Origin of the sequence: Pseudomonas sp. EMN2, from assembly GCF_009650555.1 — a bacterium.
Classification (GTDB): Bacteria; Pseudomonadota; Gammaproteobacteria; order Pseudomonadales; family Pseudomonadaceae; genus Aquipseudomonas; species Aquipseudomonas sichuanensis.
Genome location: NZ_VZZR01000012.1, coordinates 165,037 through 221,737, shown reverse-complemented (window position 1 = coordinate 221,737; position 56,701 = coordinate 165,037). Strand labels below are relative to the sequence as shown.

Here is a 56,701-nt window from a genome sequence, read left to right as displayed (position 1 = left end):
GGCGTCGAAACCGAGCAGCTGGTTCCAGGTGAAATCGACCGGTTTTTCCACACCCAGCGGCGCGTTCGGGTCTTCCAGATCCAGCGGCTTGAGGCCGGTGGAACGGCCGCCGCCGAAGCGCTCGGCGCGGCGGTGCCAGGCCAGGTGCAGGGCGCCGGCGAAGGCGTGCTTCATCGGCCCGCCCCAGGTCATGCCGAAGAACAGCTCGGACACGCCCCACAGCACGCCGACGCCAAGCACCGCCACCAGCACCCAGCCACCGGTGCCTTCCGGCAGGATGCCGGCCACCGGCAAGGTCGCGATGAAGAAGCTCGCCGCGAACATCAGCAGGCTCTTGGGCAGCCGCATCCACGGGCCCTTGGACAGGCGCGAAGGAGGGTCGAGGCGGCGTTTGAAGACGAAGATCGCACCGCTGAACATGATCACCGTGGCGACCAGCAGGGCATACCCAAGGATCTTGCTGTGCAGGCCGAAGCCGTGCACCAGGATTGCCAGCACGGCCGAGAGCACGAAGCCGCCGGCGGTGGCCACGTGGGTCTTGGACATGTACTTGTCGCGCTCGACCACGTGGTGCAGGTCCACCAGGTAGCGCCGTGGCATGGCCAGCAGGCCTTTGATCAGGTCGACCTTGCTCGGCCGCCCGCGCCGCCACATGCGCACCCGGCGCAGGGCGCCGAGCACCGCCAGGGCCAGCGCGGTGAACAGCAGGATGGGTAGAAGGGTGTTCAACATGGGAGGCTCCCACAGTGTTCCTCTACAGATGCCGCGTTGGTTCTGCGATCAGAAATCCTTGCACAGGCGCAAGGCGTCGTAGATCGCCGCATGCACGTTGCGCTGAGCCACGCAGTCGCCAATGCGGTACAACAGGTAGCCCTCGCCCGGCTGGCTGAGGATCGGCTGCGGCTTGATGGCGAACAGCGCCTCGACGTCGATCTGGCCCTTGTTGCGCGAACCGTCCTTGAGCGCGTAGTACAGCTGCTCGTCGGGACGCACGCCGTTCTCCACCACCACCTGGTCCACCACCCGCTCTTCCTTGGCGCCCGTGTACTCGTTCTCGAGCACCGCCACCAGCTTGTCGCCTTCGCGGTAGACCTTCTCCAGCATCATGTCGCCGGTCATGATCACTTCTTTGGGGTACATGCTGCGGTAGTAGGTGGGGAAGCTGGTGCCGCCCATGGCCACGCCCGGCTTGATGTCGTCGGTGACGATTTCGACCTGGCTGCCCTTGTCGGCGATGAAGTCCGCCGTCGACATGCCGGTGAACTCGCAGATGGTGTCGTACACCAGCACGTTCTTGCCCGGTGCGACCTTGCCGTCGAGCACGTCCCAACTGCTCACCACCAGCCCTTCGGCGGCGCCCCAATGCTCGTTCTGCTCGACGAACGGATGGCCGCCCACCGCCAGCACGATGATGTCCGGCCGCAGGTCCTGGATGGTCGCCACGTCAGCGGCGGTGCCCAGGCGCAGGTCGATCTTCAGGCGGGCGAACTCCAGCTGGTACCAGCGGGTGATGCCGGCGATCTGGTCGCGCTGCGGGGCCTTGGCGGCGATGGTGATCTGCCCGCCGATCTGCTCTTTCTTCTCGAACACGGTCACATCGTGGCCACGCTCGGCGGCCACACGGGCGGCCTCCATGCCGGCAGGGCCGGCGCCGACGATCACCACCTTGCGCTTGGCGCCGGTGGTCTTCTCGATGATGTGCGGCACACCCATGTATTCACGGGAAGTGGCGGCGTTCTGGATGCACAGCACGTCCAGGCCCTGGTACTGGCGGTCGATGCAGTAGTTGGCGCCGACGCACTGCTTGATCTGGTCCACCTGGCCCATCTTGATCTTGGCGATCAGGTGCGGGTCGGCGATGTGCGCGCGGGTCATGCCCACCATGTCCACGTAGCCGCCTTCCAGAATGCGCGTGGCCTGGTTCGGGTCCTTGATGTTCTGCGCATGCAGTACCGGGACCTTGACCACTTCCTTGATACCGGCCGCCAGGTGCAGGAATGGCTCCGGCGGGTAGCTCATGTTGGGGATGACGTTGGCCAGGGTGTTGTGGGTATCGCAGCCCGAGCCGACCACGCCGATGAAATCGAGCATGCCGGTGGCGTCGTAGTAGGCGGCGATCTGCTTCATGTCCTCGTGGCTGAGGCCATCGGGGTGGAATTCGTCGCCGCAGATGCGCATGCCCACGCAGAAGTCGTCACCGACTTCCTTGCGCACGGCCTTGAGCACCTCCATGCCGAACTTCATGCGGCCTTCGAAGGTGCCGCCCCACTCGTCGGTACGCTTGTTGACCCGTGGGCTCCAGAACTGGTCGATCATGTGCTGGTGCACCGCCGACAGCTCGACGCCGTCCAGGCCGCCCTCCTTGGCGCGGCGCGCAGCCTGCGCGTAGTTGCCGATGACGCGCCAGATCTCTTCTACTTCGATGGTTTTGCAGGTGGCGCGGTGCACCGGTTCACGGATGCCCGACGGCGACATCAGGGTCGGCCAGTTGAAGCCGTCCCAGCGCGAGCGACGGCCCATGTGGGTAATCTGGATCATGATCTTGGCGCCATGCTTGTGCATGGCGTCAGCCAGGTTCTGGAAGTGCGGGATGATGCGGTCGGTCGACAGGTTGACCGACGACCACCACTCCTGCGGGCTGTCGATGGCCACCACGGACGAACCGCCGCAGATCGCCAGGCCGATGCCGCCCTTGGCCTTCTCTTCGTAGTACTTCACATAGCGGTCGGTGGTCATCCCGCCGTCGGTGGCATACACCTCGGCGTGCGCGGTGCTGAGCACACGGTTGCGGATGGTCAGTTTGCCGATCTGGATCGGCTGGAACATTGCTTCGAAGGCCATGACGCTATCTCCGGCTTACAACGGCTTTGTTACGAACAGGCCATCTTCGTGGCCTTCTTCCGACCCGCCGTAGACCTGCTCGGCCACGGTGCGGATCGAGCTGCCGCGGGCAGCGAGAATCTGGTCCATGGCGCCGGCGAACCAGCCCGTGAACATGTAGTCGACCTTGCGGCCGCACTTGCCGTACACATAGACGAACGCCGAGTGCTCGAGCTTGACGCTGCAGGTGCCTTTATCCAGGTCGATGTCCTGGATCTTGAACAGGCCCCAGCCACGCTGGCTCAGGCGCTTCATGTAGTGCTCGAACACCGCCACGCCTTCCAGGCCATGGCACTCGGCTTCTTTTTCGCACCAGTGCCAGGCGGACTTGTAGCCGGCCTTGTAGAGGATCTCGGCATAGGCGTCGGCGCCCAGCACTTCCTCGATGCCCATGTGGTTGTTGACGAAGAAATGCCGTGGCACGTAGAGCATCGGCAGGGCGTCGCTGGTCCAGACACCGGTCTCGCTGTCGACTTCGATTGGCAATTGCGGGGCGATCTTGGCCATGGAAACTCAACTCCATAAAATTTTTTGTTGGGAGGCCCCGGCGTTGCTGGCCGGGGTTTTCAGGCTTGGAGTGCGGCTTACTCGCCCCACACATCCTTGAGGACGTTGACCCAGTTCTCGCCCATGATCTTGCGTACCACGCGCTCGGAATGGCCGCGCTTGAGCAGGGTCTCGGTGAGGTTGGGGAACTCGCCGACAGTACGAATGCCCAGCGGGTTGATGATCTTGCCGAAGTTGGTCAGGCGACGGGCGTAGCCCTTGTCGTGGGTCAGGTACTCGAAGAAGTCCTGGCCATGGCCCTGGGTGAAGTCGGTGCCGATGCCGATGGCGTCTTCACCGACGATGTTCATGGTGTACTCGATGGCCTCGGCGTAGTCGTCGATGGTCGAGTCGATGCCCTTGGCCAGGAACGGCGCGAACATGGTCACGCCGACGAAGCCGCCGTGGTCGGCGATGAACTTGAGCTCTGCATCGGACTTGTTGCGCGGGTGCTCCTTGAGCCCCGACGGCAGGCAGTGGGAGTAGCAGACGGGCTTTTTCGATTCGAGGATGACTTCCTCGGAGGTCTTGGAGCCGACGTGGGACAGGTCGCACATGATGCCGACGCGGTTCATTTCGGCGACGATCTCGCGACCGAAGCCCGACAGGCCGCCGTCACGCTCGTAGCAGCCGGTGCCGACCAGGTTCTGGGTGTTGTAGCACATCTGCACGATGCCCACGCCCAGCTGCTTGAACACGTCTACATAGGCGATCTGGTCTTCGAACGCATGGGCGTTCTGGAAGCCGAAGAGGATGCCGGTCTTGCCCAGTTCCTTGGCCTTGCGGATGTCGGCGGTGGTGCGCACCGGCATCACCAGGTCGCTGTTGTCGCGGATCAGCTTCTGGCTGGCGGCGATGTTGTCGACGGTGGCCTTGAAGCCCTCCCACACCGACACGGTGCAGTTGGCCGCGGTCAGCCCGCCCTTGCGCATGTCTTCGAACAGCTCGCGGTTCCACTTGGCAATGATCAAACCGTCGATGACGATGCTGTCGGCGTGAAGTTCGGCTGGGCTCATCAGGCTGTCCCCTTTTATTGAGTTTGCTGGCGCCAAACCTTGTGTCGGCGCTTTGGGGCCAGCATATGCCTGCGGCTGACGACGCCCCGATGCAAAAACGACAGGGGGTTTGCCGAAAGCGTCAATCGAGGAACAAAGGGCGCAGGCCCTGAGCGAGAGGGCCTGCTATGCAGCTATCGGGGGGGTGAGTAGCGCTAGCTATAGAGGGCGCCAAACCATCTCGATTCGGTCGTTCACTTGTCCCGATTGATAAAACTCTACACCTGAAGGAAGCGGCCCTGGCGTGATGAAGCTTGGAATATCCAAATCGCCTTGAAAATTCGTACTTCTGTAATCCCAAAAAAAGGAAATACGATTTTCCGTTTCAAACCTGAAAATAGAACCCGGTTTAAAGCCAAGAATTTTGGCCGAGGATGTTTTGTATTTCCACCCTGCCCCGCAGTCCTTTTCGACATCAACGGCTTCATACTGCCTAACGCGTATCGAGCATTTTTGCCCGCCAAAATTCTCGTGCTCGTACAGCTCTATGGTGTTCCACTCAACATTATAGGCAGCAGCCTTCAAATTATCATTCATGCTTCCGCCGCTGGAACTCATGACCAATCCGTTAGGCAGCGACGGCGTACCATTGAAGGTGTCCAGATTAAAGGACCCGGAATAATTCCCTCTTATGCATCGAGTCTCTCCCATCCGCCCCATGAAGCAAAGTTCTGACCCCGCAGCAAACCCGTCAACTCGGGCCGAAGAATTACTATATCCAAAATTAAACAAACAAGGAAAAGCTTGACCCGCCTTGGTCTCGCGATCGCTCAAAATAAACTTACAACTCGCCCCTTGACGATTTTCATGCTCATAAAGCGTAATTACTACATATTCTTTCCGCTCCTGTCTTCGTATGTCCACCACGGACGGCGCTCGCGGCCCTTGGTCGAGCAACACCGGCTCTACAGACAACTGCATACTAGTCCAATTAAATTTTAAGCGCAGATAGCTCTTCGCCAACAATCCGCCACTCAGAAAAACAGGAACATCGCCTCGGCTCGAATAACGGCCAATGCTGTTGTGGAAATGTCCCGCGAAGATGGCAGTGACGTTATAGTGGCTAACGAGCTCAGCGAACCAGGCGGCATTCAGATCATCCGTGACCCAGCCAGTGGGCTTGTGCATATTGATGATGATCGCTTCACCCCGCTCCGAGGCAATCCGAAGATCATCCTGCAACCACTGCATGGAACTCGTGATGTCGAAATAACGTCTCGGTTTTCCAGTGGAGTTGCCACCGGTGGAGAAAGAACGCGTATAGAAGGGTTCCTGATTCAGCTGGATGATATGGACACGCCCAACCGTCACCGAATAGGCGAGAGAGCCTATGTGGCGATTACCGGAGACGTACTGGTAGTCAAAGGCATCTTTGGGGTTTATCGCCTGCACCCAAGTGATGAGATCACAGACAGAGTCGCGCGCGCAGCCATTGTTTTCGCAATCGTTGACATTATTGTCATAGTCATGATTCCCCAGCCCTGGCAGAAATAATGGCCCCCCGACACCGCCCGGCAAGTAGTTCTTCAAGTAAAACCGAGTGGTCCTCCGCTCCCCGCCATGACCGAATTCGGTCAAATCGCCATTTATGATGAAAGGCACATAATAATTTACCGCACTGCGTTCGGCAGCGATGGCTTGGAAGACCGGTACAACAGCGTTCGGCCATCTGTCATCAATATTTTCATTATAGGGACTACGCGAGGACATATAGCGATACGCCTGCGGGTCGGAACCGATGATCATCAGCTGCGTATTATTTGGATAAAAAGGTAGCAGATTCCACCCTGGCTTCATGAATTCCGCGAAGGTTTCCGAATCACTGTCACATCCCACCGCGGCTTGCGGCGAGGCAACCTTGATCGCTTCCTTTTCAAGTGCGGCGGCAGTGCAATTCATCAGCAATGTCGCGCTGATTATCATCATCCCTCGCCAGAACATTGCTTTGCGTTCGCTTAACATGGCGGTCACTCCGATAGGCAGGCTCCTGATCACGCTATGGGAAGAACGAGCATCGAGAAACTGGCATTTTTATCAGGTACATCCACCAAAACCGATCGAATGCATTCATTTTTTCACTGTTCGAGCCCGTCACTCTGGGCGAGAATCGCCGTCGGCTTCGTTAACGCCCGTTCCAGGAGATGACCGATGAAAGCAATCAGATGGCTGGTACTGCTGGCCGTCGCGTGCGGTGCCCACGCCGCCGAGGAAGAAAGCACGCCCTGCGACAACGTCGAGAGCGACCAGCAGACCTATGCGTGCGCGGCCTATAACAAGCAAACCGCCGAGCGCGAACTGAAGGCTGCTTATGACGACTTGATCCAGCGCATCCGCGATCAATATGCGGACGAAAGCGACAAGGCCAGCGCGCTGACCGGACGCATGGAGGCAGCCGAGAAGCTGTGGGCGCAGCTGCGCGATGCCGACTGCAAGGTCGAGACCTATGCCGAGAAACCTGGCAGCAAGGCCTTCGAGGCGGCTTGGAATACCTGCGTGGCGCAGCGTAGCGATGAGCGCTCCGAATACCTGCAGGGGATTGGCCAGCAGTAATCCTGCTCCGGCCCTTTCGCGGGTTTACCCGCGAAGAGGCCGGTGCAGGCGAACATCAAACTACCTTGGCCAGCCTGTCCTCCCTCGGGCACCGCTCGAACCGCGCCCGATAGCACCGCGTGAAATACGACGCCGACTCGAACCCGCACGCCACCGCCACTTCCAGCACACTCATGTCGGTCTGGCGCAACAGCTGCCGGGCCTTGTCCAGGCGCAAGCGCAGGTAGAAACCACTGGGCGTGTCGTCCAGGTGCAGGCGGAACAGCCGCTCCAGCTGGCGCCGGGTGACCTGTATCGCCTCGGCCAGCACCTGGGTGTTGAGCGGCAGCTCGGTATTGCGCTCCATTTCGCCGATCACCTTCACCAGCTTCTTGTTACGCAACCCATAGCGGCTGGCGATCTGCATGCGCTGGTGGTCCTGGCGCGGGCGGATGCGGCCGAGCACGAACTGCTCGGACACCTGCACCGCCAACTCGCTGCCATGGGCCTGGGCGATCAGGTCGAGCATCAGGTCGATGGACGCGGTGCCGCCGGCACAAGTGATGCGTCGGCGGTCCAGTTCGAACAGTTCCTGGGTCGCCTGCAGGCGCGGATAGCGCTCCTTGAAGGCCTCGAGTGCCTCCCAGTGCAGGGTGGCGCGATAACCATCGAGCAGGCCGGCCTCGGCCAGCACCATGGCGCCCGTGTCGATGCCGCCCAGCACCACGCCTTCATGGTCAAGGCGGCGCAGCGCCTGCTGCAGTGCCGGCCCATAACAGGCCAGCGGTTCGAAGCCGGCCACCACCAGCAGCAGGCGCACCTGTTCATCCTCGCCCAATGCACCATCGGCATTCACCGACATGCCGTTGCTGGCCTGCACCGCCCCGCCATCGAGGCTGAGCACGCGCCACTGGTACAGCGCGCCACGAAAGCGATTGGCCACCCGCAGCGGCTCGATGGCGCTGATGAAGCCCATGGCCGAGAAGCCTGGCAACAAGAGGAAATGCAGCGTTTCCGACATTCCATGCTCCCCACCAAAAGTGGTCGCCTGCGTGCAAGTGTTGGTCGCCAGAGTGCGATTTCCCGGCCCGTCACCAGCGTAGCGTGTTCTCACGGCCCGCAGAGGCCGGAACCCATAACAATATGCACTGCCGATGGAGAGCCACCATGCAACGCTTTATCCGCCGCAGCCTGTTGTCCCTCGCCCTCAGTTCCACCGTGGTATCCCCGCTCTTCGCCGCTGAACCCGCCGCCTGCAAGGACGTGCGCCTGGGCGTGGTCAACTGGACCGACGTGATCGCCACCAGCGCCATGGCTCAGGTGCTGCTCGACGGCCTGGGCTACCAGACCAAGCAGACCAGCGCCTCGCAGCAGATCATCTTCGCCGGCATCCGCGACAAGCGCCTGGACATGTTCCTGGGTTACTGGAACCCGATCATGACCCAGACCATCACCCCGTTCGTGGCGGCCAGCCAGGTCAAGGTGCTCGACAAGCCGAGCCTTGAGGATGCCCGCGCTACCCTGGCGGTGCCGAAGTACCTCGCCGACAAGGGTTTGAAGACGTTCGCCGACATCCACAAGTTCCAGAAAGAGCTGGGCGGCAAGATCTACGGCATCGAGCCGGGTTCCGGCGCCAACACCCAGATCAAGGCGATGATCGCCAAGAACCAGTTCGACCTGGGCAAGTTCCAGCTGGTCGAGTCCAGCGAGGCCGGCATGCTCGCCGCGGTCGACCGCGCCGTGCGGCGCAACGAAGCGGTGGTGTTCTTCGGCTGGGCGCCGCACCCGATGAACGTGAACATCGACATGGTCTACCTGGGTGACAGCCAGGACGCCCTCGGCCCGGACGAAGGCCGCGCCACGGTGTGGACGGTGACCGCGCCAGACTACGCCGAGCGTTGCCCCAACGCCCACCGCCTGCTGACCAACCTCAGTTTCAGCGCCGAGGACGAGAGCCGCATGATGCAGCCGCTGCTCGACCACAAGGATGCGCTGGAATCGGCCCGCCAGTGGCTCAAGGACCACCCCGAGGACAAGGCCCGCTGGCTGGAAGGTGTGACCACCTTCGACGGCAAGCCGGCCGCCGACAACCTCAAGCTCACTGCCAACTGATCCGGCCCCATCGCGGGGCAAGCCCGCTCCCACATATGTACACGCCACCTGCGTGGGAGCGGGCTTGCCCCGCGATAGGGCCCTGACAGACACACAAGGAACATAAACATGAACCACGACGTCATCATCACCTGCGCCCTCACCGGCGCTGGCGACACAGTCGCCAAGAGCCACCTGGTCCCGGTCACCCCGAAACAAATCGCCGAAGCCGCCGTGGAAGCCGCCAAGGCCGGCGCCACCGTGGTCCACTGCCACGTCCGCGACCCACAAACCGGCCGCTTCAGCCGCGATGTGGCGCTGTACCGCGAAGTGATGGAGCGCATCCGCGAAGCCGACGTGGACATCATCGTCAACCTCACCGCCGGCATGGGTGGCGACCTGGAGATCGGCCCGGGCGAAACCCCCATGGAGTTCGGCGCCGGCACCGACCTGATCGGCCCGCTGGAACGCCTGGCCCACGTCGAGGCGCTGCTGCCGGAAATCTGCACCCTGGACTGCGGCACCCTCAACTTCGGCGACGGCAACGCCATCTACGTCTCCACCCCGGCGCAACTGCGTGCCGGCGCCAAGCGCATCACCGAGCTGGGCGTCAAAGCCGAACTCGAGATCTTCGACACCGGCCACCTGTGGTTCGCCAAGCAGATGATCAAGGAAGGCCTGCTGGACGACCCGCTGTTCCAGCTGTGCCTGGGCATCCCGTGGGGCGCGCCGGCCGACACCACGACGATGAAGGCCATGGTCGACAACCTGCCCGCCGATGTGACCTGGGCCGGCTTCGGCATCGGCCGCATGCAGATGCCGATGGCCGCCCAGGCGGTGCTGCTGGGCGGCAACGTGCGGGTGGGGTTGGAGGACAACCTGTACCTGGACCGTGGTGTGCTGGCCAGCAACGGTCAGTTGGTGGAGCGCGCCGCCGAGATTATCACCCGCATGGGTGGGCGCGTGCTCAGCCCGGCCGAAGGCCGGGAAAAGATGAACCTCAAGCGTCGCTGAGCCGTGGGAGCGGGCTTGCCCCGCGATCACCGGCGTTGCCGGTGCCATCCATCGCGGCGTCTGCTTCGCGGGTAAACCCGCTCCCACAGGGCCCGCGCCAATATCAAGAACATAGAGAGCCCGATATGCCTTTTATCACCGACATCAAGACCTTCGCCGCCCTGGGTAGCGGCGTCATCGGCAGCGGCTGGGTCGCCCGCGCCCTGGCCCACGGCCTGGATGTGGTCGCCTGGGACCCGGCGCCCGGCGCCGAGGCGGCGCTGCGCAAACGCATCGCCAATGCCTGGCCGGCGTTGGAGAAGCAAGGCCTGGCCCCCGGCGCCGCGCAGGATCGCCTCAGGTTCGTCGCCACCATCGAGGAATGCGTGCGCGACGCCGACTTCATCCAGGAAAGCGCCCCCGAGCGCCTGGACCTCAAGCTCGACCTGCACGCCAGGATCAGCGCCGCCGCCAAGCCGAACGCGATCATCGGCTCCAGCACCTCGGGCTTGTTGCCCAGCGAATTCTACGAGTCGGCCACCCACCCCGAGCGCTGCGTGGTCGGCCACCCGTTCAACCCGGTGTACCTGCTGCCGCTGGTGGAGATCGTTGGCGGCCGCAACACCAGCCCCGAAGCCATCGAGGCGGCCAAGACTGTCTACACCGCGCTGGGCATGCGCCCGCTGCATGTACGCAAGGAAGTCCCGGGGTTCATCGCCGACCGCCTGCTCGAAGCGCTGTGGCGCGAAGCCCTGCACCTGGTCAACGACGGCGTCGCCAGTACCGGCGAAATCGACGACGCGATCCGTTTCGGCGCAGGCCTGCGCTGGTCGTTCATGGGTACTTTCCTCACCTACACCCTGGCCGGGGGCGATGCCGGCATGCGCCACTTCATGGCCCAGTTCGGCCCCGCGCTGCAGTTGCCCTGGACCTACCTGCCGGCACCGGAGCTGACCGACAAGCTGATCGACGATGTGGTCGACGGCACCTCTGAGCAGTTGGGCGAGCGCAGCATCGCCGCGCTGGAACGCTACCGTGACGACACCCTGCTGGCGGTGCTGGAAGCGGTGAAGAACAGCAAGGCCAAGCACGGCATGGCCTTCGGCGACTGAGGAGACGACGATGCCCGCACTGACCACCTATCGCACAGCCGTGCTGCCCGACTGGGTCGACTACAACGGCCACCTGCGCGACGCCTATTACCTGCTGATCTTCAGCTATGCCACCGACGCGCTGATGGAGCGCATCGGCCTGGACGCCGACGCCCGTGGCCAGAGCGGGCATTCGCTGTTCACCCTGGAGGCGCATATCAACTACCTGCACGAGGTGAAGCTCGATACCGAGGTATGGGTGCAGACGCAGATCATCGGCTTCGACAAGAAGCGCCTGCACCTGTACCACAGCCTGCACCGGGCGGGGTTCGACGAGGCGCTGGCAGCCAGCGAGCAGATGCTGCTGCATGTGGACCTGGCGGGGCCGAAGTCGGCGCCGTTCGGGCAAGGCACCATCACCTGCTTGCAGAACATCGTCGATCAACAGAAAGAGGAAGTACTACCGAGGCATGTTGGCAGGACCATAAGCCTTCCGGCGTGAGGGATACCCGTTGTTCAGCTCATCTGAACAACGGGAGACACTAACGTGCTCAGTGGCCCATGAAACTGCTACCCACGAACCGCAAGCGATCATTTGCAGGCCCCGCCCAGATTCGTTCCATGCCAGGGGGTAGTATCGGGGCCTTATCCATCGAAGGGATATTCAATTCACCGGTATACCCGGCATTCCCTTTGCTCCAGATAAGCGTCTCACCCCCGCTCTCGAGTGTTGCACGCGCACCTGGCACGAAACCTCGGATTTTCACCGAAGAAACCATGTCATTCCAGCCAGGGCCACAGTTTGCCAATACCGAAGACGATTTCGATCCAACATTCACGATCGTGCAAGAACGCCCTTCATAGTTCTCATGCTCGTACAGCGTGAACTCCATCGCAGGCGGGTAGAAGTTCTCGACAGTTTCCCTGCGTTCGTTGAAACGCCGGGCGGCGTCGTGATGATTGGTGGTTCCCATCGGAACCCCTTGGTATTGCAAGCGAGGATTGGAAAAAAACGGGATTGCGCCTGCGGTGCCGGTCATGATGGTCCGAAACGTAGGTGCCGTATTGTGACGGTAACCATGCATATAGGGTGGTTTGCGCTGTGCGTCACCTTCCGTCCATCCGTGACTCACGCCCAAATTATGGCCAAGCTCGTGTGCGAGGGAAGCTGGGCACGAAATGACCGAGTGTGCTTGAGCCTTGGAGGCAGTGAGCCAAGCCATCCCACAATTTTGACGTGCCGTTGAATACATTGACACGAGGTGCGCACCCAGAGCTTCCCGCCGCTTGAGCACTTCTCCCGCAAATGGCTGAGCCAGACGGATGTCATTCAGTTGCTGGGTATAGCTTCTGCCTGTCTCGTCATACTCCCCCTCATAGAACCCGGCCAACTCGTAAGTGACGCCGACATTACTGTTGATCATGTACTGGTTGGCATCATTGAGCGCATTCGCCAATACGAGCTTGTAAGTTGGAGTGGCCGCTTTTCGTTGGTTCGTCACCAAGAACAGCACGCGCAGAACACTGTGGGCTGACCCGTGAACTTTGCCGGGTGTGTCATCGACAGATCCAGCCATATTCGCCTGCAATGGCTCGGCGTCTTGCGGCAACTGCGACTCGTCGACCTTGATCAGAACCTGCTTGCCAGCGCCGAGGTCATCTATCCGGTAGCGCTGGCCGTCGACGATGACGCTGCCGACAACCGTATCCCCTTCCCGCGCAAGCGACAGGTAGTACAACGGGTCGATATCGATTTCCGCTGCCGACGACGATGCATGGGCCGATTTCCAATTTGATGGCTTGTAACCGACCCAGCCCTCGATGCCGGCCGTGATGGTGCTGAAATCCCGCAAGTGAAACTGAGCAGTCTTGCCATTGGGCATCGTCACCGCCAAGTCATGGGTCTGGCCGTTGACAAGCGCAGAGCTCAACTTGATGAATGTCACTTCCTGACTGGCCGGATCGGCCAGCACGCGGGCCAGATGACCATCCGCCGATCGTTTCAGTGTGTCGCGATCGGGTGTGGGCTCAAGCATGAATAGCTGTGGCGTCGCACTGGCAATGGAGACTGCCGGTGGTGGTGTTGCCGAACAGGCTGTCGACAGGAGCAGGGCGGTGCCTGCCGGTATTATCAAACTGAATAGCTTACGCATATGCCCTGATCCTACGAGGTTTGGTTTCCCGTAGCAGAGCAAAACTCACACAGCCCCGTCGCCTCACAGAGTTCCCAGTTGCATAACCGAAAAGGCGTTGTGCAGCCCCAAAAAAACAACCCCGCAAAGCCGTGAGCTTGCGGGGCCAAGAGCGAGCAACATCCACTGTGCGAGAGCGAGGGTGACCAAACCCTCAATGCCGTGAATGACTTCAGTGTGCTGGCTTCCCGGTGTCGCGATTTAGCCGTAAACGACCTGTTCTTAGCCAAAGCAGCCATCGCGACAATCTGCCCTTGCCGGGTTGTCGCAGGCGACACAGAATCGGTCGCAAACAACAGCAGCAGAGGACAACAGCCATGATGCATGCGGATCTGATTGATCAGGACGACCTGCTGGGCCAATTGCGCTCGCGGGGCTTCGACATTCCGGCCGGTGCCAGCGCCGAGCAGGCCTGCGAGGTAGTGGTGCGCGGGCTGACCGAACCCAATGCGCGCGCGCTCAAGGGCATGGTCGAGCAGATGTACACCGGCAGCGCGACTATTCTCCCGGCGGTGCGCCAGGCCATCGACAAGCAGTTGCTGCCAGCACTGGCGCAGTACAGCAAGCGCGCCTGACTTCCAATTTTCATTGGCCTTTTCGCGGGTAAACCCGCTCCCACAAGTACTGCACCCTCTTCAAGAACGATGCAGCACCTGTGGGAGCGGGTTTACCCGCGAAAAAGGCGACGCGGTGTCAGAGCCCCGACTTATCGCGAGGCTCACACCGCCTCCGGCACCTTCGCCAGCTCGAGCGTGCGATCGAACAACCCCGCCACCCCTTCCTGATGGGTCACCCCCACCACCGTACAGGCCGGCAGTTCACCCTTGAGCATCTGCAACAGCGCCTTGGCACTGGCCATGTCCAGCTGGCTGGTGGATTCATCCAGGTACAGCGTCTCGGGCCGGTACAACAAGGCCCTCGCCAAGCTCAGCCGCTGCTGCTCGCCACCGGATAACACCCGTTCCCACTCCTGCTCGTCGTCCAGGCACCCAGCCAGCGCGGCCAGACCTACCTTGCCCAACGCATCGATCAAGCGGCAGTCGGCGAAGCTGTCCAGCTGTGGATAAGCCAGCAGGTCGCGCAAGCGCATGCGCGGCATATAAGGCTTTTGCGGCAACAACAGGCTGCGCCCCGGCGGCAGTTGCCAGTCGCCCTGGCAATACGGCCACAACCCCTGCAAGGTACGCAGCAAGGTCGACTTGCCCAGCCCGCTACGCCCGGCCAGACGTAGCCAGTGACCGGGCTGCGCCTGAAGGTGCAGCCCGGCGAGCATCACGCTGCCGTCCGGCCGGCACAGGGTCAGGTTGCGCGTGCACAGGCATTCGCCGCGCGGCGCCGTGCCGAGTTGCCGGCGTGTGGCGACGATGGCCTGTTCGAACTGGTCGAGCCGCTCCAGCGCCGCGCTCCAGCGCACCAGCTTGTTGTAGAGCTTGATGAACCAGCTCAGTGAATCGTGCACCGCGTTGAAGGCACTGCGGATCTGCATCAGCCCGCCCAGGGTGATGGTCTTGGCCATGAACGCCGGCAAGGCGGCGAACACCGGAATGATCAGGCTCAGGCGCTGGTAGGCGACGGTGAACAGGCTCAGGTCGCGTTCGCGCCCCATCAGCTGCCGCCAGTTCTGCGCTATGGCCGCAAAGCGCTGCACCAGCTGCTGGCGCTCGACGGCTTCGCCGCGGTACAGGGCGATCTGCTCGGCATGGTCGCGCTTGCGCAAGAGGCTTGCGCGAAAGTCGGCCTCGCGGTGTTCGCGCTCGTAGTTCAGGCGGTGCAGCGGCCTGCCGATCACATGGGTCAACACGCTGCCGCACAAGGTGTAGGCCAGCACTATCCACACCAGATAACCGTGCACGGTCCAGGTTTCACCGAACAGGTTGAAGGTCTGCACCCCCGAGAGGTTCCACAGGATCACCACGAAGGCGCCGACCTGGGCCAGGTTGATCACCAGCGAGGCCACCAGTTCGATGGACAGGTCGACCATCACCTCGACGTCCTGGGCGATGCGCTGGTCGGGGTTGTCCGGCTCACCGCTCAAGCCCAGGCGATAGAACGCCTGGTCGGCCAGCCAGGCATCGACCAGGCGCCCGGTCATCGCCTGGCGCCAGCGCAGCACCAGGCCTTTGCGGATGTAGTCGAGCAACACGAAGATCAGCACGTAGGCGCCGAGGTACAGCGCGTACTGGCCCACCAGCCCGTACAGCGCGCTGGTGTCGAACGCGGTAAGGGTGTCGTAGAAGGTCTTGCTCCAGCTGTTGATCAGCACATTGATCTGCACCACCAGCAAGCCCAGGCCGATCACCGCAGCGAGCATCAGCCAGGCCATCCACTGGCCACGGTCGCGCCAGAACGGCCGGCACAGGCGATAGAAGATGCGCAGGGTGTTCAACGGGCCTGCTCCTGTGCAGCGACCGATGGCAGCAGGCGCAGTTGTACCTGGTTGGCGCGCGGGAACAGCTGCCGTGCCTGCTGCTGCAGCTCGGGCAGGGTCAGTGCCTCGGGCAGCTGTGCCTGGGTCTGCAGGTAGCGCGGATCCTGCCAGCGGCGGTCGCTGAGCACCAGGCGCTTGAACTGGGTCTGGGCATCGTCGCGGCGTTTGCTTTCCTGGCGCAACAGCTCGCGGCGCTCGCTCACCACCCAGGCTTCATCGACCTCAAGGCTGGCCAGGGTGCGCTGGGCCATGGTCCACAGTTCATCGACCCGCGCCGGGTCGCAGGTGAACGTCAGGCTGCTTTCGACGCGCTGGGTGTCGGGGTTCAACTCACTGTCGAAACTCAGCCGGTACACGCCCGAGGCCTCACCGCGCAGCTGCGCCTTGAGGCGCTGGTTGGCCAGGTCGCGGAGCACCGCCACACGCACGGCGGCGTCCGGGCTCCAGGGCTGCTCGTGGTAGCTGCTGGCCTGCACTACCGCCCGCGGCTCCAGGGCAATGGCCAGGTCGGCGCGGCGCTGGCCGGGCTGCTGCAGGGCGGGCTGGCTGTCTACAGGCAGCGCGTTGCGGGGGATGGTCGCCAGCAGTTGGCGCACCAGCAGTTGCAGCCGCTCGGCAGGCACGTCGGCCATCAGGTAGTAGGTCACCGGCGCACTGGCCAGGCGTAGCCAGTCGGCATCCAGTTGCTTGACGGTCAGGGCTTCGACCTCGCCAATCGCCGGCGCCTGCCAGTGGTCGGCGCCGTACTTGAGCTGGCGCTGTGCGGCCTCCTGGCGGCTGCGCACGTCATCGGGGCGGCTGCGCATACGTTGCAGCAGTTCGTCGCGGGAGTCTGCAAACAGCGCCGGGTCGATGCTCGCCAGCTGGCTGACGCGGTAGCTCTGCAACATCGCCTGCAGTTGCTCGGGCGGTACGCCCAGGCTCAGCTGCAGGCGCTGGGGTTGCTGGTCGAAGCTCAGCGTTGCACGTTGTGTCTGGCGCCAGTCGGCCAGGGCCTGCGGGGCCATGCCGACGGTGCCGCTGCGCACGGCCAGCTGGGCGGCCATCTGCAAGCGCCAGGCCGGCGCATCGGCAACGCGGTAGCCGGCGGAAGATTCAGCCTGCAGCACGGCCTTGCCGTCGGGGCCGGCACGTTTGAGCCAGACCAGGCGGTCGCCGTTACTCAGGCGCCAGTGCTCGACCTGCTGGGCGGGAAACGCCTTGCGCTCGATAATGCTGGCGGCTGCCGGCGCGGTCGCCAGCGTGAGTGCAGGCTTGGCGGGTACGACCGGTGCCTTGCGCACCGGGGCCTGCAGCGAGCGTTCGGCCAGCGCCAGTTGCTGCGCCTGCACTTGGGCGGCGCTGGGCAACGCCACCGCCGAGGTGCCCGGGGCACTGATCTGCAATACCCGGTCGGGGCTGGCCAACCACAGCCTCAGGCGGGCGTTGAGGTCGCGCAGGCTGATACTGCCCAGCACCTCCTGGTAGCGCCGGGTGGCCGCCACGCGATCGGTCAGCGGGCGATCCTGCACGGCGGCATTGTTCAGTTGCTCCACCCACTGTTCGAAGGTGCGTGGGGCCTGGTTGGCCAGGGTCTTTTTCGCCAGGTTGCGGATATGCGCACGCTCACGCGCAAGGTCAGCCTTGCCCAGGCCGTGCTGGCGCAGGCGCTCGATTTCGGTCAGCAAGGCTTGCAGCGCCTGGGTGTGGGCCTGGCCCTCGACGCCGGCCGCGATGCCCAGCACCGTGGAGTGCTCGCCGATCAGGGTCTTCTGCGCGGTCAGGCTGCGCACGGCGGCATCGCGGGGCTGGCGGCGCAGGCTGTCGACCAGGGCGGCCAGGGCCATGCGGTCGATCAAGCGTTCGCGCAGGGCGGCATGGGTGGTGCCGCGACTGTCCGGTTCATGCAGACGCAGCAGCAGCGCTACCTGGTTGCTGCCCGATTGCGGGTCCTGCAGGCGGAATACCTTGAGCTTGTCATCCAGCGGCAGTTCGCGCTGCGACCGACTGGGCACATCACCCGCCTTGGCGTCACCGAACGCCTGCTCGATCTGTGCCTTGAGCTGCTGCGGGTCGAAGTCGCCCACTGCCGACAGCACCATGTTGTTGGGCAGGTACCAACGCGCCTGGTAGGCCTTGAGGCTTTCCAGGCTGGCCGAACGGATGGCCGCCTCGTTGCCGATGGTGCGGTGCCCGGGGTAGGCCGAGCCGACCCGCTGCGAAGCGGTGCGTTGCTCGTTCATGCGCTGGGCCACGCCCAGTCCGCCGCGCCACTCCTCGATGACGATCGGCCGCTCACGCTCCAGGTCCGCCGCCGTGTAGTCGCGGGCGAACACCAGGTCGGCCAGGGCCTGTAAGGCTTGCGGGGCCTGGCGCACGCCGGCCGGCGGGCCGATCAGGTACTGGGTGCGTTCGTAGTTGGTCACGGCATTGAAGTTGCGCCCCTGCACCCAGCCCAGTTCGGTCATGCGCTGGCGCAGGTTGTGCTGGCCGCCGGCGCGGCTGTGGAAGGCCAGGTGCTCGACCATGTGCGCCACGCCGACCTGGTCGTCGGCTTCGTCCACGGAGCCGGCTTTGACCGTCAGGCGCAGGTCCAGCCGATTGGCCTGCGAGGTGTCGCGCACCAGGCGGTAGGCCAGGCCGTTGGCCAGTTGGCCGTGGACCACCCCGCTGTCCCAGGGCAGCGGCGCGTCAGGTTCGGGCAGCGACGCGCAGGCGCCGAGCAGCAGCGGGCCAAGCAGGCCGGCGAGGAGCTTTTTCATCAGGGCATCTCTTGTCGTGTGGGCGGTCAGAAGCGGTAGCCGACTTCCAGCCAGTACTGGCGGCCAACCTCGTAGGTGACCACGTTGACCGACTCGCGGCTGGCGATCTTGTTGACCTGGTCGGTGACGTTGGTGATGTCGACGTTGACGAAGAACGCCTGCTCCTTGCCGGTGGGAATGTCCCAGGCCAGGCGCATGTCCCAGGTCGGCGCGCCGGCGGTGGCGACGGTTTCGTAGCGGCTGTAGGTCTTGCCGTCGACTTCGGCGTCGGGGCTGACCTTGACCACCTGGTCGTAGGGGCCGCGATAGCGCAGGAAATTGCTGACCGCGAGGTTCCACTGCGGGATGTCGGTGATGGTCACCAGGCGCGCGGTCCAGGGCCGGTTGAAGTCACTGGCCGGCAGCTCTTCGTAGGCGACCAGATTGCCGTCGAACACCACCGGCTCGTTGTCGAGCTCTTCGCGGTCCACACCGGCCTCGTAGGTAGCGCCGTGCGCGCCTTTGCTGCGCGACCAGTCCAGGGCCAACTGCACACTGGTGCTGGTGCCCTTGAAGCGCAGCGGCTGCATGGGCGTCACGGTCAGGCTGAGGTTCTCGGTCTCGCTGGTGCCGGCGTTCAGGTAGGTGAAATAGTCCTTGCTGTAGCCGACCGGTACATCCTTCTCGTCCAGGTTGTAGTACGGCCGGGTGCGGTAGATCTGGTCATGGCCCTTGCGGTTGATGTACTTGAGCTGGAACTCGGTGTCGAACCAGCGCTGGTTGAGGCCGAGCATCAGCTCGTCGTCATAGGGGATGTCCATGGTCCTGAAGTTGCTCAGGTTCTGGTTGCGGCTGGCGAACTTCCAGTCTGCCGCCTGGTTGGTGCGGGTATAGCGCGTGGTGAAGGCCTGGCGGCCATCGGCCAGGCGGTACTTGAACAGGTTGCGCCCGTAATAGCGGTTGGCGCCGAACACCAGCACGGTGCTGCGGTCGCCGAAGAAGTCGTAGTCACCGGCAAAACGCGGCGCCAGGGTCTTCTTCTCCATGTAGTCGTCACCTTCGAAGCGCAGGCCAGGGCGCAAGGTGAGGTTGCCGTAGGCAATCTCGTCCTGGACGAACAGGGCGTACTTCTTCTGCTGCAGGTCCAGCTTGCCGGCACCGTAGACCATCATCGCCGAACCGTATTGGCGGGTCTGGTTGTTGAGCTGCCGGCCGATGGAGCAGTAAGGATCGCTGCCGCAGGTGGTGCCGTTGTCGCGCCTGAAGGTGGGGATCGACAAGGCGTCGTCCTCACGCTCCCAGGTGGCGCGCTGATAGCCCAGCTCCACGCCGGTGCTTACCGTGTGCAGCGAGGAGCCGAGGTTGAAGGTCTGCCAGTCGGCCTTGAGCTTGTAGTCGACACCGCGCTGGGTCTGGTACAGGTCGCCATAGCCGCCCTCGCCGCTACGGGCGGTGGCGCGGTCGGGGTTGCCCCAGTCCTTGCTGGTGGACCAGTACCAGTTGATCAGTTGGTCACTGTCGGACTCGCGCGAGGCATACAGGTTGGTCAGCGCCAGTTGCTGGGTCCAGCGCGCGCTGTCGCCTTCGTAGACCGACTTCAGCGAGCCCTGCCAGCCACCGTTGATGTTGGTGAACCCGGAGTTGCGCTCGTCCTCGCGAAAGTAGGTGTTCTCCTGCGGGGCGTAGACGATGGAGGCGTCCAGGCTCAGGCGGTCGTTGACCGTCCAGTAGGTCTTGAGCAGAAAGTTGTCGAGGGCGCGGGTCTGCTCCTGCTCGTTGTCGTTGTTGGGGCTGTTGTAACCGTTGGCGTAGGTGCGCAGCGGCAGGTACGAGCGCTTCTGCGAGAAGTTGAGCAGCGCTCCGAAGTCCTGGGTGAAATGGCCTTCGAGGGTGCCGCGCAGGGTGGTCTTCTTGAACTCGGGCTGGTTCTTCTCGCTGGAGGAGTTCTCGAAGCTTTCCCGGTCGTCGCCGCTGATGTGATAGCGGGTCCACTCCGAGCGGCTCATGGCGTAGGAGATCTTGCCGTGCAGGTCCTGGCTCGGGCGCCGGGTGATGGCGTCGACCACGCCGCCGTTGAAGCCGCCGTATTCCACCGGCACGTTGCTGTCGTAGACCTTGATCTCTTCGAGCAGGTCGGCGTCCAGGGCGATGCCATGGGATCGGCTGGGCGAGGAGTCGAACTGGCGGGTCTCGTTGTAGCCGTGGGCGCCGGGGTCGAGGTCGTTGTTGATCGAGATGCCGTCGATCATGAAGTTGTTCTGGTAGAACTTGGCGCCGTTGATGCTGATGTCGGCCGGGTCGATCTCGCCGGGGGTGTTGGAGCTTTTCTGGTCCGTGCTGAACTGCACGTTGGGGTGCATCTGCAGCATCGTGGTGATGTCGCCGTTGGCACCGGGGAAAGCCTGGATGGCCTTGCGGTCGATCACCGTGGCGCCCATGAAGCTGTTCTCCTCGGTGTCGCCGAGGATCAGGGTGTTGTGCAGTTCGATGGCGCCAGCGTCGGCCTGCAGCAGGCGAAAGGACAGGGCGCCGTATTCGTAGTCCCAGGTGATGCCAGTGCCCTGCAGCAGCTGCGCCAGCGCCGCCTCGCTGCTGAGCTGGCCACTGATGGCGGTGGAGTGCAGGTTTTCCAGCAGGTCGGGGTCGACCGTTACCTGCAGGCCGCTCTGCTGGCCAAAGTTGATCAAGGCAATCGCCAGCTTCTGCGCGGGGATGTCGAATGAATGGACCTGGGCCAGCACTGCCCGCGGTGTTTCATCTTCAGCGTGAACAGGTGCAACGGCTGCGGCGCAGCACAGCCCGAGCAGGCCCGCACCGGCCATTTTCGTCAGGCGCAACGACCAACCCCGCGCATGGCGCGACTTGCGGCTTGTAATTTGAGTCATCCCACATCCCCGCCCCGGCAGTCGCCGGGCTGCAAAATTGAATACGAATCGCTATCAGTTGTTGCGCGCGGGGGAGAAGACGGGGCAGTTCAGTGGTTTTTCAGAAAATTGTGAAAAAAAGTTTTATGGCGGGGCAGATCGGCCGCTCCTACATCTGTTTCGGGCCAATTATTCCTGTGAGTGAAGTAGCGCCTGCCTTGGTGCATGCCTTGAGTCATGCGAGGCGGCGGCAACGCACACGCTGAAACCGCGTCGAACCAACAAGGCGGACAGTGATAACAGTGCAGGAGTGACTGGCCCGAAACAGATGTGGGAGTTGCGGTTCGCCGCTGCGACTTGCCAGCGATGCGCCGCGCGGGCGGCGCTCGATCTCATAGGCGCTGCAAGGCTTTCGGCGAACACCTGGTGGCCTTGACGCGGTCCGTCGCAAGGAATTGCCAGAAACCCGTGCGACATTTCCGAAAATGAAACCAAATCCTACAGCTCCGCAGGGCTTGGGACGTATCCTACGTAGCTTGCAGAAGCTTCGATGTTGTCGGTGGAATGCCTCAGGAATAACGTCCTCGGGTCGCCTTTTTGGCGATCGGGCGTGAGACACCCGGTTGGCATACGTAAGCACCGCTTGATGGTGGTCGTGCACGGGCAGGCTATGCCTGGCCGGGTTTTCCGTATGCCCCGGGTCTCACCCCGTGTACGACTGCCACCCAAATCCGTGAGACGAGGAGGACGGCAGTTCCGACTACGTCATACGGAGATTCATCATGAAAAAACGCGTCCCCGACCCACCTCGCTTCATCCCCTATTTCACCCTCCAAACCGACCTGCCCACCCCCGACGCCCTGGCCCACGCCAGCCAGCTGCTGCGCGGCGTGAGCGAGACCCTGGACGAACACTGCCGGCTGCACGCCGGCGACCTTGGCCTGCACATGCTCAGCAACGCCGCCTACGCCGCCGATATGGCGCGTGCCCTGGTCGAACACACGATGGCCCGCTGCGACGGTGCCCAGGAGCCACGCCCATGAGTGACGACCTGAAAACCTGCACCACCGAGGGCCGCGAAACCTGCCTGGAGCTGTTCCGCGTGCAGCCGGGCATTCCGCTGGTGCGGGTATTGGATGAGATCTCGGTGTTGCTCGGCTGTATCCGCCACCTGTCCACCGAAGCGGAAATGGAAGGAGACCTGCTGGCGGGGAGTGCGGCACGCATCTTGAGCGATATGGCCAAGGCGCTGATCAACGATGTGGAGCGGGGGATGAACAGGGTGAATCGTTGAACTGAAACAGCACAGGGTCGCTTTGCGACCCTTTCGCCGGCAAGCCGGCTCCCACGAGGGATAGATGCCTGGCTTATGGTTGCATCAGGGCATGCAGGTGCTCGCCACAACCTTTGCAGCGCCTGTGAGGCCGAGAGCCGCCCGCGCGGCTTTCGAGCTTGAATCTGTTCACATACGACGCATTACAATCACCGTATGAGTCACGGCAGTGTTTGCATTCGTTCCGCCAGCAGCATCTCTGTTCGGGTGGTTGCTCTCGGATACCAGAATCGGGGCCGAACTTGTGTAGCGAGAATTCGCGTTTTCTTGAAGCGCGGCGGCTAATCGCGGGGCAAGCCCGTTCCCACAGGGATCGCGCAGGCTTTTCAGATTTTGAGCAAGACAGTTGCTCCTACAGGGCCTGCGTCAGGGCCGGCGGTTTCAAGGCTTGCTCAGCACCAGCAGCCACGGTCCATAGCTGCGCACCTCGCCGCCATGGGGCCGGACCACCGCACGCAAGGCCACTTCGGGCTTGCGCAGGTCATACACGCCGGTCACGCGCTTGCCGCCCAGCGCGTCGTCGCGCAGCAGCACCTTGCCCGGCAGGTAGTGCGCCAGCTCGCGCACCAGCTCGGCCACTGGCTGGTCATCGGCGATCAATTGGCCCTGGCGCCAGGCCGCGGTTTGCGAAGGCGCAAAGGTGCTCACCTGGGCCTGGCCGTCGAGGTAGCGCAGGCGTTGCCCGGCGGTCAGCGCGGCGGCCAGCACGCGGGCCGAGTCCTCGACCCGCACCGAACCATGCTGCACATCCACACCCACCCTGCCCGGCCTCAACTCGACATTGAAGGCGGTGCCGGTGACCGTCACCCGCACCCCTTCGGCGCGCACGTGAAACGGCTTGCCCTTGTCGGGCATCACTTCGAAGAACGCCTGGCCGGCCAGCAGGCGCACGTCGCGGTGATCGCCGGCATAGTCCACGGCGATGGCGGTGTCGCTGTCCAGTTGCACCACGCTGCCGTCGGCCAGGGTGATGTCGCGGGTTTCACCCAGGGCTGTGCGGTAGTCGGCCTGCAGGCGCAAGGTGAGAGTGGGGGCCACGGCCAGCATCAGGCAAGCGGCCACGGCGGCGCCCAGCCACCAGCGCCGCGGGGTTTTGCGCCGTACCGGCAGGCTGACCACCTCGGCCTTGGCAGGCCATAGCTCGGCGGTCGCCGGCGCCAGCTGGCCGCTGAGCCGCCACAGCCGCTCGGCCTTGCGGTAGGCATCGGGGTTGCCGGCATCGTCGGCCAGCCACTGCTCGAACTGCTCGCGCAGGGGCACATCATGCGGGGCCTGCTGCAGGCGCAGGAGCCAGTCCAGCGCCTGCTCGCGGCGGCTGGCGGTGAGGTCTGCGGGCGTCATGTCCGGCAAGTCTCCTGGGGGCTCGGGGGCGCGAAGGGTCGCACAGAGTCGGCCCGTTGAGCAAAAGACGCGGCAGCCTGAAGTTTTTTCACAGGTCGTCCTCCAGCTGCTCCAGGCAATGGCGCAGGGCATCGCGCACCAGCTGGTGCACCAGGCTGACCGAGACGTCCAGATGGCTGGCCACCTGCTGCAAGGTGAAACCGCCGAGGCGGTGCATTTCGAAGGCGGTGCGGGTGCGCAGAGGCAGCGTTTCGAGGGCGCGGCTGATGGCGGCGAGCTCGTTCTGCTGGCTGACCGCCTGCTCGGGCGAAGCGTCGCTGGCGGGCAGTTCGGCGAGGATCTCGTCACCGCCCGGCTGGGCTCTTTCCGTGGCCGTGCGGCGGGTCTGGTCTAGGGCCAGGTTGCGCACAATGCGGTAGAGGTAGCTGGCGGGGTGGCGGATGTCGGCATCGCCTGGCTGGCGGCTGAAGCGCAGCCAGGCTTCCTGCACCACATCCTCGGCGCGGGCGCGGCAGCCGACGATGGGCGTGGCGTAATCGACCAGTGCCGGGCGGTGGGCCAGGTAGAGCTGCAGTTTGTCGTCCGCCACGGGGTGGTATGCCAGGGTGCTTTCGGGGGCGGCGATGTTACCTGTTGACGAGAATCATTATCAACAGAAGGATCGATGTTGTCGTTTAGGCCCTCTTCGCGGGTAAACCCGCTCCCACAGGTACTGCATCGCTCTTGAAGAGGGTGCAGTACCTGTGGGAGCGGGTTTACCCGCGAAAAAAGCGACGCGGTATCAGAGCCTGACGCTGGCGAAGGTCGACTCGTTGCGCGCCTGGCTCAGGGCGGCCAGCGGGCCGCTGTGCGGCGACAGGGCCATGGCCTGCGGGATCGGCATCATCGCCACCTGCTGGGTGGTGTTGGAGCCCACACGCTCGTCGCGCGGCGGAATGCCGAAGTACTCGCGGTAGCACTTGGAGAAGTGCGGGGTGGAAACGAAGCCGCACACCGAGGCCACCTCGATGATCGACATGGGCGTCTGCTTGAGCAACTGCCGTGCGCGAATCAGGCGCAGCTTGAGGTAATAGCGCGACGGCGAGCAGTGCAGGTACTTCTGGAACAGGCGCTCGAGCTGGCGCCGCGACACCGCCACGTACACCGCCAGTTCGTCGAGGTCGATCGGCTCTTCCAGGTTGGCTTCCATCAGCGCGACGATTTCCTGCAGCTTCGGCTGGTTGGTGCCGAGCATGTGCTTGAGCGGCACGCGCTGGTGGTCCTGTTCGTTGCGGATGCGCTCGTAGACGAACATCTCGGAAATCGCCGCCGACAGTTCGCGGCCGTGATCGCGGCTGATCAGGTGCAGCATCATGTCCAGCGGCGCGGTGCCGCCGGAGCTGGTGAAGCGGTTGCGGTCGAGGGTGAACAGGCGGGTGCTCATGTTCACCCGCGGGTAGGCTTCCTGCATCGCGGCCAGGCATTCCCAGTGCACGCTGCAATCAAAACCATCGAGCAGGCCGGCACAGGCCAGCGCCCAGCTGCCGGTGCACACCGCACCGAGGCGGCGCGACTGGCGGGCCTGGGCCTGCAGCCAGGTGACGTGCTCACGGGTGACGGTGCGCTGGATGCCCACGCCGCCGCAGACGATCACGGTGTCGATCGGCGGGGCGCTGTGCATGGCGGCGTCGGGGGTGATCTGCAGGCCATCGCTGGCCCACACCTGGCCGCCGTCGGCGGTCAGGGTGTGCCAGCGGTACAGCTCACGGCCGGACAGCTGGTTGGCCATGCGCAGCGGTTCGACTGCCGACGCCAGGGAAATGAGGGTGAAGTTGTCCAACAGGAGAAAACCAATGGACTGGGGTGCTGTGCGGTTCTGGGTTGGGGTCCCGGAGGTGTACGACGTCATCGCGATTTCTCCTCACACAATGCAGGGTGTGCCTCAGGCGAGCACTGTTCTTGTAATGGCCCCGTTTCGTATGCAGGGGCTTTGCCAATCTCAACGCAAATGGCATGCCTGAAATTGAACGCTCATCCAATAAAACCCAAAAACGACCTCGACAAGCGGCGTGCAGCGGGCTCTGGATCGAGCGTAGACCTAAACGCAAACAGGCGCGCCAGCGCCTGCGGGTGAATCGGCTGAGCAATTCGGTAGCACTGCTGGGTAGCTTGCCCAGATGCGACAGACTTGAGTGTCACCGACAACGACCCTACCGGTAACGACAGCCGACAACCGGTAGATGACAAGCGCTGCGCCAAAATGTGGCGCAGCGGCCGGGCGCGGGCAGAAACGGCGCATCAGCACTCGATGGCGCTGACCGCGAGGCCCCCGCGCGAGGTTTCCTTGTACTTGTCGTGCATGTCGGCGCCGGTGTCACGCATGGTGCGGATCACCTGGTCGAGGGAGATGAAGTGCTCGCCGTCGCCACGCAGGGCCATCTGCACGGCGTTGATGGCTTTCACCGCAGCGATGGCGTTGCGCTCGATGCAGGGCACCTGGACCAGGCCACCGACCGGGTCGCAGGTCAGCCCGAGGTTGTGTTCCAGGGCGATCTCGGCGGCGTTTTCCAGCTGCGCCGGGGTGGCCCCGAGCACCTCGGCCAGGCCCGCGGCGGCCATGGCGCAGGCCGAGCCGACCTCGCCCTGGCAGCCAACTTCGGCGCCAGAAATCGAAGCGTTCTTCTTGCACAGGATGCCGACGGCTGCCGCACCGAGGAAGAAGTCGACAACGTTGGACTCGTCCACCACGTCGGAGAAACGCATGTAGTAGTGCAGCACGGCCGGGATGATCCCCGCCGCGCCGTTGGTAGGCGCGGTCACCATGCGCCCGCCGGCGGCGTTTTCTTCGTTGACCGCCAGGGCGAACAGGTTGACCCACTCCATGGCGCTCATGGTCGAGCCGATCACGTTGGGTTTGCCGATCTCCTGCAGGCTGCGGTGCAGCTTGGCGGCGCGGCGGCGCACATTGAGCCCGCCGGGCAAGGTGCCCTCGTGCTTGAGGCCGTTGCTCACGCATTCCTGCATGGCGCTCCAGAGCTTGAGCAGGCCGGCGCGAATCTCTTCTTCGCTGCGCCAGATCTTTTCGTTCTCCAGCATCAATTGCGACACGCGCAGGTCGTTTTGCTTGCACAGGCGCAGCAGCTCGGCGGCGCTGTTGAAATCGTAGGGCAGCACGGTCTGGTCAGCGTCGAGCACGCCGCTCGCGGCCTGGGCGGCATCGACCACGAAACCGCCGCCCACCGAATAGTAGGTGTCACGGTGCAGTTCGCCGCCCTCGCCTTCGGCCACCAGGGTCATGGCGTTGGGGTGGTACGGCAGGTTCTCGTCCAGCAGCAGCATGTCGCGGGCCCAGACGAATTCGATGGGCAGGCGGCTGTCGAGCTTGAGCACGTTGGTTTCGCGCAGGTCGGCGATGCGTGGGGTGATCTGGGTCGGGTCGATGGCGTCGGGCCATTCGCCCATCAGGCCCATGATGGTGGCGCTGTCGGTGCCGTGCCCGACACCGGTGGCCGACAGCGAGCCATACAGCCGCACTTCGATGCGCCGCACCTGCTCCAGCTCGCCGCGTTGGCGCAGGCCCTGGACGAACAGGGCGCCGGCGCGCATGGGGCCGACGGTGTGGGAGCTGGAAGGCCCGACACCGATCTTGAACAGGTCGAACACGCTGATGGCCATTGTCGCTTCACCTCTTGATGGGCTTGCCTGGTCGCGCCAAACGCCGCCTTGCACAACTGCTAGGCTGAAGCGTCGAGCCGCCTTGGAATGCTCGCATCATCGGGCTTTTGCCCACCCCCTCGCCGTCTGCAACCGACGTACTTTTGTCCGCCTGCGCCGCACTGATCCGCACCGGTTCGCGGCGTTTTGCAGCGCTCGAAGGGCGTAAAAACCCGGGCATGGGGGTGGAAAAATCCAGTTGCGACATCGCCCGTACTGGATGCGACCCGTCCTGTACTGGATACGACGCCACCAGTAGGCGATTGCCGAACGCTGGAGGATTATCGAAAGCGACTCGTTTTGCACGGCCTCGCATCCTGCCCTCTGCAGGCCTGGCCGATCGGCCCCCTAGAAAGCGCCGACGGCCCCCGCGAACCCGAAGATAAAATCACAGGAGTCCACCTATGAAAGCTTCACCCTCGCTGTTGCTGGTTGCGATGTTATCCGCTCCATTGCTGGCCCAGGCTGCAGAACCCGAACAGTGCCAGACGGTACGGTTCTCCGACGTCGGCTGGACCGACATCACCGTGACCACCGCGATGACCAGCGTGGTGCTCGAGGCCCTGGGGTACAAGACCCACACCAACATGATCTCGGTGCCGGTGACCTACAAGTCGCTGGCCGGGGGCAAGGACCTCGACGTGTTCCTCGGCAACTGGATGCCGACCATGGAAAACGACATCAAGCAGTACCGCGATGCCGGTACCGTCGAAACCGTGCGCGCCAACCTGGAGAACGCCAAGTACACCCTGGCGGTGCCCCAGGCGCTGTATGACAAGGGCCTGAAGGACTTCAGCGACATTCCCAAGTTCAAGAAGGAACTCGAAGGCAAGATCTACGGCATCGAGCCGGGCAACGACGGCAACCGTACCATCCAGAGCATGATCGACAAGGACGCCTTCGGCCTCAAGACCGCCGGCTTCAAGCTGGTGCAGTCCAGCGAGGCGGGCATGCTGTCGCAGGTCGACCGGGCGCAGAAACGGGGTGAGGCGGTGGTGTTCCTGGGCTGGGAACCGCACCCGATGAACAAGCGCTTCGCCATGAAGTACCTCACCGGTGGCGATGAGTTCTTCGGCCCCGACTTCGGCAAGGCCACCGTGCTGACCAACACCCGCAAAGGCTATGCGCAGGAATGCAGCAACGTGGGCCAGCTGTTGAAGAATCTGTCGTTCACCCTCGACATGGAAAGCGAGCTGATGGGCAAGGTGCTGGACGACAAGATGAAAGCCGACGCAGCCGCCAAGGCGTGGCTGAAGAACAACCCGCAAGTGCTCGACACCTGGCTGGCAGGGGTGACGACCGTGGATGGCAAACCCGGCCTTGAGGCGGCCAAGGCCAAACTGACGCAATAACGCAAGGCGCTATGGCAACACCGCGGGGTGGGACCGTGCCCACCCCGAACTGATTTCAATCTTTGCAGGTGGAAGCTCGCTATCATGCTTATCGATCAGAAAATACCCCTGGGGCAGTACATCGCCTCATTCGTCGAATGGTTGACCCAGAATGGCGCCGATTACTTCGACGCCATCGCCAAGGGCCTGGAATTCATGATCCATGGGGTCACCGGCGCCCTGACCTGGTTCAACCCGTTCGTGCTCATCGCCCTGTTCGCCGCCCTCGCGCACCTGATCCAGCGCAAATGGGCCCTTACCGTATTCGTCGCCCTGTCGTTCCTGCTGATCCTCAACCTGGGGTACTGGCAGGAAACCATGGAAACCCTGGCACAAGTGAGCTTCGCCACCGTGGTGTGCGTGGCCATCGGCGTGCCGCTGGGCATCGTCGCCGCCCACAAGCCGATGTTCTACACCGGCATGCGCCCGGTGCTGGACCTGATGCAGACCGTACCCACCTTCGTGTACCTGATCCCCACGCTGACCCTGTTCGGCCTGGGCGTGGTGCCGGGGCTGATCTCGACGGTGGTGTTCGCCATCGCCGCGCCCATCCGCCTCACTTACCTGGGTATCTGCGACGTACCGCAGGAGCTGCTCGACGCCGGCAAGGCCTTCGGCTGCTCGCGCCGCCAGCTGCTGACCCGCATCGAACTGCCCCACGCCATGCCGAGCATCGCCGCCGGCGTGACGCAATGCATCATGCTGTCGCTGTCGATGGTGGTGATCGCCGCCCTGGTGGGCGCCGACGGCCTGGGCAAACCTGTAGTCAACGCACTGAACACCGCCGATATCTCGCTCGGCTTCGAAGCGGGCCTGGCGATCGTGCTGCTGGCGATCATGCTGGACCGTATCTGCAAGCAACCGGAACTGCCGGTAAGGGGTGAGGCATGAGCATCATTCGTTTCGAAGACGTCGACGTCATCTTCTCCAGCAAGCCGCGCGAGGCGCTGTCGCTGCTGGACGAAGGCAAGACCCGCGAACAGATCCTCAAGCAGACCGGCCTGGTGGTCGGTGTCGAGAAGGCCAACCTGGACATCAACAAGGGCGAGATCTGCGTGCTCATGGGCCTGTCCGGCTCGGGCAAGTCGAGCCTCTTGCGCTGCATCAACGGCCTGAACACCGTCAGCCGCGGCAAGCTGTTCGTCGAGCACGAAGGCAAGCACATCGACATCGCCCACTGCACCCCGGCGGAGCTGAAGATGATGCGCACCAAGCGCATCGCCATGGTGTTCCAGAAGTTCGCCCTGATGCCCTGGCTGACGGTGCGCGAGAACATCAGCTTCGGCCTGGAAATGCAGGGCCGCCCGGAGAAGGAACGGCGCAAGCTGGTGGACGAAAAGCTTGAACTGGTGGGCCTGACCCAGTGGCGCAACAAGAAGCCCGACGAGCTGTCCGGCGGCATGCAGCAGCGCGTGGGCCTGGCCCGGGCGCTGGCGATGGACGCCGACATCCTGCTGATGGACGAACCGTTCTCGGCCCTCGACCCATTGATCCGCCAAGGCCTGCAGGATGAGCTGCTGGCCCTGCAAAGCAAGCTGAGCAAGACCATCGTGTTCGTCAGCCACGACCTGGACGAAGCCCTGAAGCTGGGCAGCCGCATCGCCATCATGAAGGACGGTCGGATCATCCAGTACAGCAAGCCCGAGGAGATCGTGCTGAACCCGGCCGACGAGTACGTGCGCACCTTCGTCGCCCACACCAACCCGCTGAACGTACTGTGCGGCCGCAGCCTGATGCGCACCCTGGACAAGTGCAAACGGGTCAACGGCTCGGTGTGCCTGGACCCGGGCGGCGACTCGTGGCTGGACCTGGGCGAAGGCAACTCGATCAAGCGCGCACGCCAGGGGCAGAATGGGCTGGACATGCAGAACTGGGTGCCGGGGCAGGCTGTGGAAGGGCTGGATCGCCGGCCGACCGTGGTGCATGCCGACATCGGCATGCGCGAAGCACTGCAGATTCGTTACCAGACCGGTAACAAGCTGGTGCTGCAGGAGAACGACAAGCTGGTGGGGATTCTGGGGGATACGGAGCTGTATCACGCGCTGTTGGGCAAGACCCACGGCTGACACAGTTTTAAGGGGATAACAACGTGGGAGCGGCGGTTCGCCGCTGCGACTTGCCCCGCGATGCGATGGTGAATGTGCCATCGCCATCGCGGGGCAAGCCCGCTCCCACAGTTGCTCACATTGCCTGGAAAATCAGCGAACGACGATCCCGCGCGAAGCCATGTAGGCCTTGGCTTCAGGCACCGTGTACTCGCCGAAGTGGAAGATGCTCGCCGCCAGCACCGCGCTGGCATGCCCTTCCAGGATCCCATCGGCCAGGTGCTGCAGGTTGCCCACACCACCGGAGGCGATCACCGGGATCCCCAGGGCATCGCTGATGGCGCGGGTCACGCCCAGGTCGAAACCATTCTTCATGCCGTCCTGGTCCATGCTGGTCAGCAGGATCTCACCGGCACCCAGGCCTTCCATCTTCTTCGCCCACTCCACCGCATCCAGCCCGGTAGGCTTGCGCCCGCCGTGGGTGAAAATCTCCCAGCGCGGCGTTTCGCCCGGGCCGGAAACCTTCTTGGCGTCGATGGCGACGACGATGCACTGCGAACCGAAACGGTCGGCCGCCTCACCCACGAACTCCGGGTTGAACACCGCGGCGGTGTTGATCGAGACCTTGTCGGCACCGGCGTTGAGCAGGTTGCGGATGTCCTGCACGGTGCGCACGCCACCGCCTACGGTCAGCGGGATGAACACCTGGCTGGCCATGCGCTCGACGGTATGCAGGGTGGTGTCACGGCCATCGACGCTGGCGGTGATGTCGAGGAAGGTGATCTCGTCGGCACCCTGCTCGTCGTAGCGACGGGCGATTTCCACCGGGTCACCGGCATCGCGGATGTTCTCGAACTTGACGCCCTTGACCACCCGGCCGTTGTCCACGTCCAGGCAAGGGATGATGCGCTTGGCCAGTGCCATGGTCGTTCCTCAGCCTTGGTAGTTGTCGCAGAAGGCCTGGGCCTCGGCGACGTCGAGGGTGCCTTCGTAGATGGCACGGCCGGTGATGGCGCCGATGATGCCCGGCGCTTTTGCGTCCAGCAGGGCCTTGATGTCACCCAGGTTGTGGATGCCGCCCGAGGCGATCACCGGGATCGAGGTGGCTTCGGCCAGGGCCTTGGTGAAGGGCACGTTGCAGCCCTGCATCATGCCGTCCTTGGCGATGTCGGTGTAGACGATCGACGAGACGCCATCGGCCTCGAAGCGCTTGGCCAGGTCGATGACCTGCACGGTGCTCACTTCGGCCCAGCCGTCGGTGGCGACGAAGCCGTCCTTGGCGTCCAGGCCAACGATGATCTTGCCTGGGAAGGCCTTGCACGCCTCGGCGACGAACTCCGGCTGCTTGACCGCCTTGGTGCCGATGATCACGTGGCTGACGCCGGCCTTGACGTAGTGCTCGATGGTTTCCAGCGAGCGGATGCCGCCGCCGATCTGGATCGGCAGGTTCGGGTAACGCTTGGCGATGGCGGTGACCACTTCACCGTTGACCGGCTGGCCTTCGAAGGCGCCGTTGAGGTCGACCAGGTGCAGGCGGCGGCAGCCACCTTCGACCCATTTGGCGGCCATGCTCACCGGGTCGTCGGAGAATACCGTGGAGTCTTCCATGCGGCCTTGGCGCAGACGCACGCAGGCGCCGTCCTTCAGATCGATAGCGGGGATAATCAGCATCTTGGAAACCTGTCTTGTTCGTTGAGTTCAGGGCTTCTCGAGCGCCCACAGGTCGCTTTCGATGCTCTCGAACCGCTCCTTGAGGTGCAGCTGAACATCGGCAATCGCCCTGTTGTAGTAATACGGAGCAACTTCTCTGGAAAACACCTCGAGGACCTCGGCCACCTCGAACGACCCCAGCTCCAGCTCGAAACGGTCTTCGAGGAAGCGCTTGAGCTTGTCGAGCGCTTCGCGCTCCTGCTCGGGGGCCAGCGTGAGGATCGGTGCCTTGGTCCGCGACCTGCTCATTTACCAGCGCCCATCCCAGGCGACGAAGTTCTGCAGCAGTTGCAGGCCATGGGTATGGCTCTTCTCCGGGTGGAACTGCACGGCGAAGCGCGAGCCCTCGGCCAGCGCGGCGGCGAAATCGACGCCGTAGTGGCCGCGGCCGACGACCTGGCCCGGCTTGCCGGCATTGATGTAGTAGCTGTGCACGAAGTAGAAGCGCGCGCGGTCGGGAATGTCATGCCACAGCGGGTGGTCGATGGTCTGGCCGACTTCGTTCCAACCCATGTGCGGCACTTTCAGGTGCTCGCCGTCTTCCTTGAGGTCTTTGCCGAAGAAGCGCACTTGGCCTGGGAACAGGCCGATGCAGTCGACGCCGTCGTTCTCTTCGCTGTGCTCGAGCAGGGCTTGCATGCCCACGCAGATGCCGAGGAACGGGCGATCCTGGCTGACTTCGCGGACCAGGCTGTCGAAGCCCAGGCGGCGGATTTCGGCCATGCAGTCGCGGATCGCGCCAACGCCGGGGAACACCACGCGGTCGGCTTCACGAATGACGGCGGCGTCGCTGGTGACCAGCACCTTGCCGGCACCCACGTGCTCGAGGGCCTTGGCCACCGAGTGCAGGTTGCCCATGCCATAGTCGATTACGGCTACGGTCTGCATTTACAGGCACCCTTTGGTCGATGGCATCTGCCCGGCCATGCGTTCGTCCTGCTCCACGGCCATGCGCAGCGCGCGGCCGAAGGCCTTGAACACGGTCTCGATCTGGTGGTGGGTGTTATGGCCACGCAGGTTGTCGATGTGCAGGGTCACCAGGGCGTGGTTGACGAAGCCCTGGAAGAACTCCTGGAACAGGTCGACGTCGAAGCCACCGACGCTGGCACGGGTGTAGGGGACATGCATCTGCAGGCCCGGGCGGCCGGAGAAGTCGATGACCACGCGCGACAGCGCTTCGTCGAGCGGCACGTAGGCGTGGCCGTAGCGGAAGATGCCTTTCTTGTCACCGATGGCCTGGGCAAACGCCTGGCCGAGGGTGATGCCGACGTCTTCGACGGTGTGATGGTCATCGATATGCAGGTCGCCCTTGCATTCGATGTCCAGATCGATCAGCCCGTGCCGGGCGATCTGGTCGAGCATGTGTTCAAGGAAAGGCACACCGATATCGAATCGGGCCTTACCAGTGCCATCGAGGTTGATCGAGCACTTGACCTGGGTTTCCAGGGTATTGCGCTCGACGGAAGCCTTACGTTCGACCATCACCAGCTCCGCAAAATCATTGGGCGAAAAGGGCTCCATTATAGGCCCAGAACGCGCCGGCTTGAAACGCGGATGACATATGGCAGGGCAAGCAATTGCGGGGGGATGACAGGCTTACAGGTCTATACAAGCCGGTTTTGTCGACCTCATCGCGGGGCAAGCCCGCTCCCACAGAGCGTGGGAGCGGGCTTGCCCCGCGATGAGGCCTAGACTGCCAGCCAATCAGCCAGCTTTGTCAACCGTCAGTGGAACAGCACCGCCGTCTTCTGCAGGGTGATCCATACCCCCCAGGCCAGCGGAATCACCACCACGGCCCAGGCCAGCAGCACCAACGGCAGGCTGCCCGGCGCGGCATGCCATTCCAGCGACCGCGCGCTGTCGGCCCCCTTGTCATGGCTCAGGGCACGCTCCGCGGCCAGCTCGGCCTCGGTCATGAAGTACTTGTCGGCCACCGGGCGTACCAGCATGTTGCAGACAAAGCCCAGCACCAACAGCCCGGCAAGGATGTACAGGGTCATGTCGTAGGCCGCGGCCCGCTCCACACCTGCCGCCAGCTGCGCTTCACGCAGGTAGGTGATCAGCACCGGGCCCAGCACGCCAGCGGCGGCCCAGGCGGTCAGCAGGCGACCGTGGATGGCACCGACCATCTGCGTGCCGAACAGGTCGGCCAGGTAGGCCGGCACCGTGGCGAAGCCGCCACCGTACATTGACAGGATGATGCAGAACGCCGCGACGAACAGCGCCACGTTACCGATGTGCCCCATGTTCGGCACCAGGCTGTAGAGGCCCACGCCCAGGGCGAAGAAGGCGAAGTAGGTGTTCTTGCGGCCAATGTAGTCGGAGAACGACGCCCAGAAGAAGCGCCCGCCGATGTTGAACAGGCTGAGCAGGCCGGTGAAGCCGGCGGCAATGGCGGCGATCTGCGCCAGTTGCGCGGCGTTCAACTCGCTGAAGGTCAGCTCGTTGCCCAGCAGCTTGCCGGCGAACACTTCCTGCAGCAGTGGCGAGGCCATGCCGAGAATGCCGATACCGGCCGAGACGTTCAGGCACAGCACCAGCCACACCAGGGCGAACTGCGGGGTCTTCCAGGCCACGCTCACGTGCACGTGGCGGTCGGTGACCATGGCGTTGGCCTTCTTCGCCGGCGGGGTCCAGCCCTCTGGCTTCCAACCGGTGGGCGGCACGCGGTAGGCCAGGGCGCCGGCCGTCATGAACACGAAGTAGATCGCGGCCATGGCCACGAAGCTCTGCCACACGCCGACTTCAGTGGCGCTGCCGAAGTGGCCCATCAATGCGGTCGCCAGCGGCGCGCCCACCATGGCACCACCACCAAAGCCCATGATCGCCATGCCGGTGGCCATGCCGCGCTTGTCCGGGAACCACTTGATCAGGGTCGACACCGGCGAGATGTAGCCCAGGCCCAGGCCGATACCACCGATTACCCCCGAACCGAGCCACATCAGCCACAGCTGATGGGTCTTCACGCCGATCGCCGAGATCAGCAGGCCGCCGCACCAGCACAGTGCCGATACCAGGCCAGCCTTGCGCGGACCTGCGTGCTCCAGCCAGCCGCCGAGCACTGCGGCCGAGCAACCGAGGAAGACGAAGAACAGGGTGTAGATCCAGCTGAGCATGGAGATCGGCCAGTCGCACTCGGCGCTGAACAGGCGGGCGACGAAGCCCATGTCCGCCGCGCACGCCACCGGCGCGCTGACGCCCAGGGCTTGGGACAACGGCAACCAGAACACCGAGAAACCGTAGGCCATGCCGATGCACAGGTGAATGGCCAGGGCCGCCGGCGGTACCAGCCAGCGGTTGAAGCCCGGACGGGCGATGATGCGCTCCTTCGACAGGAAACCGGGCACGCTTACCGGCATCTCCGTCGTGATACTGCTGCTCATGGGATCGTTCCTTTTGTAGGTGGGCTGCTTTCGGGCTGCCGGCCCGGCTCTGCTGTGGCGTCTCCCCCGGGATGACGCCGGCCGTTTGCGGCATTGCCCCGCGACAATGGGTCGCGGATGCTGCGAAAGCGGCGCAAGATTACCAGCAGCCAGTGGCATGAAGGCAATCTGATATCGCGTTTTTTTCGTCAGCTGAATCGGTAATTCGCCTGTTCTGGCCTCATCGCGGGGCAAGCCCGCTCCCACGCCGTTTGTGATCTGGCGTGGGAGCGGGCTTGCCCCGCGATGAGGACCGAGCAGGCGATGAATGAACTGTCGTCATTGCCACTGTCGAAATGTCGGATACGCAGCGCCAAGTGCCACAGCGCTATACTCGCCGCTGAATTTCACAATCGGACTACAAGGACTCGCCCATGAAAGCGTTCGGCAAAATCCTGGGGCTGTCGCTTCTCGGGTTGTTGCTGATCATCGTGGCGCTGGGCTTCGCCCTGACGCACCTCTTCGATCCCAACGACTACAAAGACGAAATCCGCCAACTGGCCCGCGACAAGGCCCACGTCGAGCTGACGCTCAACGGCGACATCGGCTGGAGCCTGTTCCCCTGGCTGGGCCTGGAGCTGCACGAGGCGAGCATCGCCACGCTGAACAACCCCAAGGTGCCGTTCGCCGACTTGCAGATGCTCGGTTTGTCCGTACGCGTGCTGCCGCTGCTGCGCCGCGAAGTGCAGATGAGCGATGTGCGGGTCGAGGGCCTGAACCTCACCCTCACCCGCGATGCCAACGGCCACGGCAACTGGGAAGACATCGGCAAGCCGCTGCCTGACCCGGCCGTTGCCAACGCCCCGGCCACCGCGCCAGGCGAAGCGCCGGCCAGCGAGCCGCCCAAGCCCGAAGCCAGCGAGCGTTCGGTCAAGCTCGACATCGACAGCCTGACCGTCAACAACGCCCGGGTGCAGTTCACCGACGAGAAGGCCGGCCAAAGCTACGGCGCCGAAAGCATCCAGCTGAGCACGGGCCCCGTGCACGAAGGCGTGAACATCCCGCTAAAGGCCAGCGCCTTCCTCAGTGCCAGCCAGCCGAACATCAAGGCGCGCACCGAGCTGACCGGCGAACTGCGCTTCGACCGCAAGCTCAAGCGCTACAACCTTGAAGACATGCGCCTGTCCGGCGAAACCTCGGGCGAGCCGCTGGCCGGCAAGACCATGACCTTCGCCGCGCAAGGCCAGGTGCTGGTCGACCTGGCCGCCAATGTCGCCTCGTGGAGCAGCCTGAAGGTCTCGGCCAATCAGCTGCGCGCCCTGGGCGAGCTGAATGTGCGCGACCTGGACAAGGCGCCGCAGGTGAGTGGCGGGCTGTCCATCGCCCAGTTCAACCTGCGCACCTTCCTCGACGGCATCGGCCACCCGCTGCCGGCCACCGCCGATGCGGCCGCCTTCAACAAGCTGGAGCTGGTTGCCCGCCTGCAAGGCACACCAAGCAGCCTGGCCCTGGAAGACCTGGCGGTGAAGCTGGACGACAGCACCTTCACCGGCCGCGTGGCCGTGGAAGATTTCGCCAAGCAGGCCCTGCGGGTAAACCTCAAGGCAGACACCTTCGACGCTGACCGCTACCTGCCAGCCAAGAGCGAGGAAGCCAAGGGCACCACCGCAGCGCGCCAGGCCGAGGTGAAACAGCAGGAAGCCAGCGCCACTGCCGGTGCCGGCACCACCCCGTTGCCCAACGCCCCCACGCAAGTGGCCTGGAGCAACGACAAGCTGCTGCCGGTGGACCGCCTGCGCGCCCTCGACCTGCAGGCCGACCTGGCGTTCGGCGCCCTGACCCTGGACAAGCTGCCCATCAGCGACGCCCGGCTCAAGGCCAACGGCCAGGGCGGCCTGATCACCCTCGAAACCCTGCGCGGCGGCCTGTACAACGGCAGCTTCGAAGCCAAGGGCAAGGTCGACGTGCGCCCCGCCGTGCCGCAACTGGGGGTGAACACCAAGATCAACCGCGTGCCGGTGGAGCATTTCATCAAGCGCGAAAGCCCCGACCAGGCGCCGCCAGTCAAGGGCCTGCTGACCCTTGCCAGCGACCTGACCGCCACCGGCAACAGCCAGAAAGCGCTGGTCGACACCCTCAACGGCAACGCCAGCTTCACCATCAACGATGGCGTGCTGGTCAACGCCAACCTGGAACAGCAACTGTGCCAGGCCATCGCCACCCTCAACCGCAAGCAGCTCGGCAGTGAGCCGCGCGGCAAGGACACGCCGTTCGAAGAGCTGCGCGGCAGCCTGGTGATCCGCAATGGCGTGGCCAGCAACCCGGACCTCAAGGCGCGCATTCCCGGCCTGACCGTCAACGGCCATGGCGACCTCGACCTGCGCGTGCTGGGCATGGACTACAACGTCGGCGTGGTGGTCGAAGGCGACCAGCGCGCCATGCCCGACCCGGCCTGCCAGGTCAACGAGCGCTTTGCCGGTATCGAAGTGCCGCTGCGCTGCCGTGGCCCGCTGGAGCTGGGCGCCAAGGCCTGCCGCCTGGACCAGGACGGCCTGGGCAAGGTTGCCGCCAAGCTGGCCGGTAACCGTTTGAAGGACAAGATCGATGAAAAGCTCGAAGAAAAACTCGGAGACAAAGTGAGCCCGGAACTCAAAGATGCGCTCAAGGGGCTGTTCAAGCGATGAGCCCCCAGCAGTTCTCCAGCGCCGTGCTGGACTGGTACGACCAGCACGGTCGTCACGACCTGCCCTGGCAACAGGGCATCAACCCATATCGGGTGTGGGTCTCGGAAATCATGCTGCAGCAGACCCAGGTCAGCACCGTGCTCAACTACTTCGACCGCTTCATGCAGGCGCTGCCGACCGTGCAGGCACTGGCTGAAGCGCCGGAAGACGAAGTGCTGCACCTGTGGACAGGCCTGGGCTACTACACACGCGCACGTAACCTGCAAAAGGCCGCAAAGATCGTCGTCGCGCAACATGGCGGCGAGTTCCCGCGCAGTGTCGAGCAGCTCACCGAGCTGCCCGGCATTGGCCGCTCCACCGCCGGGGCCATCGCCAGCATCAGCATGGGCATCCGCGCGCCGATCCTCGACGGCAACGTCAAGCGCGTGCTGGCCCGCTTCACCGCCCAGGCCGGTTACCCGGGCGAACCCAAAGTGGCCAACCAGCTGTGGGCCACCGCCGAGCGATTCACCCCGATGACGCGGGTCAACCACTTCACCCAGGCGATGATGGACATGGGCGCAACGCTGTGCACCCGCAGCAAGCCCAGTTGCCTGATCTGCCCGCTGCAGCGTGGTTGCGAAGCCCATCTGCACGGCGAAGAGACCCGCTACCCGGAGCCCAAGCCGCGCAAAGCCTTGCCGCAGCGCAAGACCCTGATGCCGCTGCTGGCCAACCATGAAGGCGCGATCCTGCTTTACCGCCGGCCCTCCACCGGGTTGTGGGGTGGCCTGTGGAGCCTGCCGGAGCTGGACAGCCTCGAGCAGCTCGACGACCTCGCCTACCAGCACGGCCTGCGCCTGGCCGGCAGCCAGGCCCTGCAAGGCCTGACCCACACCTTCAGCCATTTCCAGCTGGCCATCGAGCCATGGCTGGTGCGTGTCGACCCGGTCGGCGCGCACGTGGCCGAGCCCGACTGGCTCTGGTATAACCTCGCCACCCCGCCGCGCCTGGGCCTCGCCGCCCCGGTCAAGAAGCTGCTGCAACGCGCGGCCGACGAACTGATTGCAGGAGAGAACCCATGACCCGCACCGTGATGTGCCGCAAATACAAAGAAGAGTTGCCAGGCCTGGAGCGCGCGCCCTACCCCGGCCCCAAGGGCCAGGACATCTTCGAACACGTCTCGCAGAAAGCCTGGGCCGACTGGCAGAAGCACCAGACCCTGCTGATCAACGAGAAGCGCCTGAACATGATGAACGCCGAGGACCGCAAGTTCATCCAGGCCGAGATGGACAAGTTCTTCGCCGGTGAAGATTACGCCAAGGCTGAAGGCTACGTTCCGCCCTCGGAATGACCCCGGAAAACGTAAGCGACGGAATTAATTTAAATTTTTTGAAAAAAGTCGTTGACGAGCGGTCTGGAAATCTATTTAATTCACCTCGTCGCCCAGATAGCTCAGTCGGTAGAGCAGAGGATTGAAAATCCTCGTGTCGGCGGTTCGACTCCGTCTCTGGGCACCACCTTCAGCTTCTGGTGGTTGCAAAGTTACCCGAAGCGACACAAGAAACCCGCCTAGTGCGGGTTTTTTGTTGCCTGCGTTTTCTTGGTTCATGTCCGGTTGATCGATATCAAGAAGTCACCGCCTGCTGGCTCATAGCATGGAGGGTGGACATTCGACCGACCCCGCAAGGACCTCCATGAGCGAAGAATCCGCCACCCTCCTCCTGCCGTCGCCTGCCGACACCGGCAGCGGCGCCAAGCCCGTCACCCGCACCCGCCGCCCACGCCAGCGCAAGCCCGCCGCCAAAGCACCCACGCCAGAGACCATCACCCAGGTCAGCCAGCAACCCGCCGCCCTGGTAGTGGCCAACGCGCGCAAAGGCAGCAGCGAGGACAGTACCTCGGCGCATCTGCCGGCCAGCTACCCGTACCGCACGCGCATGCGCCGCCAGGACTACGACAAGGCCAAGCACGCACTGCAGATCGAGCTGCTGAAGGTACAGAACTGGGTGAAGGAAACCGGCCAGCGCATCGTCATCCTCTTCGAAGGCCGTGACGCAGCGGGCAAGGGCGGCACCATCAAGCGCTTCATGGAGCACCTGAATCCGCGTGGCGCCCGCATCGTCGCGCTGGAGAAGCCCTCCGAACAGGAGCAAGGCCAGTGGTACTTCCAGCGCTATATCCAGCACCTGCCCACCGCCGGTGAAATGGTGTTCTTCGACCGCTCCTGGTACAACCGCGCCGGGGTCGAGCGGGTGATGGACTTCTGCTCGCCGCTGCAATACCTGGAGTTCATGCGTCAGGCGCCGGACCTTGAGCGGATGCTGTGCAACAGCGGCATCCTGCTGTTCAAGTTCTGGTTCTCGGTGAACCGCGAAGAGCAACTGCGCCGCTTCATCTCGAGGCGCGACGACCCGCTCAAGCACTGGAAGCTGTCGCCCATCGACATCAAGTCGCTGGACAAGTGGGAGGACTACACCGCCGCCAAGGAAGCCATGTTCTTCCACACCGACACCGCCGATGCGCCGTGGACGGTGATCAAGTCCGACGACAAGAAGCGCGCGCGGATCAACTGCATCCGGCATTTCCTGCATTCGCTGGATTATCCGGGCAAGGACCACAGCGTGGCGCATGCGCCGGATCCGCTGCTGGTTGGCCGCGCTTCGCGGGGGTTCGAGGAGGATGAGGTGCCGGCCCCGAGCCCTGTGTAACGGCCATCGCGGGGCCAGCCCGCTCCCACGCGGCGCCTCGCCCTTGGGTTTTCTGGGCAACTGCGCTTCAATACGCGCCTTTACCCGATACCTCCAAGGACCGCCCCATGGCCACCAACACCAAGCAACAGAAACGCGCCAAGCGCGCCGCCACCAAGGCCAAGCAGAACCGCATGGTGCGCAGCGGCCAGGCGGTCAAGGCCAGCAGCGGCGAAAGCGCCAGCGTAGAGCAGGTGTTCAACAAGGCCATGGAGTCGGGCAGCTACAACAGCCTGTTCGACAAAATGAAAGAAGCCCAGGAAAACGGCCTGGTGCCGATGATCTCGGTATTCCTGGTGGACCCGCTGCTGGCACTGGTGCTCAAGGGCCACAAGGAAGAACACGCCACCGACTACATCGTCATGGTGTTCACTGCCTACCGCAAATGGCTCGACGGCACCGACGAGGACGCGACCATGGCCTGGCTTGAGAGCGATGAGTTCCAGGCGGCCTATGTCACGGCTTCCGAGGTGGTGGCCAAGGGGCAGCAACAGCAGAAGCAGTTCGGCTGAACCAGCACCGCCGCCTTCGCGGGTAAACCCGCTCCCACAGGCAACGCTCAACACTGTGGGAGCGGGTTTACCCGCGAAGAGGCAGGAACAGACAAACAAAAAGGCCGCGCCCCTCACAGGACGCGGCCTTTTCATTTCACCGACTGCGCATCAGCTATCCAGCGCCACGCGCCCGGCAGCGCCGCGCTTGCGGTGCACCAGCAAGCCTGCGGCCACAACTGCGATGCTCAGCAGCGCGGTAGCGATGATCTCGACGCGGTGATCCTCACGCAGCCCCATCACCACCAGAATGGCGACGATGAAGGCGATGGTCGCCCAGGTCAGGCCCGGGAACATCCACATCTTGAACGAGATCTTCTCGCCGCTGGCTTCACGCTGGGCACGCATGCGCAGTTGCGACACGGCGATCACCAGGTACACCAGCAGGGCGATGGCGCCCGAGCTGGCCAGCAGGAACTCGAACACCGCGGCCGGGGCCAGGAAGTTGGCGAACACGCACAGGAAGGCCGCAGCGGTGGACAGCAGCACGGCCCAGTGCGGGGTGCCCGCCTTGGTGGTGCGCTGGGCGATTGCCGGGGCATCGCCACGCTTGCTCAGGGAGAACAGCATGCGCGAGGAGGTGTACAGCGCCGAGTTCAGGCAGCTGGTCACGGCGATCAGCACGACGATGTCGACGATCAGCTTGGCATTCGGCACACCGATCAGGCTGAGGACGGTCTGGTAGGAGCCTTTCTCGGCCAGGGTCGGATCGTTCCACGGCACCATGGCCACGACCAGGAAGATCGATACCAGGTAGAACAGGCAGATACGCCAGATCACCGAGTTGGTGGCGCGGCTGATCTGCTTGCCCGGATCTTTCGACTCGGCGGCGGCGATGGTGACGATCTCGGTCCCCATGAAGGAGAACATGGTGGTCAGCATGGCGGCCAGCACGGCGCCCAGGCCATTGGGCATGAAGCCCTGGGTATCGAACAGGTGGCTGACGCCGCTGATCTGGCTGCTCGGGACCATGCCGAACATGGCCGCGCAACCGACGACGATGAAGCCGATGATCGCCAGCACCTTGAGCAGGGCGAACCAGAACTCGAACTCACCGTAGTTCTTCACGCTGAACAGGTTGGTAACGGTCAGCACCAGGGTGATGACCAGCGAGAACGCCCACAGGTCCACGGCCGGGAACCAGGCATGCAGGATGGCGGCGGCGGCGTTGGCCTCGAGCGGGATCACCAGCACCCAGAACCACCAGTACAGCCAGCCGATGGTGAAACCGGCCCAGCGCCCGATGGCGCGGTCGGCGTAGGTCGAGAAAGAACCGGTGTCGGGCGATGCGACCGCCATTTCACCGAGCATGCGCATTACCAGTACCACCAGGGTACCGGCAGCGGCGTAGGCCAGCAGCACGGCAGGGCCGGCGGCGGCGATGGCGTGGCCGGAGCCGACGAACAAGCCGGCGCCGATCACGCCTGCGATGGACAGCATGGTCACATGCCGTTGTTTGAGCCCCTGAGCGAGGTCATTGGAATTGTTACCGCTCATAAAACTACCTTTGTAAGGAGTGGACCACCCGAATGAAGGGGAAACGAAGCGCACCAAGGGGTGATTTAGGCGTCGCCGCATTCGGTCTTTTCCCACTGGCAATAAGCGCGCCATTTTCAAATGCCATTTATCCGGAATGGCTGACGCCCGCAAATTCGCTGGCTTTGCGGCCTTTCTGCCAGGCTTTGACCGAAAGCCCGTCAAATCTCCGTGCCAAGTCCGGATTACTGAAATACCCACTTACAAACGCACCAAAGGTGCCCCTCGGTAACACCCTCGCACCAGAGTAAGGCATTGAAGTGCAACCCAGAGGTACAACCATTGTTTCAGCCATGATTCGATCTGCGTGGGAGCGGGCTTGCCCCGCGATAGCGATTGTCGCCCCAGCACCTTCAGTCCTGCCGAAGCCATCGCGGGGCAAGCCCGCTCCCACGCCAGCCTGTACCGGCCACATGGGCGGTAGCACCTGCTTTCCCGGAAAATGGTCTAAACCGCTTCCATGCTTGGGCCAAAACTGGCACCATCGCGCCTTTTTTCATCAAGGCTCCGGTGCTGGGCAAAACGCCATTGCGGACATCCTCGCGACAGTCCACTGCAACGATGCGACAAACTGCCCCACCAATGACCGAAGCCCCTTGCGACCCGGTTGGCCGCTGTTGCGCCGCTATGCTAGCGTGGCGCTCGCCAGGAAGGCCGCCAACAGCTGGGAACGCACCCGAACACATGAGGACCGCACATGGCCCAGGCCACGCCCGCGCTGGAAATCCGTAACCTGCACAAACGCTACGGCGAGCAGGAAATTCTCAAGGGCATTTCGCTGACCGCGCGCGACGGTGACGTGATCTCCATCCTCGGCTCGTCCGGCTCCGGCAAGTCCACCCTGCTGCGCTGCATCAACCTGCTCGAGAACCCGCACCAGGGCGAAATCCTGGTCGCCGGCGAAGCCCTCAAGCTCAAGGCGCAGAAAAACGGCGACCTGATCGCCGCCGACAACCGCCAGATCAACCGCCTGCGCAGCGAGATCGGCTTTGTCTTCCAGAACTTCAACCTGTGGCCGCACATGTCGATCCTCGACAACATCATCGAGGCGCCGCGCCGCGTACTTGGCCAGAGCAAGGCCGAGGCCACCGAGCACGCCGAGGCGCTGCTGAACAAGGTCGGCATCTTCGACAAGCGCCACAGCTACCCCGCCCAGCTTTCCGGTGGCCAGCAACAGCGTGCCGCCATCGCCCGCACCCTGGCCATGAAGCCCAAGGTCATCCTGTTCGACGAGCCGACGTCGGCGCTCGATCCGGAAATGGTCCAGGAAGTGCTTAACGTCATCCGCGCCCTGGCCGAAGAAGGCCGTACCATGCTGCTGGTGACGCACGAGATGAACTTTGCCCGCCAGGTGTCCAGTGAAGTGGTCTTCCTGCACCAGGGCCTGGTCGAAGAGCAGGGATCGCCGCAGCAGGTCTTCGAAAACCCGACCTCGGCGCGTTGCAAGCAATTCATGTCCAGCCACCGCTAACGGAGCAATACATGCAGACTTACAAGAAGTTCCTCCTGGCCGCTGCTGCCACCCTGGTGATGTCGGCCAACGCCATGGCCGCAGAAAAACTGCGCATGGGTATTGAGGCTGCCTACCCACCGTTCAACAACAAGGACGCCAGCGGCCAGGTCGTCGGCTTCGACAAGGACATCGGCGACGCCCTGTGCGCCAAGATGAAGGTCGAGTGCACCGTCGTGACCTCCGACTGGGACGGCATCATCCCGGCCCTGAACGCCAAGAAGTTCGACTTCCTGGTGTCGTCGCTGTCGATCACCGACGAGCGCAAGCAGGCGGTGGATTTCACCGACCCCTACTACTCCAACAAGCTGCAGTTCATCGCCCCGAAGAAGGTCGACTTCAAGACCGACAAGGAATACCTCAAGGGCAAGACCATCGGCACCCAGCGCGCCACCCTGGCCGGCACCTGGCTTGAAGACAACTACAAGGACGTGCTGAAGTCCATTCAGCTGTACGACACCCAGGAAAACGCCTACCTCGACCTGACCTCCGGTCGCGTTGACGGCATCCTGGCCGACAAGTACGTGCAGTACGAGTGGCTGAAGTCCGACGCGGGCAAAGACTACGAGTTCAAAGGCGAACCTGTAGTGGACAGCGACAAGATCGGTATCGCCGTGCGCAAGGGTGACCCGCTGCGCGAGAAGCTGAACAAGGCCCTGGCCGAGATCAAAGCTGACGGCACGTACAAGAAGATCAACGACAAGTACTTCCCGTTCAGCATCGAGTGATGCCCTCCCGACCCGTACCGCCATGCGCGGTGCGGGTCCCTTGAACAAAGCTGCCCATGAATATCGACCTGCACGGATTCGGTCCGGCCATGATGGCCGGCACCCTGATGACCGTAAAACTGGCGCTTTGCGCCTTGCTGCTGGGGCTGGCCCTGGGCCTGCTTGGCGCCCTGGCCAAGACTTCCTCGATCAAGTCATTGCAATGGCTTGGCGGCTTCTACTCGACCCTGGTGCGCGGCGTGCCTGAGCTGCTGTGGGTCTTGCTCATCTATTTCGGCACCGTCGGCCTGATGAACAGCCTCGGCGACGCGCTCAACATGCCTGGGCTCGAACTCAGCGCATTCGCCGCCGGTGTCATCGCCCTGGGTCTGTGCTTCGGCGCCTACGCCACGGAAGTATTCCGCGGCGCGATCCTGGCCATCCCCAAGGGCCACCGTGAAGCGGGCATGGCCCTGGGCCTGTCGAAAGGCCGCATCCTGTCGAGGATCATCCTGCCGCAGATGTGGCGCATCGCCCTGCCGGGCCTTGGCAACCTGTTCATGATCCTGATGAAGGACACCGCGTTGGTGTCGGTGATCGGCCTGGAAGAAATCATGCGCCACGCACAGATCGGCGTGACCGTGACCAAGGCACCGTTCACCTTCTACGCGGTGGCCGCCTGCATCTACCTGAGCCTGACCATCGTCGCCATGATCGGCATGTACTTCCTGGAAAAACGCGCCGCCCGCGGCTTCATGAGGGCCGAATAAATGAACTGGGAAGTCATCATCAAGTGGCTGCCACGCCTGGCCGAAGGCGCGGTCCTGACCCTGGAGCTGGTGGCCATCGCGGTCATCGCCGGGCTGATCCTGGCCATCCCGCTGGGTATCGCCCGCTCCTCGCGGCACTGGTACGTGCGCGCCCTGCCCTATGGCTACATCTTCTTCTTCCGCGGCACGCCGCTGCTGGTGCAGCTGTTCCTGGTCTACTACGGCCTGGCTCAGTTCGACTCGGTGCGTGACAGCGCGCTGTGGCCGTACCTGCGCGACCCGTTCTGGTGCACGGTGCTGACCATGACCCTGCACACCGCCGCCTACATCGCCGAGATCCTGCGCGGCGCACTGCAGGCGATCCCCAAGGGCGAGATCGAAGCAGCCCGGGCACTGGGCATGTCGCGGGGCAAGGCGCTGTTCTACATCATGCTGCCGCGTGCCACACGCATCGGCCTGCCGGCCTACAGCAACGAAGTGATCCTGATGCTCAAGGCCAGCGCCCTGGCCAGCACCGTGACGCTGCTGGAGCTGACCGGCATGGCGCGGACCATCATCGCCCGCACCTATCTGCCGGTGGAAATCTTCTTCGCCGCCGGGGTGTTCTACCTGGTGATTTCGTTCTTCCTGGTGCAGGGCTTCAAGCTGCTGGAACGCTGGTTGCGCGTGGACGCCTGCCAGGGGCGTTAACCTGCAACACGCTCGGGGCCGCTTTGCGGCCCCTTTCAATTGCGCCGCGGTGCTCGCATGAACACAACACTCCCCCTCCAAGGCAGCCAGCTCCTCGAGCGCTTCCAGGCCCTTGACCACTTTCTGCTGCAGCACCAGCCGCTGTGGCGCCCACGGCCGTTCACCGAGCTGCAGCTGGGCTGGGAAAGCCAGTACCCCGAGCTGTCCGAGTGGCTGCGCAATCGCACCCTGGAACAAGCCGAAGCCGTCCAGCAACACCCGGAACAGCTCCCGGCCCCGGCACCCTTCCCGCAACTGGCCAGCCTGGCCCGGCAGCTGTCTGCCGTGGGTGAATTGCCCGACGTAGGCCTGCACCCGGCCGGCCACCGCCTTGACGCCAATGTCCCTGGGCGCAAATGGCAGCAGATCGAGGCTTTCAGCCGCCGTCTGAGCTTCAGCCAGCCCACCCGACACTGGCTGGACTGGTGTTCGGGCAAGGGCCACCTGGGCCGCCGCCTGCTGCAAGCCGGCCAGCAATTGACCTGCCTGGAGTACGATGCCGAACTGGTCAGCGCCGGCCAGGCGTTGAGCGACCACCATCATCTGCCCGCCCAGCATGTTCATCAGGATGTAATGGCCGCAGACAGCATGCAGCAGCTGGATGGCGACAAAAGCGTGGTTGCCCTGCATGCCTGTGGCGATCTGCATGTGCGCCTGCTGCACCTGGCCAGCCAGCAAGGCTGCCCGCAACTGGCCGTGGCACCTTGCTGTTACAACCGCATCCAGGGCGAACAGTACATGGCGATATCCACAGCCGCACAAGCTTCGGCCCTGCAGCTGTCGATCGGCGACCTGGGCCTGCCGCTCAGCGAGGCCGTTACCTCCAGCGCCCGGGTACGCCGCCAGCGCGACAGCTCGATGGCCAGGCGTCTGGGCTTCGACCTGTTGCAGCGCCAACAGCGGGGCACCGATGCCTACCTGCCAACACCTTCACTGCCGGTCGATTGGCTGAAGAAGCCCTTCGAGCAGTACTGTCGCGACCTTGCCGCGCTGCGCCAGGTCGAACTCAGCGGCACGACAGACTGGGCCGCCCTAGAGTCGCAAGGCTGGCAACGGCTGGCCCAAGTGCGCAACCTGGAGCTGGTGCGCAACCTGTTTCGCCGCCCATTGGAACTGTGGCTGGTGCTCGACCGGGCCTTATACCTGCAAGAGCAAGGTTATGGCGTGCGCGTAGGACTGTTCTGCGAATACCCACTGACACCGCGCAACCTGCTGCTGTTGGCCGAACGCCACTGATAACCTGTGGATAACTCTGTGTACAAGCTTGTGATGAAAATCACACCCGCTTGGATCCAAGCGCTATTTGCGCCGCTTTGCTTATTCCTCATTCCGGCTGAAAACCAGCAAAAACAGGGCTTTGCGCAAAGACCGGTGGCAGGGCCATTCGGCATGCATTTCGCGCAAGCGGAAAATGCCGCTTGTGCATAAGCATTTCAGCCGTAAGCCGCAAACCACCTCGAACAGAGCATTTCAAGCCAGTTTCAACAGGCCCATGCCGACCAGAAGCAGTGCCAGCCCCAGCCAGCCACGGCCAGCCAGACGCTGACCGAACAGCGCCCAACCCATGGCGACGGTGGCAAGGATGCCGAAGCCGCCCCAGATGGCATAGGCCAGTGACAACTCTATGTCCTGCACCGCCTGAGCCAACGCGGTGAAGGCCGCCAGCACGCAGAATATCGATGCCACACCCAGGCCTTTGCGGCGAAAACCGTCGGAATACTTGAGCAGCAGGTTGGCCAACACTTCCAGCACGATGGCCAGGCCCAGCCAGGCAAATGGAATCAGCATGGCAACGCCTCCCCTTCAACCTCGACAGGCTTGCTGCGGGTACCCGCCTTGATCAGCAGGATGCCGGCGATCATCACCGCCAGCCCCAGGGCCTTGGCCCAGCCCAGGCTTTCGCCCAGCCAGAGCACGCTGACCAGGGTGATCAGGACGATGCCGATCCCTTCCCACAGTGCATAGGCCACGCCGACCGGCACACGCTTGACCGCCAGGGCCAGGAAGAAATACGACAGGCAGATCATGACGTACATCACGGCATGCCCAGCCACGGGGAAATGAGTGGCGGCGAGTTTCATCGACGCCGTGCCGATCACCTCGGCGGTGATGGCGACGATCAGATAGATCCAGGAACGCATGGTGCCCTCCCATGGGCGACACAGCAGCCGAGCGCACAGGCGTCGGCGCAAGACAGAAACGTTTAAGGCTGTAGTGGGAGGGTGGCGCTAGAGGTCGCCGGTCCAGTGACGTTCACGGGAGACCAGGCGGGAGGTGGAGAGGAGCTTGAAAGCTTTACCGTTCAACATAATGAACAACAAATTAGCTCAGGTAATCGAAAAAGTCAAAACGATAGAAAAAACACAAAAAAATACGCGGTTAAATTGCGGTTTATTCGGACAAAACCCTGAAAATACGCCAAGCGGCGCGTAAATTATATTAACCACTCATGACGCGACTGGGACACACCATGTCTCGCGTTCCGGCAAGTCAGCCACAGCACAGTTAAGCTTCATCGGCTCGTTCGGTGTATCATCACCGGCTGTCCACGTGATCATGCACTGTCCAATCGAGCCAAGACGCGCAGAACCGCCCGCTCGGTGATTTACCTGTGCTGTGCGAAAAATGATCAGGGATGCCAACAACCGTGATAGTTCGCGTAGGGGCATGGCCTCATCGTATCAACAGGACGCGCGTCACAGCTGCCGATACCCAAGCTACTGGTCCCCGCGAGGGAGCAGTAGGCGTTGCAGCCGCCTCTTGAACACAGACTGACCTTGGAACGGATTCGAACATCGTGAAACACGCCAAGCCCTTCGCCCTGCTGACCGTCGCCCTGGCCCTGACTGGCTGCGCCAGCAGCACGCCACCGGCCAAACCAACACCGCTGGACTGGAACATGCCCGGCATGCAGCTCGGCGGCGACCGCGGCCTGCCGCTGCACGTCGACACTCCCTGCCGCAAGCGCGGCTGCGACAACGACAAGCTGTTCTTCAACCCCGGCAAGACCGAACCAAGCGTCACCACCATCCACCGCGGCTGGTAGGAAAATTCTCCTTTCACCTCGGTGACTTAGGGCGTTACGCATTGATTGCAAGAAGTGGTTTACAGCCGCGAATCCATAGCTATAATGACGCCCCTGTGCCGGTATAGCTCAGATGGTAGAGCAACTGACTTGTAATCAGTAGGTCCCGGGTTCGATTCCTGGTGCCGGCACCATTCAAATCAATGGTTTACGTGCAGTACCTCATGCCCATTCGAGGCTGCACGTACCAGCGCACGTACCAAGAGGTGTGAGCAAGCGCAGATCTGCGTGTCACCCTCGACCAGCCTCCCCCTAAGGGCGACCGCCGTTTGATGTTGACCCATCGGAAAAAGGTTAGGTCGGTTAGTTTTCTAGCGAGCAGGCTGCATCCCTCTCCGCTTCTGGCTTCTAGAAGACCTCTTAAAGTTAGGTTTTGGTTAATTATTGGTAATTTTCTAACCTTTACCTATAGTCAGTTTCTGAAAAATAAAATCCTTTAAAATCAGGCACTTGAGATTCCCTAACCTCATACCTAACCATTCCTAACCATCAAAAGTTAGCGACCGAGCCCAGTAAATCCGGGCCCTTGAGATCCCCAAACCCCCTTCACAAGAAAACTTACCTTTTTCCCATGGCTCCCCCGGATTCAGAGAGTCCAGCTCCCCCTTCGCCACAGAAAAGCCCGCCCCCGCAGGGATTCGCAGAACACTCACACACCTCATCCCCTATCGAAGCCCAACCACTGGGCGGGCTGGCCCTGGCTGCAGGGGCGCAGAAATTCCGACACGTTTAGCCCGCAGGCGTGGCGGGGGGACGAGGGCGCGCGCCGGGGTCAGAGCAGCGCGAATGCACAGGATGGTGTCCAGAAGGAATCGGCGTTATCGTTCGTGGCGGCGGCGCGGGGCCGCCTCAAGGAGGAACAACGATGCAGCGTGACCCAGAGCTGATCCGACTGCTGATGCTGAAGCTGGAAGGTTTGGAAAAGCCAGCAACCGCTATTGCCATGGTCAGCTACAAAGACAACCTGGCCATACCGGGCTATAACGACGACGCTGTCTATTACCACGTCGATCAGATTCTTCAGAGCGGTTGGATCGACATGGCAGGCGGCCGCGGAATGAACCCATCAGGGCATTTCAGCTTCCGTGCGCTGACCCCAAGAGGGCATGATTTCATTGACTCAGTTCGAGACGACGCGGTCTGGGCTTTGACAAAGAAAGGCGCTACAGCCGCAGGCGGCTTCACCATGGATACGCTGGCAGCGCTTGGTAAAGGGTTCATTAGAAAGCAGATATCGAAGCTCACTGACATCGAGCTTGGATAACAAAAAGCCGCCTCGATGGGCGGCTTTTCTGTTTCAGGTGCCTCAGTTGGCGTTACCTGCCGGCACCTCATATGGACTGAATCGGATTACCTCTTCCCCCAGCCATTCGTTGATCTGCAGCAGCCTGGCCTGTTCGGGCTCCAGCTCGTTCATCGCCCACACCTGGGTAGCGTCACGCACCGAACCGAATCCACCGGCGTTCTGAGGTACTACGCCCATCAGTTGCGGCGGAATCCGCAGCATGGCCAGCTGGTCGTCGCGGCTGATGTTCTTGATCGCTCCGAAGTCATCCTTTGCCGCCACCTCGCTGATCGGGATCAGCTGGATGCCGTCCTTCTTGCCGTTGGGCGCGTACATGAACAGGTTGCGGAAGTTGCCCGGCCCCTTGCTGCTCTTCATGGCCTTGCGCAGATCGTCGACAAAGGTCTCGTTCTGGGCGGCATCGGTCATGTACAGGATGAAGCCCGCGTGGCTTCCGTTCTGGTAATACTTGCGGCGGAACAGTGTGGCCGACTCGTTGAGCAGAGCGGCCTGCAGCGCCGGCAGCCACTCCGGGAGCCCGTACACTTCCTGGTTGATATCGGCCACACGCAGGTGGCAGATGCTCCCCGCGCGGAACTCGAACTCATCCCGCCAGCCGCGCACCTGGTAGTAGGTCTCCAGATCGGAGCCGCGGCGCATGTACTTCGCGAGGCACGGCCGAAGCCCGAGAGTATCGCGCAGCATGTTGTCGCGCTTCTCCAGGTACAGGTTGCCCGACCATCCCAAGTCCATGACGATCTGCTCGAAGGCCTGGCGGCTGAGCAGCTTGTGGGGCTTGAATGTCCTGGCCAGGGCGTTGCGCTTGAAGATCAACCCCGACTGCAGGTAGACGCTGGCCTTCGAAGACCTGGCTAGGCCATCCAAGGAGACCGGCGGCTCGTACCAGCGGCCATTGTTGTAGCACTCCAGGTAGTCCAGAATCTCCCGACCGTCCAGGACCGGTACCGGATCGCCGAACGTGAATGCCTCGGCTCGGGCGCCTGGGCTGGCAAGCAGCTCCCCGGCGGGCGCCGGGCCTGCGCCGGCCTGATCGTTGTTGCCCATCAGTAGATCTCCATGATGCGGGTATTGGTTGCGGTCTGGCCTTCAAGCGGCTCGTTATGCAGCGCGTGGAAAAGCGCCCAGGCCAAGTCAGCGTGGCCGGTGGATTCGTTTCGGCCTGCGACGAAGGTGAACTGTCGGCCACCAGGGGTGACGGTCTTGCGGATAGCCATAAGGGATTGGGCGATGTCGATAGCACCGGCATCGAACTCCAGCCGGCCCTTGCTGATGACATCCCAGGCTTTCATGACCAGGCGTGTCTTGACCTCGGGGTTGTAGGAGAAGGTGCGCACCGCGGGGAAGAAGTTGCGCACCAGCTGGGCCACGGCGCTGCCGAGGCCTGTGGTGTCGATGCCGATGTACTGCACGTTGTAGCGCCTAGTGATCTGGCGAATCGTCTCGGCCTGCGAGTTGAAGTCCATGCCGCGGAACTGGTGCTTTTCCAGGACGAAGAATTTACCGCCCGGTACCAGCGGCGGCGCGACCACCACCAGACCGGCCGAGTCTCCGGTTTCCGCCGGGTCATATCCCACCCATACCGGGCGCTCTCCGTATGGCCTGGCAGCGAATGGGCTGTAACCCTCCCAGTCCCAGCTTTCAACCATGCATGGCTGCAGCATGGCCAAGGGGAAAATGCTCGCGCCATCGTCCACAAACTGGCACATCAGCAAGTTCTGGAACGCGGCAGCGTCGTACTCCAGCTTCAGCTCGTCCAGGTCGAACAGGTCGCAGCCCCTGGCCTCGGCATCCATGATGGTGACGATCTGGCGCCAGATTTTGTCTTCGCAGAGCCGACCCTGCTGCAGCGCCTCGTGGGTGACATCCAGCTCGATGTGCTGGGCAGTCGGCTTGCCCTTGTTGATCCGCTCACCGGTCCACCAGGTGTACGCCGGGTGGGCCATGCTGCTGGGCGTCGAGAAATAGGTCTTGCGCCATTTCTTGTGCAAGGCCATGCCAGAGGCGACCTTGTTGATTTCAGCGAAGCCGTGCACCCAGAAGAATTCGTCGAAGTAGAAGTTGCCGGATCGGCCCTGCGCCGTTCTGAAGTTGGTACCAAGGAAGTGCAGCTCGGCGTTGTTCCAGAGCACGATGGGGTCACCAGTCAGCTTGATGCCCAGTACCTCATTGAGGAACGCCTGCATGTAGGTCTTGAACTGGTGCGCCTGGGCCTTGCTGGCCGACAGGAAAATCTGGTTGCGTCCCGTGGTAATCGCGTCGATCAGCGCCTCGCGGGCGAAGTAGAACGTCGCTCCGATCTGCCGGCTCTTGAGGATCATCCGGGTGCGCTGGTTGCCGGCGCGGTACCAGTCGAGCTGATAGTCGAAGCAGCTGTCCCGGAAGGCGTCGACCAGCTTCTCGATCTGCTCCTCGTCCAGCTCGTTGCGCTTGGGCTGCTTCTTCGGCCCCTCATTGCGTTTGGCAATGTTCGGGTTCAAATCGCCTTCGGTACCACCGCCCTGGTACCGCTGGATGCGGGCTTGACGCTCCAGCTGGCGATGCAGGAGATCGATCTCCTTGAAGTCGCCGCTGGTCTTCCCGTCCTTGAGGATCAGCTGGACGAGACGCGCCTCTAGCGCCCCGCCGATCCGCTCGACGTTGTCGGCCCGATCCCAGTCATCACGGGCTTTCCAGCTGTGGACGGTCTTCTCTTTCTCGCCCAGGTAGTCGGCAATATCGGTGATGCGCCAACCCGTCCAGTACATGAACTTAGCTTGGCGGCGGGGATCGGTCGTGGGTTGGGCGGTAGTGTTCATGGCGCCGATGCTGCCGCTCGCGCGCGCGTTCACCCACTGGCGTGCCCTGTAGCCATAAGGCCTACAAGTCCAGCGCGTTGCCGTGGGTCACCCGGCTGCGGACCATGCCCCTCATCGCAAGGCACATCGCCACCGCACCGAGGACTGCCCACATGGCCGCAAGCACCGCCCCCGTCAAGAACTACCGATCCGACTGGTTCCGCATCTTCGTAGAGGGTGCCACTACTGACGGGCGCACCATCGAGCGCTCCTGGATCGAGCAGATGGCCGCCACCTACGACCGCAAGACCTACGGCGCCCGCCTCAACTGCGAGCACATCCGCGGCCTGGGACCAGACACCTTATTCGGCTCGTTCGGCGATGTTCTGGCACTGAAGGCCGAAGAGGTCGAGATCAACGGCGAGAAGAAGCTCGGCCTGTATGCGCAGATCGAGCCGACCGCCAGCCTGATCGAGCTGAACAAGAAGGGCCAGAAGATCTACACCTCCGCAGAGGTACGCCCGAATTTCGCCGAGACGGGCAAGGCTTACCTGGTCGGCCTGGCGGTCACCGATAGCCCGGCCAGCCTGGGTACCGAGGCCCTCAAGTTCAGTTCGCAGAGCGGTCTGGCCGCTCGCAAGCAGCACCAGGACAACCTGTTCAGCGCCGCTGAGGAGGTCACCTTCAAATTCGAGGAGGTCGTCGAGACCCCGAACATGTTCGCCGCGTTACGCGACAAAGTCGGCGAGCTCCTCGGCAAGAGCAAGGACAAGGAAGGCAAGGACGCCGCCAACTTCAGCGCCCTGGGCGAAATGATCGAGCAGATCGCCACCCATGGTGCCGAGCAGGCCGAAGCCTTCAGCGCAGAGAAAGATGCCCGCGAGAAGCTCCAGGCCGCCCACGACAAGCTGTCCACCGACTTCAACGAGCTGGTCAAGCGCCTGGGCGAAACCGAAGACCACTCCCAGACGAAACGCCCACCAGTGACCGGTGGCGACGGGCAAATCCAGGCTGATTACTGATCCCCGTAGCCCCATAGACCACCAGTTCGGAGAATCACCATGCAGAAAGCAACCCGGATCGCCTTCAACGGCTACCTGGCCAACCAGGCCAAGATCAACGATGTCGAGTCAGTCACCGAGACCTACACCGTTGCACCAAACCCCGCGCAGAAGCTGGAAACCGCGATCCAGGAGTCGAGCGAGTTCCTGAAAAAGATCAACATCATCGGCGTCGATGAAGCTGAGGGCGAAGCCATCTTGCTGGGCGTAAACGGCCCGATCGCGAGCCGCACTGCCACCGGCGGCGGAAAGCGTCGCCAGGCACGCGACGTTACCGGCCTCACTGCCGACACCTACGCCTGCAAGAAGACCAACTTCGATACCGCCTTACCTTATGCGCGCCTCGATGCCTGGGCCAAATTCAAGGATTTCCAAACTCGACTGTCTGGGTCGATTGCCGAGCGCCAGGGCCTGGATCGCATCATGATCGGGTTCAACGGTGTAAGCGCGGAAGTCGATACTGACCTGGCGGCCAACCCGCTCCTGCAGGACGTCAACATTGGTTGGCTGCAGAAGATGCGCGACCGTGCGCCGGAGCGTGTCATCGACGAGGGCAAGGTCGCTGGCAAGGTGACCGTGGGCGCGACCGGCGACTACAAAACCCTGGATGCTCTGGTGTTCGACGCCATTGAGCTGCTCGACCCGTGGCACCGCAAGCGCTCTGACCTGGTCGTAATCGTTGACCCTGCCCTGCTGCACGAGAAGCAGCTCAAGGCACTGGAACGGGGCGCAGACTCCAACCAGGAGGCCAACGCGGCGGACGACATCATCGCCAAGACGCGTCTGGGCGGTAAGCCGATCGAGTATGACGCGCCGTTCTTCATCGAGGGTGGGGTGTGGGTCGGTCCGCTGTCCAACCTGTCCATCTACTACCAGAACGAAAAGCGCCGTCGCCACCTGCGTGATGAGCCGGACGCCGACCAAGTCGCCGACTACCAGTCGTCGAACGAGGCCTATGTCGTGGAAGACTTCGGCGCCTGCGCGCTGGTCGAGAA

At 63.2% G+C, this 56,701-nt stretch carries 51 protein-coding genes and 2 tRNA genes (2 of these 53 running past the window's edge); 28 read left to right on the top strand and 25 right to left on the bottom strand.

Annotated elements, in window-relative coordinates:
- The 5 genes from dgcB to F6X61_RS05425 all read right to left on the bottom strand — a co-directional run.
- A protein-coding gene (gene dgcB / locus F6X61_RS05445; protein ID WP_153785725.1) for a dimethylglycine demethylation protein DgcB crosses the window boundary here: on the bottom strand, positions 1–732 show its start. It extends 1,221 nt beyond the left edge of the window; only the first 732 of its 1,953 coding nucleotides appear in the window; it begins with the start codon at positions 730–732; the stop codon falls past the left edge of the window.
- A gap of 48 nt (positions 733–780) precedes the next feature.
- Positions 781–2,841, bottom strand: a complete 2,061-nt coding sequence (dgcA, locus tag F6X61_RS05440) for a dimethylglycine demethylation protein DgcA (RefSeq protein WP_153785724.1) — start codon at positions 2,839–2,841, stop codon at positions 781–783.
- Positions 2,842–2,856: 15 nt separating this feature from the next.
- Positions 2,857–3,387 (bottom strand): DUF5943 domain-containing protein, encoded by a 531-nt coding sequence (locus F6X61_RS05435; RefSeq protein ID WP_153785723.1) that lies wholly within the window; start codon positions 3,385–3,387, stop codon positions 2,857–2,859.
- Positions 3,388–3,464: 77 nt separating this feature from the next.
- The gene (locus tag F6X61_RS05430; protein ID WP_016392223.1) at positions 3,465–4,442 is read right to left on the bottom strand and encodes a dipeptidase; all 978 of its coding nucleotides are present in this window, start codon (positions 4,440–4,442) and stop codon (positions 3,465–3,467) included.
- A gap of 198 nt (positions 4,443–4,640) precedes the next feature.
- Entirely contained in the window at positions 4,641–6,443 is a 1,803-nt protein-coding gene (locus tag F6X61_RS05425; protein ID WP_153785722.1) for a metallophosphoesterase, read from the bottom strand.
- Between the two features lie 186 nt (positions 6,444–6,629).
- Between F6X61_RS05425 and F6X61_RS05420 the strand changes: the two genes are divergently transcribed.
- Positions 6,630–7,031, top strand: a complete 402-nt coding sequence (locus F6X61_RS05420; RefSeq protein ID WP_153785721.1) for a lysozyme inhibitor LprI family protein — start codon at positions 6,630–6,632, stop codon at positions 7,029–7,031.
- 55 nt (positions 7,032–7,086) lie between these two features.
- On the opposite strand, the gene F6X61_RS05415 is transcribed toward F6X61_RS05420, so the two are convergent.
- Positions 7,087–8,031, bottom strand: coding sequence for a GlxA family transcriptional regulator (locus F6X61_RS05415; RefSeq protein ID WP_153785720.1), 945 nt, complete (start codon positions 8,029–8,031; stop codon positions 7,087–7,089).
- A 146-nt stretch (positions 8,032–8,177) separates the two neighbouring features.
- Here F6X61_RS05415 and choX point away from each other — a divergent pair, with 146 nt between their 5' ends.
- The 4 genes from choX to F6X61_RS05395 all read left to right on the top strand — a co-directional run bounded on the left by choX (position 8,178) and on the right by F6X61_RS05395 (position 11,687).
- Positions 8,178–9,122 (top strand): choline ABC transporter substrate-binding protein, encoded by a 945-nt coding sequence (gene choX, locus F6X61_RS05410; protein WP_153785719.1) that lies wholly within the window; start codon positions 8,178–8,180, stop codon positions 9,120–9,122.
- A 108-nt stretch (positions 9,123–9,230) separates the two neighbouring features.
- A complete protein-coding gene (locus tag F6X61_RS05405) occupies positions 9,231–10,115 on the top strand; it encodes a 3-keto-5-aminohexanoate cleavage protein (RefSeq protein ID WP_153785718.1) in 885 nt (294 codons plus the stop codon).
- A 125-nt stretch (positions 10,116–10,240) separates the two neighbouring features.
- Positions 10,241–11,206 (top strand): L-carnitine dehydrogenase, encoded by a 966-nt coding sequence (locus F6X61_RS05400; protein WP_153785717.1) that lies wholly within the window; start codon positions 10,241–10,243, stop codon positions 11,204–11,206.
- Positions 11,207–11,216: 10 nt separating this feature from the next.
- Entirely contained in the window at positions 11,217–11,687 is a 471-nt protein-coding gene (locus F6X61_RS05395; protein ID WP_153785716.1) for a thioesterase family protein, read from the top strand.
- 49 nt (positions 11,688–11,736) lie between these two features.
- Here F6X61_RS05395 and F6X61_RS05390 read toward each other — a convergent pair whose 3' ends face one another.
- Positions 11,737–13,338, bottom strand: a complete 1,602-nt coding sequence (locus tag F6X61_RS05390) for a reprolysin-like metallopeptidase (RefSeq protein WP_153785715.1) — start codon at positions 13,336–13,338, stop codon at positions 11,737–11,739.
- Positions 13,339–13,694: 356 nt separating this feature from the next.
- Between F6X61_RS05390 and F6X61_RS05385 the strand changes: the two genes are divergently transcribed.
- The gene (locus tag F6X61_RS05385; protein ID WP_125462261.1) at positions 13,695–13,952 is read left to right on the top strand and encodes a hypothetical protein; all 258 of its coding nucleotides are present in this window, start codon (positions 13,695–13,697) and stop codon (positions 13,950–13,952) included.
- A 143-nt stretch (positions 13,953–14,095) separates the two neighbouring features.
- On the opposite strand, the gene F6X61_RS05380 is transcribed toward F6X61_RS05385, so the two are convergent.
- From F6X61_RS05380 to F6X61_RS05370, 3 genes are read right to left on the bottom strand one after another with little or no spacing between them, the layout of a single operon-like run.
- A complete protein-coding gene (locus F6X61_RS05380) occupies positions 14,096–15,763 on the bottom strand; it encodes an ABC transporter ATP-binding protein/permease (protein ID WP_153785714.1) in 1,668 nt (555 codons plus the stop codon).
- Complete coding sequence (locus tag F6X61_RS05375; protein WP_153785713.1) at positions 15,760–18,546, bottom strand: M16 family metallopeptidase; 2,787 nt, start codon at positions 18,544–18,546, stop codon at positions 15,760–15,762. Before F6X61_RS05375 ends, F6X61_RS05380 begins: the two co-directional genes overlap by 4 nt.
- 26 nt (positions 18,547–18,572) lie before the next feature.
- Entirely contained in the window at positions 18,573–21,410 is a 2,838-nt protein-coding gene (locus F6X61_RS05370) for a TonB-dependent receptor plug domain-containing protein (protein ID WP_256671298.1), read from the bottom strand.
- 761 nt (positions 21,411–22,171) lie between these two features.
- Between F6X61_RS05370 and F6X61_RS05365 the strand changes: the two genes are divergently transcribed.
- Together F6X61_RS05365 and F6X61_RS05360 are read left to right on the top strand one after the other, a co-directional pair.
- On the top strand, positions 22,172–22,432 hold the full coding sequence (locus F6X61_RS05365; protein ID WP_153785712.1) for a hypothetical protein: 261 nt from the start codon (positions 22,172–22,174) through the stop codon (positions 22,430–22,432).
- The gene (locus F6X61_RS05360) at positions 22,429–22,683 is read left to right on the top strand and encodes a DUF3077 domain-containing protein (RefSeq protein ID WP_153785711.1); all 255 of its coding nucleotides are present in this window, start codon (positions 22,429–22,431) and stop codon (positions 22,681–22,683) included. Before F6X61_RS05365 ends, F6X61_RS05360 begins: the two co-directional genes overlap by 4 nt.
- A gap of 420 nt (positions 22,684–23,103) precedes the next feature.
- Here the strand turns inward: F6X61_RS05360 and F6X61_RS05355 are convergent, their stop codons facing one another.
- From F6X61_RS05355 to F6X61_RS05340, 4 genes are all read right to left on the bottom strand, one after another.
- Positions 23,104–24,063 (bottom strand): FecR family protein, encoded by a 960-nt coding sequence (locus tag F6X61_RS05355; protein WP_153785710.1) that lies wholly within the window; start codon positions 24,061–24,063, stop codon positions 23,104–23,106.
- Between the two features lie 88 nt (positions 24,064–24,151).
- Entirely contained in the window at positions 24,152–24,652 is a 501-nt protein-coding gene (locus F6X61_RS05350) for a sigma-70 family RNA polymerase sigma factor (protein ID WP_153785709.1), read from the bottom strand.
- 192 nt (positions 24,653–24,844) lie between these two features.
- Positions 24,845–25,951 (bottom strand): GlxA family transcriptional regulator, encoded by a 1,107-nt coding sequence (locus tag F6X61_RS05345; protein WP_110992254.1) that lies wholly within the window; start codon positions 25,949–25,951, stop codon positions 24,845–24,847.
- A gap of 389 nt (positions 25,952–26,340) precedes the next feature.
- On the bottom strand, positions 26,341–27,717 hold the full coding sequence (locus F6X61_RS05340; RefSeq protein ID WP_153785708.1) for an L-serine ammonia-lyase: 1,377 nt from the start codon (positions 27,715–27,717) through the stop codon (positions 26,341–26,343).
- A 443-nt stretch (positions 27,718–28,160) separates the two neighbouring features.
- On the opposite strand from F6X61_RS05340, the gene F6X61_RS05335 reads away from it, so the two are divergent.
- The 3 genes from F6X61_RS05335 to choV all read left to right on the top strand — a co-directional run bounded on the left by F6X61_RS05335 (position 28,161) and on the right by choV (position 31,213).
- Complete coding sequence (locus tag F6X61_RS05335) at positions 28,161–29,108, top strand: choline ABC transporter substrate-binding protein (RefSeq protein ID WP_110992252.1); 948 nt, start codon at positions 28,161–28,163, stop codon at positions 29,106–29,108.
- Between the two features lie 81 nt (positions 29,109–29,189).
- A complete protein-coding gene (gene choW / locus F6X61_RS05330) occupies positions 29,190–30,038 on the top strand; it encodes a choline ABC transporter permease subunit (protein WP_178125776.1) in 849 nt (282 codons plus the stop codon).
- Positions 30,035–31,213: a choline ABC transporter ATP-binding protein gene (choV, locus tag F6X61_RS05325; RefSeq protein ID WP_153785707.1), complete on the top strand. Its 1,179-nt coding sequence runs from the start codon at positions 30,035–30,037 to the stop codon at positions 31,211–31,213. Before choW ends, choV begins: the two co-directional genes overlap by 4 nt.
- 132 nt (positions 31,214–31,345) lie before the next feature.
- Here the strand turns inward: choV and hisF are convergent, their stop codons facing one another.
- The 6 genes from hisF to F6X61_RS05295 all read right to left on the bottom strand — a co-directional run bounded on the left by hisF (position 31,346) and on the right by F6X61_RS05295 (position 36,285).
- Entirely contained in the window at positions 31,346–32,116 is a 771-nt protein-coding gene (gene hisF, locus F6X61_RS05320) for an imidazole glycerol phosphate synthase subunit HisF (RefSeq protein WP_023629858.1), read from the bottom strand.
- Positions 32,117–32,125: 9 nt separating this feature from the next.
- A complete protein-coding gene (hisA, locus tag F6X61_RS05315; RefSeq protein ID WP_110992248.1) occupies positions 32,126–32,863 on the bottom strand; it encodes a 1-(5-phosphoribosyl)-5-[(5-phosphoribosylamino)methylideneamino]imidazole-4-carboxamide isomerase in 738 nt (245 codons plus the stop codon).
- 27 nt (positions 32,864–32,890) lie between these two features.
- Entirely contained in the window at positions 32,891–33,151 is a 261-nt protein-coding gene (locus tag F6X61_RS05310) for a DUF2164 domain-containing protein (protein ID WP_153785706.1), read from the bottom strand.
- Positions 33,152–33,790, bottom strand: a complete 639-nt coding sequence (hisH, locus tag F6X61_RS05305; protein ID WP_110992246.1) for an imidazole glycerol phosphate synthase subunit HisH — start codon at positions 33,788–33,790, stop codon at positions 33,152–33,154.
- On the bottom strand, positions 33,791–34,384 hold the full coding sequence (gene hisB / locus F6X61_RS05300; RefSeq protein WP_110992314.1) for an imidazoleglycerol-phosphate dehydratase HisB: 594 nt from the start codon (positions 34,382–34,384) through the stop codon (positions 33,791–33,793).
- Positions 34,385–34,626: 242 nt separating this feature from the next.
- The gene (locus F6X61_RS05295; protein WP_125462255.1) at positions 34,627–36,285 is read right to left on the bottom strand and encodes an OFA family MFS transporter; all 1,659 of its coding nucleotides are present in this window, start codon (positions 36,283–36,285) and stop codon (positions 34,627–34,629) included.
- A gap of 413 nt (positions 36,286–36,698) precedes the next feature.
- Between F6X61_RS05295 and F6X61_RS05290 the strand changes: the two genes are divergently transcribed.
- From F6X61_RS05290 to F6X61_RS05265, 6 genes are all read left to right on the top strand, one after another.
- Positions 36,699–38,948: an AsmA family protein gene (locus F6X61_RS05290; RefSeq protein WP_153785705.1), complete on the top strand. Its 2,250-nt coding sequence runs from the start codon at positions 36,699–36,701 to the stop codon at positions 38,946–38,948.
- Entirely contained in the window at positions 38,945–40,012 is a 1,068-nt protein-coding gene (gene mutY, locus F6X61_RS05285) for an A/G-specific adenine glycosylase (RefSeq protein WP_153785704.1), read from the top strand. Before F6X61_RS05290 ends, mutY begins: the two co-directional genes overlap by 4 nt.
- On the top strand, positions 40,009–40,281 hold the full coding sequence (locus tag F6X61_RS05280; protein ID WP_110992242.1) for an oxidative damage protection protein: 273 nt from the start codon (positions 40,009–40,011) through the stop codon (positions 40,279–40,281). The genes mutY and F6X61_RS05280 overlap by 4 nt, the downstream gene beginning before the upstream one ends.
- A gap of 90 nt (positions 40,282–40,371) precedes the next feature.
- Positions 40,372–40,447 (top strand) — tRNA-Phe (locus F6X61_RS05275).
- A gap of 177 nt (positions 40,448–40,624) precedes the next feature.
- Positions 40,625–41,638: a polyphosphate kinase 2 gene (gene ppk2 / locus F6X61_RS05270; protein WP_153785703.1), complete on the top strand. Its 1,014-nt coding sequence runs from the start codon at positions 40,625–40,627 to the stop codon at positions 41,636–41,638.
- Positions 41,639–41,745: 107 nt separating this feature from the next.
- Complete coding sequence (locus F6X61_RS05265) at positions 41,746–42,189, top strand: hypothetical protein (RefSeq protein ID WP_153785702.1); 444 nt, start codon at positions 41,746–41,748, stop codon at positions 42,187–42,189.
- A 150-nt stretch (positions 42,190–42,339) separates the two neighbouring features.
- Here the strand turns inward: F6X61_RS05265 and gabP are convergent, their stop codons facing one another.
- Positions 42,340–43,725 (bottom strand): GABA permease, encoded by a 1,386-nt coding sequence (gabP, locus tag F6X61_RS05260; RefSeq protein WP_153785701.1) that lies wholly within the window; start codon positions 43,723–43,725, stop codon positions 42,340–42,342.
- A 736-nt stretch (positions 43,726–44,461) separates the two neighbouring features.
- Between gabP and F6X61_RS05255 the strand changes: the two genes are divergently transcribed.
- The 6 genes from F6X61_RS05255 to F6X61_RS26940 are packed head-to-tail and all read left to right on the top strand — an operon-like array spanning position 44,462 to position 48,908.
- A complete protein-coding gene (locus tag F6X61_RS05255; protein WP_028688471.1) occupies positions 44,462–45,235 on the top strand; it encodes an ABC transporter ATP-binding protein in 774 nt (257 codons plus the stop codon).
- Positions 45,236–45,246: 11 nt separating this feature from the next.
- Positions 45,247–46,002 (top strand): ABC transporter substrate-binding protein, encoded by a 756-nt coding sequence (locus F6X61_RS05250; protein ID WP_125462249.1) that lies wholly within the window; start codon positions 45,247–45,249, stop codon positions 46,000–46,002.
- A 56-nt stretch (positions 46,003–46,058) separates the two neighbouring features.
- Positions 46,059–46,751, top strand: coding sequence for an ABC transporter permease (locus F6X61_RS05245; protein WP_153785700.1), 693 nt, complete (start codon positions 46,059–46,061; stop codon positions 46,749–46,751).
- Positions 46,752–47,441: an ABC transporter permease gene (locus F6X61_RS05240; RefSeq protein WP_153785699.1), complete on the top strand. Its 690-nt coding sequence runs from the start codon at positions 46,752–46,754 to the stop codon at positions 47,439–47,441. It begins immediately after the preceding gene.
- Positions 47,442–47,498: 57 nt separating this feature from the next.
- Positions 47,499–48,716 (top strand): methyltransferase, encoded by a 1,218-nt coding sequence (locus F6X61_RS05235; protein WP_153785698.1) that lies wholly within the window; start codon positions 47,499–47,501, stop codon positions 48,714–48,716.
- A 33-nt stretch (positions 48,717–48,749) separates the two neighbouring features.
- Positions 48,750–48,908, top strand: coding sequence for a hypothetical protein (locus F6X61_RS26940; protein ID WP_178125769.1), 159 nt, complete (start codon positions 48,750–48,752; stop codon positions 48,906–48,908).
- Positions 48,909–48,950: 42 nt separating this feature from the next.
- On the opposite strand, the gene mdtI is transcribed toward F6X61_RS26940, so the two are convergent.
- Positions 48,951–49,268, bottom strand: a complete 318-nt coding sequence (mdtI, locus tag F6X61_RS05230; protein ID WP_125462245.1) for a multidrug/spermidine efflux SMR transporter subunit MdtI — start codon at positions 49,266–49,268, stop codon at positions 48,951–48,953.
- A complete protein-coding gene (locus F6X61_RS05225) occupies positions 49,262–49,621 on the bottom strand; it encodes a multidrug/spermidine efflux SMR transporter subunit MdtJ (protein ID WP_110992229.1) in 360 nt (119 codons plus the stop codon). Before F6X61_RS05225 ends, mdtI begins: the two co-directional genes overlap by 7 nt.
- 656 nt (positions 49,622–50,277) lie before the next feature.
- Between F6X61_RS05225 and F6X61_RS05220 the strand changes: the two genes are divergently transcribed.
- The 3 genes from F6X61_RS05220 to F6X61_RS05210 all read left to right on the top strand — a co-directional run bounded on the left by F6X61_RS05220 (position 50,278) and on the right by F6X61_RS05210 (position 51,829).
- Positions 50,278–50,526, top strand: coding sequence for a hypothetical protein (locus tag F6X61_RS05220; RefSeq protein ID WP_153785697.1), 249 nt, complete (start codon positions 50,278–50,280; stop codon positions 50,524–50,526).
- Positions 50,527–50,623: 97 nt separating this feature from the next.
- Positions 50,624–50,699 (top strand) — tRNA-Thr (locus F6X61_RS05215).
- A gap of 731 nt (positions 50,700–51,430) precedes the next feature.
- The gene (locus tag F6X61_RS05210; RefSeq protein ID WP_153785696.1) at positions 51,431–51,829 is read left to right on the top strand and encodes a DUF2513 domain-containing protein; all 399 of its coding nucleotides are present in this window, start codon (positions 51,431–51,433) and stop codon (positions 51,827–51,829) included.
- Positions 51,830–51,871: 42 nt separating this feature from the next.
- Here F6X61_RS05210 and F6X61_RS05205 read toward each other — a convergent pair whose 3' ends face one another.
- Together F6X61_RS05205 and F6X61_RS05200 are read right to left on the bottom strand one after the other, a co-directional pair.
- Positions 51,872–52,915, bottom strand: coding sequence for a phage portal protein (locus tag F6X61_RS05205; protein WP_153785695.1), 1,044 nt, complete (start codon positions 52,913–52,915; stop codon positions 51,872–51,874).
- On the bottom strand, positions 52,915–54,666 hold the full coding sequence (locus tag F6X61_RS05200) for a terminase ATPase subunit family protein (RefSeq protein ID WP_153785694.1): 1,752 nt from the start codon (positions 54,664–54,666) through the stop codon (positions 52,915–52,917). The genes F6X61_RS05205 and F6X61_RS05200 overlap by 1 nt, the downstream gene beginning before the upstream one ends.
- 152 nt (positions 54,667–54,818) lie before the next feature.
- Between F6X61_RS05200 and F6X61_RS05195 the strand changes: the two genes are divergently transcribed.
- Both F6X61_RS05195 and F6X61_RS05190 read left to right on the top strand, forming a co-directional pair.
- Positions 54,819–55,667: a GPO family capsid scaffolding protein gene (locus F6X61_RS05195; protein WP_153785693.1), complete on the top strand. Its 849-nt coding sequence runs from the start codon at positions 54,819–54,821 to the stop codon at positions 55,665–55,667.
- 39 nt (positions 55,668–55,706) lie between these two features.
- Positions 55,707–56,701, top strand: partial view of a phage major capsid protein, P2 family gene (locus tag F6X61_RS05190; RefSeq protein WP_153785692.1) — the 5' portion only. It continues 16 nt past the right edge of the window; 995 of the gene's 1,011 nt are visible here — the first part of the coding sequence; it begins with the start codon at positions 55,707–55,709; the stop codon falls past the right edge of the window.

Excerpts from the sequence above, each read along its gene's own strand:
- dgcA (WP_153785724.1), bottom strand. The coding sequence starts at position 2,841 with ATGGCCTTCGAAGCAATGTTCCAGCCGATCCAGATCGGCAAACTGACC.
- F6X61_RS05435 (WP_153785723.1), bottom strand. The coding sequence starts at position 3,387 with ATGGCCAAGATCGCCCCGCAATTGCCAATCGAAGTCGACAGCGAGACC.
- F6X61_RS05430 (WP_016392223.1), bottom strand. The coding sequence starts at position 4,442 with ATGAGCCCAGCCGAACTTCACGCCGACAGCATCGTCATCGACGGTTTG.
- F6X61_RS05425 (WP_153785722.1), bottom strand. The coding sequence starts at position 6,443 with ATGTTAAGCGAACGCAAAGCAATGTTCTGGCGAGGGATGATGATAATC.
- F6X61_RS05420 (WP_153785721.1), top strand. The coding sequence starts at position 6,630 with ATGAAAGCAATCAGATGGCTGGTACTGCTGGCCGTCGCGTGCGGTGCC.
- F6X61_RS05415 (WP_153785720.1), bottom strand. The coding sequence starts at position 8,031 with ATGTCGGAAACGCTGCATTTCCTCTTGTTGCCAGGCTTCTCGGCCATG.
- choX (WP_153785719.1), top strand. The coding sequence starts at position 8,178 with ATGCAACGCTTTATCCGCCGCAGCCTGTTGTCCCTCGCCCTCAGTTCC.
- F6X61_RS05405 (WP_153785718.1), top strand. The coding sequence starts at position 9,231 with ATGAACCACGACGTCATCATCACCTGCGCCCTCACCGGCGCTGGCGAC.
- F6X61_RS05400 (WP_153785717.1), top strand. The coding sequence starts at position 10,241 with ATGCCTTTTATCACCGACATCAAGACCTTCGCCGCCCTGGGTAGCGGC.
- F6X61_RS05395 (WP_153785716.1), top strand. The coding sequence starts at position 11,217 with ATGCCCGCACTGACCACCTATCGCACAGCCGTGCTGCCCGACTGGGTC.
- F6X61_RS05390 (WP_153785715.1), bottom strand. The coding sequence starts at position 13,338 with ATGCGTAAGCTATTCAGTTTGATAATACCGGCAGGCACCGCCCTGCTC.
- F6X61_RS05385 (WP_125462261.1), top strand. The coding sequence starts at position 13,695 with ATGATGCATGCGGATCTGATTGATCAGGACGACCTGCTGGGCCAATTG.
- F6X61_RS05375 (WP_153785713.1), bottom strand. The coding sequence starts at position 18,546 with ATGAAAAAGCTCCTCGCCGGCCTGCTTGGCCCGCTGCTGCTCGGCGCC.
- F6X61_RS05370 (WP_256671298.1), bottom strand. The coding sequence starts at position 21,410 with ATGACTCAAATTACAAGCCGCAAGTCGCGCCATGCGCGGGGTTGGTCG.
- F6X61_RS05365 (WP_153785712.1), top strand. The coding sequence starts at position 22,172 with ATGAAAAAACGCGTCCCCGACCCACCTCGCTTCATCCCCTATTTCACC.
- F6X61_RS05360 (WP_153785711.1), top strand. The coding sequence starts at position 22,429 with ATGAGTGACGACCTGAAAACCTGCACCACCGAGGGCCGCGAAACCTGC.
- F6X61_RS05355 (WP_153785710.1), bottom strand. The coding sequence starts at position 24,063 with ATGACGCCCGCAGACCTCACCGCCAGCCGCCGCGAGCAGGCGCTGGAC.
- F6X61_RS05345 (WP_110992254.1), bottom strand. The coding sequence starts at position 25,951 with ATGACGTCGTACACCTCCGGGACCCCAACCCAGAACCGCACAGCACCC.
- F6X61_RS05340 (WP_153785708.1), bottom strand. The coding sequence starts at position 27,717 with ATGGCCATCAGCGTGTTCGACCTGTTCAAGATCGGTGTCGGGCCTTCC.
- F6X61_RS05335 (WP_110992252.1), top strand. The coding sequence starts at position 28,161 with ATGAAAGCTTCACCCTCGCTGTTGCTGGTTGCGATGTTATCCGCTCCA.
- choV (WP_153785707.1), top strand. The coding sequence starts at position 30,035 with ATGAGCATCATTCGTTTCGAAGACGTCGACGTCATCTTCTCCAGCAAG.
- hisF (WP_023629858.1), bottom strand. The coding sequence starts at position 32,116 with ATGGCACTGGCCAAGCGCATCATCCCTTGCCTGGACGTGGACAACGGC.
- hisA (WP_110992248.1), bottom strand. The coding sequence starts at position 32,863 with ATGCTGATTATCCCCGCTATCGATCTGAAGGACGGCGCCTGCGTGCGT.
- F6X61_RS05310 (WP_153785706.1), bottom strand. The coding sequence starts at position 33,151 with ATGAGCAGGTCGCGGACCAAGGCACCGATCCTCACGCTGGCCCCCGAG.
- hisH (WP_110992246.1), bottom strand. The coding sequence starts at position 33,790 with ATGCAGACCGTAGCCGTAATCGACTATGGCATGGGCAACCTGCACTCG.
- hisB (WP_110992314.1), bottom strand. The coding sequence starts at position 34,384 with ATGGTCGAACGTAAGGCTTCCGTCGAGCGCAATACCCTGGAAACCCAG.
- F6X61_RS05295 (WP_125462255.1), bottom strand. The coding sequence starts at position 36,285 with ATGAGCAGCAGTATCACGACGGAGATGCCGGTAAGCGTGCCCGGTTTC.
- F6X61_RS05290 (WP_153785705.1), top strand. The coding sequence starts at position 36,699 with ATGAAAGCGTTCGGCAAAATCCTGGGGCTGTCGCTTCTCGGGTTGTTG.
- mutY (WP_153785704.1), top strand. The coding sequence starts at position 38,945 with ATGAGCCCCCAGCAGTTCTCCAGCGCCGTGCTGGACTGGTACGACCAG.
- F6X61_RS05280 (WP_110992242.1), top strand. The coding sequence starts at position 40,009 with ATGACCCGCACCGTGATGTGCCGCAAATACAAAGAAGAGTTGCCAGGC.
- ppk2 (WP_153785703.1), top strand. The coding sequence starts at position 40,625 with ATGAGCGAAGAATCCGCCACCCTCCTCCTGCCGTCGCCTGCCGACACC.
- F6X61_RS05265 (WP_153785702.1), top strand. The coding sequence starts at position 41,746 with ATGGCCACCAACACCAAGCAACAGAAACGCGCCAAGCGCGCCGCCACC.
- gabP (WP_153785701.1), bottom strand. The coding sequence starts at position 43,725 with ATGAGCGGTAACAATTCCAATGACCTCGCTCAGGGGCTCAAACAACGG.
- F6X61_RS05255 (WP_028688471.1), top strand. The coding sequence starts at position 44,462 with ATGGCCCAGGCCACGCCCGCGCTGGAAATCCGTAACCTGCACAAACGC.
- F6X61_RS05250 (WP_125462249.1), top strand. The coding sequence starts at position 45,247 with ATGCAGACTTACAAGAAGTTCCTCCTGGCCGCTGCTGCCACCCTGGTG.
- F6X61_RS05245 (WP_153785700.1), top strand. The coding sequence starts at position 46,059 with ATGAATATCGACCTGCACGGATTCGGTCCGGCCATGATGGCCGGCACC.
- F6X61_RS05240 (WP_153785699.1), top strand. The coding sequence starts at position 46,752 with ATGAACTGGGAAGTCATCATCAAGTGGCTGCCACGCCTGGCCGAAGGC.
- F6X61_RS05235 (WP_153785698.1), top strand. The coding sequence starts at position 47,499 with ATGAACACAACACTCCCCCTCCAAGGCAGCCAGCTCCTCGAGCGCTTC.
- F6X61_RS26940 (WP_178125769.1), top strand. The coding sequence starts at position 48,750 with ATGAAAATCACACCCGCTTGGATCCAAGCGCTATTTGCGCCGCTTTGC.
- mdtI (WP_125462245.1), bottom strand. The coding sequence starts at position 49,268 with ATGCTGATTCCATTTGCCTGGCTGGGCCTGGCCATCGTGCTGGAAGTG.
- F6X61_RS05225 (WP_110992229.1), bottom strand. The coding sequence starts at position 49,621 with ATGCGTTCCTGGATCTATCTGATCGTCGCCATCACCGCCGAGGTGATC.
- F6X61_RS05210 (WP_153785696.1), top strand. The coding sequence starts at position 51,431 with ATGCAGCGTGACCCAGAGCTGATCCGACTGCTGATGCTGAAGCTGGAA.
- F6X61_RS05205 (WP_153785695.1), bottom strand. The coding sequence starts at position 52,915 with ATGGGCAACAACGATCAGGCCGGCGCAGGCCCGGCGCCCGCCGGGGAG.
- F6X61_RS05200 (WP_153785694.1), bottom strand. The coding sequence starts at position 54,666 with ATGAACACTACCGCCCAACCCACGACCGATCCCCGCCGCCAAGCTAAG.
- F6X61_RS05195 (WP_153785693.1), top strand. The coding sequence starts at position 54,819 with ATGGCCGCAAGCACCGCCCCCGTCAAGAACTACCGATCCGACTGGTTC.